The sequence below is a fragment of the Aureibacillus halotolerans genome, from assembly GCF_004363045.1.
GTDB classification, from domain to species: Bacteria; Bacillota; Bacilli; order Bacillales; family DSM-28697; genus Aureibacillus; species Aureibacillus halotolerans.
The window spans coordinates 135845-189741 of sequence record NZ_SNYJ01000008.1; the positions used below are offsets into that span (position 1 = coordinate 135845).

The 53897-nt window shown below is 45.8% G+C and carries 77 protein-coding genes and 2 tRNA genes (1 of these 79 cut by a window edge); 71 read left to right on the forward strand and 8 right to left on the reverse strand.

All coding sequences use genetic code 11. The features are described from left to right. The first annotated feature begins 190 nt into the window (after positions 1 to 190). Complete coding sequence (gene uvrC, locus EV213_RS11145) at positions 191 to 1978, forward strand: excinuclease ABC subunit UvrC (RefSeq protein ID WP_133580613.1); 1788 nt, start codon at positions 191 to 193, stop codon at positions 1976 to 1978. On the opposite strand, the gene EV213_RS11150 is transcribed toward uvrC, so the two are convergent. Further along, the gene (locus tag EV213_RS11150; RefSeq protein WP_133580614.1) at positions 1975 to 2415 is read right to left on the reverse strand and encodes a DUF2507 domain-containing protein; all 441 of its coding nucleotides are present in this window, start codon (positions 2413 to 2415) and stop codon (positions 1975 to 1977) included. The two genes, uvrC and EV213_RS11150, sit on opposite strands and share 4 nt — an antisense overlap. 231 nt (positions 2416 to 2646) lie before the next feature. Between EV213_RS11150 and EV213_RS11155 the strand changes: the two genes are divergently transcribed. The 12 genes from EV213_RS11155 (at position 2647) to EV213_RS11210 (ending at position 11603) form a co-directional block, all read left to right on the forward strand. Further along, positions 2647 to 3261 (forward strand): succinate dehydrogenase cytochrome b558 subunit, encoded by a 615-nt coding sequence (locus EV213_RS11155; RefSeq protein WP_133580615.1) that lies wholly within the window; start codon positions 2647 to 2649, stop codon positions 3259 to 3261. Between the two features lie 29 nt (positions 3262 to 3290). Further along, the gene (gene sdhA, locus EV213_RS11160) at positions 3291 to 5060 is read left to right on the forward strand and encodes a succinate dehydrogenase flavoprotein subunit (RefSeq protein ID WP_133580616.1); all 1770 of its coding nucleotides are present in this window, start codon (positions 3291 to 3293) and stop codon (positions 5058 to 5060) included. Further along, positions 5057 to 5806, forward strand: coding sequence for a succinate dehydrogenase iron-sulfur subunit (sdhB, locus tag EV213_RS11165; protein ID WP_133580617.1), 750 nt, complete (start codon positions 5057 to 5059; stop codon positions 5804 to 5806). Before sdhA ends, sdhB begins: the two co-directional genes overlap by 4 nt. Positions 5807 to 6256: 450 nt before the next feature. Further along, positions 6257 to 6481, forward strand: coding sequence for a helix-turn-helix domain-containing protein (locus EV213_RS11170; protein WP_133580618.1), 225 nt, complete (start codon positions 6257 to 6259; stop codon positions 6479 to 6481). A gap of 212 nt (positions 6482 to 6693) precedes the next feature. Then, a complete protein-coding gene (locus EV213_RS11175; RefSeq protein ID WP_133580692.1) occupies positions 6694 to 7095 on the forward strand; it encodes a MarR family winged helix-turn-helix transcriptional regulator in 402 nt (133 codons plus the stop codon). Positions 7096 to 7213: 118 nt separating this feature from the next. Further along, the gene (gene racE / locus EV213_RS11180) at positions 7214 to 8026 is read left to right on the forward strand and encodes a glutamate racemase (protein ID WP_133580619.1); all 813 of its coding nucleotides are present in this window, start codon (positions 7214 to 7216) and stop codon (positions 8024 to 8026) included. Between the two features lie 191 nt (positions 8027 to 8217). Next, the gene (locus EV213_RS11185; RefSeq protein ID WP_133580620.1) at positions 8218 to 9273 is read left to right on the forward strand and encodes a GerMN domain-containing protein; all 1056 of its coding nucleotides are present in this window, start codon (positions 8218 to 8220) and stop codon (positions 9271 to 9273) included. A gap of 254 nt (positions 9274 to 9527) precedes the next feature. Next, on the forward strand, positions 9528 to 10265 hold the full coding sequence (rph, locus tag EV213_RS11190; protein WP_133580621.1) for a ribonuclease PH: 738 nt from the start codon (positions 9528 to 9530) through the stop codon (positions 10263 to 10265). Continuing rightward, entirely contained in the window at positions 10262 to 10858 is a 597-nt protein-coding gene (locus tag EV213_RS11195) for an XTP/dITP diphosphatase (RefSeq protein ID WP_133580622.1), read from the forward strand. The genes rph and EV213_RS11195 overlap by 4 nt, the downstream gene beginning before the upstream one ends. A gap of 18 nt (positions 10859 to 10876) precedes the next feature. Further along, on the forward strand, positions 10877 to 11401 hold the full coding sequence (locus EV213_RS11200) for a metallophosphoesterase family protein (protein ID WP_133580623.1): 525 nt from the start codon (positions 10877 to 10879) through the stop codon (positions 11399 to 11401). 53 nt (positions 11402 to 11454) lie between these two features. After that, positions 11455 to 11525: transfer RNA gene (locus EV213_RS11205), tRNA-Gly, on the forward strand. A 4-nt stretch (positions 11526 to 11529) separates the two neighbouring features. Continuing rightward, positions 11530 to 11603, forward strand: a tRNA-Arg gene (locus EV213_RS11210). Between the two features lie 144 nt (positions 11604 to 11747). Here EV213_RS11210 and EV213_RS11215 read toward each other — a convergent pair. Genes EV213_RS11215 through EV213_RS11225 form a run of 3 tightly spaced genes read right to left on the reverse strand, consistent with a single transcriptional unit; the run spans position 11748 to position 13742 of the window. Next, a complete protein-coding gene (locus tag EV213_RS11215; protein ID WP_133580624.1) occupies positions 11748 to 12860 on the reverse strand; it encodes a site-specific integrase in 1113 nt (370 codons plus the stop codon). Next, positions 12860 to 13276: an ImmA/IrrE family metallo-endopeptidase gene (locus EV213_RS11220; protein WP_133580625.1), complete on the reverse strand. Its 417-nt coding sequence runs from the start codon at positions 13274 to 13276 to the stop codon at positions 12860 to 12862. Before EV213_RS11220 ends, EV213_RS11215 begins: the two co-directional genes overlap by 1 nt. Positions 13277 to 13289: 13 nt before the next feature. After that, positions 13290 to 13742 carry a helix-turn-helix domain-containing protein gene (locus tag EV213_RS11225; RefSeq protein WP_243740070.1) on the reverse strand — a complete coding sequence of 151 codons (453 nt, stop codon included), beginning with the start codon at positions 13740 to 13742 and terminating at the stop codon, positions 13290 to 13292. 197 nt (positions 13743 to 13939) lie between these two features. On the opposite strand from EV213_RS11225, the gene EV213_RS11230 reads away from it, so the two are divergent. From EV213_RS11230 to EV213_RS11475, 56 genes are all read left to right on the forward strand, one after another. Further along, complete coding sequence (locus EV213_RS11230; RefSeq protein WP_133580626.1) at positions 13940 to 14185, forward strand: helix-turn-helix domain-containing protein; 246 nt, start codon at positions 13940 to 13942, stop codon at positions 14183 to 14185. Next, complete coding sequence (locus EV213_RS11235) at positions 14163 to 14489, forward strand: DUF771 domain-containing protein (protein WP_133580627.1); 327 nt, start codon at positions 14163 to 14165, stop codon at positions 14487 to 14489. Before EV213_RS11230 ends, EV213_RS11235 begins: the two co-directional genes overlap by 23 nt. Before the next feature lie 6 nt (positions 14490 to 14495). Beyond that, positions 14496 to 14657, forward strand: a complete 162-nt coding sequence (locus tag EV213_RS20735; RefSeq protein WP_166639266.1) for a hypothetical protein — start codon at positions 14496 to 14498, stop codon at positions 14655 to 14657. A gap of 192 nt (positions 14658 to 14849) precedes the next feature. After that, complete coding sequence (locus EV213_RS20740; protein ID WP_166639267.1) at positions 14850 to 15005, forward strand: DUF6906 family protein; 156 nt, start codon at positions 14850 to 14852, stop codon at positions 15003 to 15005. Positions 15006 to 15016: 11 nt separating this feature from the next. Beyond that, complete coding sequence (locus EV213_RS11240; RefSeq protein WP_133580628.1) at positions 15017 to 15238, forward strand: Acb2/Tad1 domain-containing protein; 222 nt, start codon at positions 15017 to 15019, stop codon at positions 15236 to 15238. Next, complete coding sequence (locus EV213_RS11245; RefSeq protein ID WP_133580629.1) at positions 15235 to 15438, forward strand: hypothetical protein; 204 nt, start codon at positions 15235 to 15237, stop codon at positions 15436 to 15438. Before EV213_RS11240 ends, EV213_RS11245 begins: the two co-directional genes overlap by 4 nt. Beyond that, entirely contained in the window at positions 15435 to 15647 is a 213-nt protein-coding gene (locus EV213_RS11250; protein WP_133580630.1) for a hypothetical protein, read from the forward strand. Before EV213_RS11245 ends, EV213_RS11250 begins: the two co-directional genes overlap by 4 nt. Before the next feature lie 16 nt (positions 15648 to 15663). Further along, positions 15664 to 15903, forward strand: coding sequence for a hypothetical protein (locus EV213_RS11255; protein ID WP_133580631.1), 240 nt, complete (start codon positions 15664 to 15666; stop codon positions 15901 to 15903). After that, positions 15896 to 16486, forward strand: a complete 591-nt coding sequence (locus EV213_RS11260; RefSeq protein WP_133580632.1) for a hypothetical protein — start codon at positions 15896 to 15898, stop codon at positions 16484 to 16486. Before EV213_RS11255 ends, EV213_RS11260 begins: the two co-directional genes overlap by 8 nt. Beyond that, positions 16483 to 17667 (forward strand): DUF2800 domain-containing protein, encoded by a 1185-nt coding sequence (locus EV213_RS11265; RefSeq protein ID WP_133580633.1) that lies wholly within the window; start codon positions 16483 to 16485, stop codon positions 17665 to 17667. The genes EV213_RS11260 and EV213_RS11265 overlap by 4 nt, the downstream gene beginning before the upstream one ends. A gap of 22 nt (positions 17668 to 17689) precedes the next feature. Further along, a complete protein-coding gene (locus EV213_RS11270; RefSeq protein WP_133580634.1) occupies positions 17690 to 18232 on the forward strand; it encodes a DUF2815 family protein in 543 nt (180 codons plus the stop codon). Between the two features lie 54 nt (positions 18233 to 18286). Then, entirely contained in the window at positions 18287 to 20245 is a 1959-nt protein-coding gene (locus EV213_RS11275) for a DNA polymerase (RefSeq protein ID WP_133580635.1), read from the forward strand. 11 nt (positions 20246 to 20256) lie between these two features. Continuing rightward, positions 20257 to 20427, forward strand: a complete 171-nt coding sequence (locus tag EV213_RS20745; RefSeq protein WP_166639268.1) for a hypothetical protein — start codon at positions 20257 to 20259, stop codon at positions 20425 to 20427. 6 nt (positions 20428 to 20433) lie between these two features. Further along, positions 20434 to 21111 carry a sigma-70 family RNA polymerase sigma factor gene (locus EV213_RS11280; protein ID WP_133580636.1) on the forward strand — a complete coding sequence of 226 codons (678 nt, stop codon included), beginning with the start codon at positions 20434 to 20436 and terminating at the stop codon, positions 21109 to 21111. A 115-nt stretch (positions 21112 to 21226) separates the two neighbouring features. Next, a complete protein-coding gene (locus EV213_RS11285) occupies positions 21227 to 22189 on the forward strand; it encodes a coiled-coil domain-containing protein (protein WP_133580637.1) in 963 nt (320 codons plus the stop codon). After that, a complete protein-coding gene (locus EV213_RS11290; protein ID WP_133580638.1) occupies positions 22186 to 22524 on the forward strand; it encodes a nucleoside triphosphate pyrophosphohydrolase family protein in 339 nt (112 codons plus the stop codon). The genes EV213_RS11285 and EV213_RS11290 overlap by 4 nt, the downstream gene beginning before the upstream one ends. 23 nt (positions 22525 to 22547) lie before the next feature. Then, positions 22548 to 22934 (forward strand): deoxycytidylate deaminase, encoded by a 387-nt coding sequence (locus EV213_RS21335; protein WP_424923046.1) that lies wholly within the window; start codon positions 22548 to 22550, stop codon positions 22932 to 22934. Further along, positions 22931 to 23332, forward strand: a complete 402-nt coding sequence (locus EV213_RS11300) for a hypothetical protein (protein WP_133580640.1) — start codon at positions 22931 to 22933, stop codon at positions 23330 to 23332. Before EV213_RS21335 ends, EV213_RS11300 begins: the two co-directional genes overlap by 4 nt. Next, positions 23325 to 23600, forward strand: coding sequence for a hypothetical protein (locus EV213_RS11305; RefSeq protein WP_133580641.1), 276 nt, complete (start codon positions 23325 to 23327; stop codon positions 23598 to 23600). Before EV213_RS11300 ends, EV213_RS11305 begins: the two co-directional genes overlap by 8 nt. After that, positions 23600 to 23914 carry a hypothetical protein gene (locus tag EV213_RS11310; protein ID WP_133580642.1) on the forward strand — a complete coding sequence of 105 codons (315 nt, stop codon included), beginning with the start codon at positions 23600 to 23602 and terminating at the stop codon, positions 23912 to 23914. The genes EV213_RS11305 and EV213_RS11310 overlap by 1 nt, the downstream gene beginning before the upstream one ends. Continuing rightward, complete coding sequence (locus EV213_RS11315) at positions 23904 to 24113, forward strand: hypothetical protein (RefSeq protein WP_133580643.1); 210 nt, start codon at positions 23904 to 23906, stop codon at positions 24111 to 24113. Before EV213_RS11310 ends, EV213_RS11315 begins: the two co-directional genes overlap by 11 nt. Before the next feature lie 81 nt (positions 24114 to 24194). Next, complete coding sequence (locus EV213_RS11320) at positions 24195 to 24377, forward strand: hypothetical protein (protein WP_133580644.1); 183 nt, start codon at positions 24195 to 24197, stop codon at positions 24375 to 24377. Then, entirely contained in the window at positions 24374 to 24559 is a 186-nt protein-coding gene (locus EV213_RS11325; protein WP_133580645.1) for a hypothetical protein, read from the forward strand. The genes EV213_RS11320 and EV213_RS11325 overlap by 4 nt, the downstream gene beginning before the upstream one ends. Continuing rightward, positions 24552 to 25058, forward strand: a complete 507-nt coding sequence (locus EV213_RS11330) for a YopX family protein (RefSeq protein WP_133580646.1) — start codon at positions 24552 to 24554, stop codon at positions 25056 to 25058. The genes EV213_RS11325 and EV213_RS11330 overlap by 8 nt, the downstream gene beginning before the upstream one ends. Beyond that, the gene (locus tag EV213_RS21210; RefSeq protein ID WP_279512762.1) at positions 25045 to 25173 is read left to right on the forward strand and encodes a hypothetical protein; all 129 of its coding nucleotides are present in this window, start codon (positions 25045 to 25047) and stop codon (positions 25171 to 25173) included. Before EV213_RS11330 ends, EV213_RS21210 begins: the two co-directional genes overlap by 14 nt. A 16-nt stretch (positions 25174 to 25189) precedes the next feature. Continuing rightward, positions 25190 to 25396 carry a hypothetical protein gene (locus EV213_RS11335; RefSeq protein ID WP_133580647.1) on the forward strand — a complete coding sequence of 69 codons (207 nt, stop codon included), beginning with the start codon at positions 25190 to 25192 and terminating at the stop codon, positions 25394 to 25396. Between the two features lie 24 nt (positions 25397 to 25420). Further along, on the forward strand, positions 25421 to 27859 hold the full coding sequence (locus EV213_RS11340) for a virulence-associated E family protein (RefSeq protein WP_133580648.1): 2439 nt from the start codon (positions 25421 to 25423) through the stop codon (positions 27857 to 27859). A 297-nt stretch (positions 27860 to 28156) separates the two neighbouring features. Further along, complete coding sequence (locus EV213_RS11345) at positions 28157 to 28432, forward strand: PDDEXK family nuclease (RefSeq protein ID WP_133580649.1); 276 nt, start codon at positions 28157 to 28159, stop codon at positions 28430 to 28432. A 19-nt stretch (positions 28433 to 28451) separates the two neighbouring features. Further along, complete coding sequence (locus tag EV213_RS11350; RefSeq protein WP_133580650.1) at positions 28452 to 29840, forward strand: DEAD/DEAH box helicase; 1389 nt, start codon at positions 28452 to 28454, stop codon at positions 29838 to 29840. Beyond that, positions 29824 to 30243 carry a transcriptional regulator gene (locus EV213_RS11355; protein ID WP_133580651.1) on the forward strand — a complete coding sequence of 140 codons (420 nt, stop codon included), beginning with the start codon at positions 29824 to 29826 and terminating at the stop codon, positions 30241 to 30243. Before EV213_RS11350 ends, EV213_RS11355 begins: the two co-directional genes overlap by 17 nt. A 174-nt stretch (positions 30244 to 30417) precedes the next feature. Then, positions 30418 to 30822 carry a hypothetical protein gene (locus tag EV213_RS11360; RefSeq protein WP_133580652.1) on the forward strand — a complete coding sequence of 135 codons (405 nt, stop codon included), beginning with the start codon at positions 30418 to 30420 and terminating at the stop codon, positions 30820 to 30822. A gap of 433 nt (positions 30823 to 31255) precedes the next feature. Beyond that, positions 31256 to 31573, forward strand: a complete 318-nt coding sequence (locus EV213_RS11365) for an HNH endonuclease signature motif containing protein (RefSeq protein ID WP_341770347.1) — start codon at positions 31256 to 31258, stop codon at positions 31571 to 31573. After that, complete coding sequence (locus EV213_RS20750; RefSeq protein ID WP_166639269.1) at positions 31555 to 31713, forward strand: hypothetical protein; 159 nt, start codon at positions 31555 to 31557, stop codon at positions 31711 to 31713. Before EV213_RS11365 ends, EV213_RS20750 begins: the two co-directional genes overlap by 19 nt. Before the next feature lie 202 nt (positions 31714 to 31915). Continuing rightward, a complete protein-coding gene (locus EV213_RS11370) occupies positions 31916 to 32413 on the forward strand; it encodes a phage terminase small subunit P27 family (RefSeq protein ID WP_133580654.1) in 498 nt (165 codons plus the stop codon). After that, complete coding sequence (locus EV213_RS11375) at positions 32410 to 34107, forward strand: terminase large subunit (RefSeq protein WP_166639270.1); 1698 nt, start codon at positions 32410 to 32412, stop codon at positions 34105 to 34107. The genes EV213_RS11370 and EV213_RS11375 overlap by 4 nt, the downstream gene beginning before the upstream one ends. A 161-nt stretch (positions 34108 to 34268) precedes the next feature. Next, complete coding sequence (locus tag EV213_RS11380) at positions 34269 to 35546, forward strand: phage portal protein (protein ID WP_133580655.1); 1278 nt, start codon at positions 34269 to 34271, stop codon at positions 35544 to 35546. Beyond that, positions 35509 to 36144 carry an HK97 family phage prohead protease gene (locus tag EV213_RS11385; protein ID WP_133580656.1) on the forward strand — a complete coding sequence of 212 codons (636 nt, stop codon included), beginning with the start codon at positions 35509 to 35511 and terminating at the stop codon, positions 36142 to 36144. Before EV213_RS11380 ends, EV213_RS11385 begins: the two co-directional genes overlap by 38 nt. Before the next feature lie 33 nt (positions 36145 to 36177). Further along, entirely contained in the window at positions 36178 to 37380 is a 1203-nt protein-coding gene (locus tag EV213_RS11390; protein ID WP_133580657.1) for a phage major capsid protein, read from the forward strand. Then, the gene (locus EV213_RS11395) at positions 37380 to 37658 is read left to right on the forward strand and encodes a head-tail connector protein (RefSeq protein WP_133580658.1); all 279 of its coding nucleotides are present in this window, start codon (positions 37380 to 37382) and stop codon (positions 37656 to 37658) included. The genes EV213_RS11390 and EV213_RS11395 overlap by 1 nt, the downstream gene beginning before the upstream one ends. Further along, complete coding sequence (locus tag EV213_RS11400) at positions 37639 to 37965, forward strand: phage head closure protein (RefSeq protein ID WP_133580659.1); 327 nt, start codon at positions 37639 to 37641, stop codon at positions 37963 to 37965. Before EV213_RS11395 ends, EV213_RS11400 begins: the two co-directional genes overlap by 20 nt. Next, complete coding sequence (locus tag EV213_RS11405; RefSeq protein WP_133580660.1) at positions 37962 to 38351, forward strand: HK97-gp10 family putative phage morphogenesis protein; 390 nt, start codon at positions 37962 to 37964, stop codon at positions 38349 to 38351. The genes EV213_RS11400 and EV213_RS11405 overlap by 4 nt, the downstream gene beginning before the upstream one ends. Continuing rightward, complete coding sequence (gp17, locus tag EV213_RS11410) at positions 38348 to 38698, forward strand: DUF3168 domain-containing protein (RefSeq protein WP_243740071.1); 351 nt, start codon at positions 38348 to 38350, stop codon at positions 38696 to 38698. The genes EV213_RS11405 and gp17 overlap by 4 nt, the downstream gene beginning before the upstream one ends. Then, positions 38699 to 39268: a major tail protein gene (locus EV213_RS11415; RefSeq protein WP_133580661.1), complete on the forward strand. Its 570-nt coding sequence runs from the start codon at positions 38699 to 38701 to the stop codon at positions 39266 to 39268. 105 nt (positions 39269 to 39373) lie between these two features. After that, positions 39374 to 39799, forward strand: a complete 426-nt coding sequence (locus EV213_RS11420; protein ID WP_133580662.1) for a hypothetical protein — start codon at positions 39374 to 39376, stop codon at positions 39797 to 39799. Continuing rightward, a complete protein-coding gene (locus EV213_RS11425; protein ID WP_133580663.1) occupies positions 39796 to 40440 on the forward strand; it encodes a LamG-like jellyroll fold domain-containing protein in 645 nt (214 codons plus the stop codon). Before EV213_RS11420 ends, EV213_RS11425 begins: the two co-directional genes overlap by 4 nt. After that, complete coding sequence (locus tag EV213_RS11430; protein ID WP_133580664.1) at positions 40437 to 40661, forward strand: hypothetical protein; 225 nt, start codon at positions 40437 to 40439, stop codon at positions 40659 to 40661. The genes EV213_RS11425 and EV213_RS11430 overlap by 4 nt, the downstream gene beginning before the upstream one ends. 18 nt (positions 40662 to 40679) lie before the next feature. Then, on the forward strand, positions 40680 to 41006 hold the full coding sequence (locus tag EV213_RS11435) for a hypothetical protein (RefSeq protein WP_133580665.1): 327 nt from the start codon (positions 40680 to 40682) through the stop codon (positions 41004 to 41006). 217 nt (positions 41007 to 41223) lie between these two features. After that, a complete protein-coding gene (locus tag EV213_RS11440) occupies positions 41224 to 45792 on the forward strand; it encodes a phage tail tape measure protein (RefSeq protein ID WP_133580666.1) in 4569 nt (1522 codons plus the stop codon). Positions 45793 to 45796: 4 nt separating this feature from the next. Next, positions 45797 to 46651 carry a phage tail family protein gene (locus EV213_RS11445; RefSeq protein WP_133580667.1) on the forward strand — a complete coding sequence of 285 codons (855 nt, stop codon included), beginning with the start codon at positions 45797 to 45799 and terminating at the stop codon, positions 46649 to 46651. Positions 46652 to 46654: 3 nt separating this feature from the next. Further along, complete coding sequence (locus tag EV213_RS11450; RefSeq protein WP_166639271.1) at positions 46655 to 47740, forward strand: siphovirus ReqiPepy6 Gp37-like family protein; 1086 nt, start codon at positions 46655 to 46657, stop codon at positions 47738 to 47740. A 149-nt stretch (positions 47741 to 47889) separates the two neighbouring features. Beyond that, positions 47890 to 49155 (forward strand): hypothetical protein, encoded by a 1266-nt coding sequence (locus EV213_RS11455; protein WP_133580669.1) that lies wholly within the window; start codon positions 47890 to 47892, stop codon positions 49153 to 49155. Then, complete coding sequence (locus tag EV213_RS11460; protein WP_133580670.1) at positions 49152 to 49475, forward strand: hypothetical protein; 324 nt, start codon at positions 49152 to 49154, stop codon at positions 49473 to 49475. Before EV213_RS11455 ends, EV213_RS11460 begins: the two co-directional genes overlap by 4 nt. Then, positions 49462 to 49614, forward strand: coding sequence for a hypothetical protein (locus EV213_RS20755; RefSeq protein WP_166639272.1), 153 nt, complete (start codon positions 49462 to 49464; stop codon positions 49612 to 49614). The genes EV213_RS11460 and EV213_RS20755 overlap by 14 nt, the downstream gene beginning before the upstream one ends. Before the next feature lie 40 nt (positions 49615 to 49654). Then, positions 49655 to 49969, forward strand: coding sequence for a hemolysin XhlA family protein (locus tag EV213_RS11465; RefSeq protein WP_133580671.1), 315 nt, complete (start codon positions 49655 to 49657; stop codon positions 49967 to 49969). 15 nt (positions 49970 to 49984) lie between these two features. Next, complete coding sequence (locus tag EV213_RS11470; protein WP_133580672.1) at positions 49985 to 51349, forward strand: N-acetylmuramoyl-L-alanine amidase; 1365 nt, start codon at positions 49985 to 49987, stop codon at positions 51347 to 51349. Between the two features lie 13 nt (positions 51350 to 51362). Further along, complete coding sequence (locus EV213_RS11475) at positions 51363 to 51644, forward strand: holin (RefSeq protein WP_133580673.1); 282 nt, start codon at positions 51363 to 51365, stop codon at positions 51642 to 51644. 165 nt (positions 51645 to 51809) lie between these two features. Here EV213_RS11475 and EV213_RS11480 read toward each other — a convergent pair whose 3' ends face one another. Genes EV213_RS11480 through EV213_RS11495 form a run of 4 tightly spaced genes read right to left on the reverse strand, consistent with a single transcriptional unit; the run spans position 51810 to position 53250 of the window. Beyond that, the gene (locus EV213_RS11480) at positions 51810 to 52286 is read right to left on the reverse strand and encodes a helix-turn-helix domain-containing protein (RefSeq protein WP_133580674.1); all 477 of its coding nucleotides are present in this window, start codon (positions 52284 to 52286) and stop codon (positions 51810 to 51812) included. An 11-nt stretch (positions 52287 to 52297) separates the two neighbouring features. After that, positions 52298 to 52591 carry a hypothetical protein gene (locus EV213_RS11485; protein ID WP_133580675.1) on the reverse strand — a complete coding sequence of 98 codons (294 nt, stop codon included), beginning with the start codon at positions 52589 to 52591 and terminating at the stop codon, positions 52298 to 52300. 12 nt (positions 52592 to 52603) lie between these two features. Further along, the gene (locus EV213_RS11490) at positions 52604 to 52876 is read right to left on the reverse strand and encodes a hypothetical protein (RefSeq protein WP_133580676.1); all 273 of its coding nucleotides are present in this window, start codon (positions 52874 to 52876) and stop codon (positions 52604 to 52606) included. Beyond that, positions 52873 to 53250 carry a hypothetical protein gene (locus EV213_RS11495; RefSeq protein ID WP_133580677.1) on the reverse strand — a complete coding sequence of 126 codons (378 nt, stop codon included), beginning with the start codon at positions 53248 to 53250 and terminating at the stop codon, positions 52873 to 52875. Before EV213_RS11495 ends, EV213_RS11490 begins: the two co-directional genes overlap by 4 nt. Positions 53251 to 53408: 158 nt before the next feature. Between EV213_RS11495 and EV213_RS11500 the strand changes: the two genes are divergently transcribed. Together EV213_RS11500 and EV213_RS11505 are read left to right on the forward strand one after the other, a co-directional pair. Beyond that, entirely contained in the window at positions 53409 to 53753 is a 345-nt protein-coding gene (locus tag EV213_RS11500) for a YolD-like family protein (protein WP_133580678.1), read from the forward strand. 66 nt (positions 53754 to 53819) lie between these two features. After that, positions 53820 to 53897, forward strand: partial view of a copper amine oxidase N-terminal domain-containing protein gene (locus EV213_RS11505; protein WP_166639273.1) — the 5' end (the start) only. The gene runs 528 nt beyond the window's last position; 78 of the gene's 606 nt are visible here — the first part of the coding sequence; it begins with the start codon at positions 53820 to 53822; the stop codon falls past the right edge of the window.

Below are 53897 nucleotides of genomic sequence, written 5' to 3' on the forward strand. Positions count from 1 at the left end.
CCTTTGAGGCAACTCCGCGCCTCCCAAGGCTTTGCGCCTCGAAAGCCAAGCGTTTTCATCTAGCCTGGATATGTCAATGTTATAGTCTATTTAGCATTGTTTTCACTTGAAAACCGACCGTATTCCGGTCGGTTTTATTATATCAAAAACAAATAATGGTGTTACATGATGAAAGAAAGGAGGATATCCCGTGTTAAAAGAAAAACTACAGATTTTGCCTGCGCAGCCAGGATGTTATCTTATGAAAAATCAGCACAATCAAGTGATCTACGTAGGGAAAGCTAAAAATTTACGAAACCGAGTACGCTCGTATTTTACTGGTTCCCACGATGGCAAAACGCTTCGGCTTGTACAAAACATTACCGATTTTGAATACATTGTCACATCGTCTGAATTTGAAGCTTTGCTTCTCGAAATGAACCTGATCAAAAAATACGATCCAAAATACAATGTCATGCTAAAGGATGACAAAAGCTATCCATTTATAAAAATTACAAAAGAAAAGTACCCGCGCTTGTTGATCACAAGAAATGTCAAAAGAGACGGCGGCAAATATTTCGGACCTTATCCAAATGCGTATGCCGCAACAGAAACCAAAAAGCTTTTAGATCGTTTGTACCCACTTCGGAAATGTGACAAGCTCCCTGATAAAGTGTGCTTGTATTACCATATAGGGCAATGTTTAGCTCCTTGTGTATACCAAGTAGCCAAGGAAAAGACGCAGGATATTGTTCAGGACATCACCCATTTTCTAAATGGCGGCTTTCATGACATTAAAGGGCAACTGCAGCAAAAGATGGAGAGTGCTGCAGCAAAGCTTGAATTTGAACGAGCGAAGGAATTCCGAGATCAAATGCAACATATTACGGCTGTCATGGAAAAGCAGCAAATGATGACAAACGACATGACGACAAAAGATATTTTTCACTATGCCTTTGATAAGGGTTGGATGTGTGTGCAGGTCTTTTTCGTCCGTCATGGCAAGTTGATTGAACGCGATGTAAGCATGTTCCCGTTTTACGCAGAACCAGAAGAGGACTTTATGACGTTTTTAGGGCAGTTTTATACGAAAAGCCATCATATCAAACCGAAAGAAATCTGGTTGCCTGAGGGGACTGACGCGGCTATTGCGGAACGTTTGCTCGAAGTGAAGACAGTACAGCCGAAACGGGGCAAGAAAAAAGAGTTGCTTGATCTTGCACTAAAAAATGCCCAGCTTGCCTTACAGGAAAAATTTAAATTAATTGAGCGCGACGAAGAGCGTACAATTCGAGCTGTAGAACAAATTGGCCAAACGCTTCAAATTCCCTATCCAGAACGGATTGAGGCTTTTGACAACTCCAATATTCACGGCACAGATGCGGTATCCGCCATGATTGTGTTTGAAGATGGAAAGCCGAACAAAAAAGATTATCGAAAATACAAGATCAAGACGGTGAAAGGACCAGACGACTATGCTTCCATGCAAGAAGTCATACGTCGAAGATACACAAGGATTCTGCGAGAAGGTGGGAGACTGCCAGACCTTATTGTCATTGATGGGGGCAAAGGGCATATGAGCGCAGCGAAGGAAGTCCTTGAAAATGAATTGGATTTGTCTATCCCTATTTGTGGTTTAGCGAAGGATAAAAAGCATAAAACGGCGGATATGCTCTTTGGAGAGCCAGCGATGATTATCCCACTTGAGCGGAATTCTCAAGCGTTTTATTTACTGCAAAGAATTCAAGACGAGGTGCATCGATTTGCCATTTCCTTTCATCGACAGCTTCGTGGCAAAAATGCGTTTCAATCGTCATTGGATGGTGTAAAAGGGGTTGGTGAAAAGCGTAAGAAAATGCTTCTGAAGCATTTTGGAAGTGTCAAGCAACTAAAAATGGCCAGCTTCGAGGAGCTGACCACGGCGGGGCTGCCAAAGGATGCCGCCACCGCATTGCTTGCCCATTTCCAAGAAGCAGAGACCGTAGAGAAAGACAGCTAAAACGCGTACCATTCCACCGTGATTGGGACGATCCCATCACGGGTGGCTTCACCCACAGTCGCTTCAGCTTCTCCATTCATGATGGACGCTACCGTTTCGGCCAAAAATCCGGCTTCAAGGGAAAAAAGGGCTTGTGGGGAATGATTTTTTTTCTCGAGCAATAAAGAGTTGGAGAGTTCAAAGATAAGCTGGCTTTTTTTCTGTTTGATTAAACGAAGCTGACCCCATTCCGCTTTATGAAAGAAAACCGGACACTCGTCTAGCGTCTCTAAAGGAAATTTACGAGCTAACCGTTTGCCACTGTAGTAAAGGACCATTTGTTGTTGTTCTCCAAGTAATTCTGGAAGAAGTTCCTGACGTAAAAGCCGAATTGAAAAAGGGGTCGCTGTCACTTGGACATCGTTTTCATTTTTTTCGTCTTGCGATTGATTTGACATGAATAAGCCTCCGAAACCTTGATCTAACGTTAGTTGGTGTTTTTCCTCATGAAAGGGTTTTCGCTTCCTTGACCTTCCGTTCGCATGGGAGTAAAATGAACATGTCACATTATAGCGAAGTTTTTCACATATTGAAATGGTTTTTTCCTCACAATTCAATAGACGCGATACTAGTCATGTGAAAATTTCATCAAGACATATTGCACAAGTATAAGGGGGTTAAGGAGCTTTATGGCAGCTAATTCGGAGTACATCAATCGCCGGCTGCATTCATTATTGGGAGTCATTCCGGTAGGCCTGTTTTTAATTCAGCATTTAGTCGTCAACAATTTTGCGACGAGAGGTCCTGAAGCATTTAACACGGCCGCACACTTTATGGAAAGTTTACCTTTTCGTTACGCATTGGAGATCTTCATTATCTTTCTTCCGCTGCTTTTTCACGCAATTTATGGTCTATATATTGCTTTTACAGCGAAAAACAATGTGAGCCGGTTTGGATATTTCAGAAACTGGATGTTTATGCTGCAACGAATCACAGGCGTGATCACGCTCATTTTTGTCGCTTGGCATGTGTGGGAAACACGCCTAGCCGCACAATTTTTTGATGTGCCAGTCAATTTTGATATGATGGCAACTATTTTTGAAAGCAATTTCATGATCTGGTTTTATATCATTGGTGTCATTTCAACGACGTTCCACTTTGCGAATGGTCTTTGGTCATTTGCTGTCACCTGGGGGATTACAGTTACGCCGAGAGCCCAGCGAATTGCATCGTACGTTTCCATCATTATCTTTCTTGTGTTATCGTTTATCGGCGTTCGAAGCATTCTCGCTTTTATCGTGTAACCTAGCAAAAACGTAAGGAGTGGACTTCAATGAGTCAAGGAAAAATTGCGGTTGTTGGCGGTGGGCTCGCTGGCTTAATGGCCGTTATTAAAATAGCAGAAGCAGGGATCCCTGTAGATCTTTTTTCAATCGTTCCGGTAAAGCGCTCGCATTCTGTATGTGCCCAAGGAGGCATTAACGGCGCGGTCAACACAAAAGGAGAAGGAGACTCTCCCTATGTGCATTTTGATGATACGATTTATGGTGGCGATTTCCTAGCCAACCAAAAGCCTGTCAAAGCAATGTGTGACGCAGCGCCAGGCATTATTCACCTTATGGACCGGATGGGTGTCATGTTCAACCGAACTCCAGAAGGCTTATTAGACTTTCGTCGCTTCGGCGGCACACAGCATCATCGAACGGCTTATGCGGGTGCTTCTACAGGACAGCAGCTTCTGTATGCATTGGACGAGCAGGTCCGTCGATATGAAGTCGCGGGCTTAGTCACAAAGTATGAAGGATGGGAGTTCCTATCACTCATTAAAGATCAAGATGGTCGATCTCGCGGCTTAATTGTTCAAGAGCTTACGTCAATGGAAATCAAGCATTTCCGTGCAGATGCTGTCATTTTGGCAACAGGTGGTCCTGGGATCATTTTCGGTAAGTCGACGAACTCTATGATCAACACAGGGTCGGCTGCGGCAGCTGTATATCAGCAAGGCGCTGCATATGCCAATGGCGAATTTATTCAAATTCATCCGACAGCAATTCCTGGAGATGACAAGTTGCGTTTGATGAGTGAGTCAGCACGTGGTGAAGGTGGCCGTGTTTGGACGTATAAAGATGGAAAACCATGGTATTTCCTCGAGGAAAAATACCCAGCGTACGGAAATCTAGTGCCTCGTGATATTGCGACACGTGAAATCTTTGACGTATGTGTTAGTCAAAAGCTTGGTATCAATGGAGAAAACATGGTGTACCTTGATTTGTCTCATAAAGATTCGCACGAGCTCGATGTTAAGCTTGGGGCGATTATTGAGATTTACGAAAAATTCATGGGCGATGATCCACGTAAAGTCCCTATGAAAATCTTCCCAGCTGTTCACTATTCAATGGGTGGTCTTTGGGTGGATGACGATCAAATGAGTAACATTCCTGGGCTTTTTGCAGCAGGTGAATGTGATTATAGCCAACACGGGGCGAACCGTCTTGGGGCCAATTCATTGCTTTCTTCCATTTTCGGTGGAATGGTGGCTGGGCCAAACGCAGTAAGTTATGTAAAAGGCCTTGATGCACTTGCACAAGACTTGCCTGATTCTCTATTTGATGAACATGTTCAGCAGGAAAAGGATCAGTTTGAAGATATTTTAAAAATGGACGGCGACGAAAACGCCTATGTCCTTCATAAAGAGCTGGGCGAGTGGATGACGGATAACGTAACGGTTGTACGACATAACGATAAGCTATTGAAAACTGATGAAAAGATTCAAGAGCTCATCGAACGCTATAGCCGAATCAATGTCAACGATACGTCAAAATGGAGCAACTCAGGTGCGATGTTTATTCGTCAATTGAAAAACATGCTTCACTTGGCGCGCGTCATTACGATCGGGGCATACAATCGTAATGAAAGTCGTGGTGCCCACTACAAGCCTGAATTCCCAGACCGTAATGATGAGGAATTCTTAAAAACAACAAAAGCAATGTTCAATCCAGTAACGCAATCGCCAGAGTTTACGTATGAGGAAGTGGATACGTCTCTCATTCCGCCTCGTAAACGTGACTACTCTCAGTCTAAGAAAGGGGCTGCATCATCATGAGTGAAAAGGTCATTCACCTGATCATCACTCGGCAGGAAAACCCAAATGCTGAGCCGTATGATGAGGAATTTTCAATTCCCTACCGTGAGAACATGAACATTATCTCCGCCTTAATGGAAATCCGTCGGAACCCGGTCAGTAAAAGCGGGCAACGGACAACCCCAGTTCAGTGGGATATGAACTGTCTGGAAGAGGTGTGTGGAGCTTGTTCAATGGTCATCAATGGCTCCCCAAGACAGTCTTGTACGGCGCTCATTGATCAATTTGAACAGCCGATCCGACTCAAGCCGATGACCACCTTTCCTGTGGTACGAGATTTAATGATTGATCGTAGCCGCATGTTTGATTCCTTGAAAAAGGTGAAGGCATGGATTCCAATTGACGGCACGTACGATCTTGGACCAGGTCCAAGAATGCCGGAACGACGTCGTCAGTGGGCGTACGAGCTTTCAAAATGTATGACGTGTGGTGTCTGTTTAGAGGCTTGTCCTAACGTCAACAGTAAATCAAACTTTATTGGACCAGCTGCCATCTCGCAAGTGCGCTTGTTTAATGCTCATCCAACCGGTGAGATGAACAAAGAAGAACGTCTAGAAGCCTTGATGGGTGATGGCGGTATAAGCAATTGCGGAAATTCACAAAACTGCGTAGAGGCTTGCCCTAAAGGGATTCCTTTAACAACGTCCATTGCGTCAATGAACCGCCAAACGAACATTCAATCCTTTAAAAGCTTTTTTGGACAATAACAAATGAATAAAAAAGTGCTCGTCGATACAATTGTCGATGAGCACTTTTTTTCGTTGTTCTGCATAAGCAAGAAAGAGCCTTTAAAGCGACTTCGGTTTAATGACGTCTATATGTAGGTTTGCCATGAAGAACGGACGTAAGTGATCGAATGATCGGCGTGTGAAAGTTCTTAGGGAAAGACTGCTTGAGGATGCATGATGAACGGATTGCGGCTGTAAAACAGAATGAAGCACATCGGTTTTCTATCGAACGAAATGTTGTGTTTGGTGAGAGCGATTTTCTTACGCTAAGCAATTACATTAACCGGGTAAAGCAAGAAAGATGATCTTATGTTTTAAAACCCGGTGTAAAGAAGTCACAGGTTCCTCTGTGCCGACATACTTTATGGTGATAGATCGTTTTCCCTTGTTGCGTCACAGTTGATTTTACGGCAAGGAGGTATCAGATGATTGAGAGATAAAGATTATCAACCGAAGCCGTTGCTAACAAAAAGAGAACGAGAAGTCTTTGAGCTATTGGTTCAAGACAAAACTACGAGGGAAATCGCTGGCGAATTGTTTATCAGCGAAAAAACCGTACGAAACCATATTTCTAATGCAATGCAGAAACTTGGGGTCAAAGGACGTTCTCAGGCTGTTGTTGAGCTGCTACGGATGGGCGAATTAACACTATAGGCATGAAAGTGGCCGGCTTCTTAGGAGGAGCCGGTGTACATAAAAAGGTGTCGACAAAAAAAGAATGAGTCTGCGAACACATATGAGAAAGGTAACGCTTGATATTTTCTAGAAAACCATCCAAAATAGGTAGAAAGTACGGAGGAGGTCAGGCGTTGACAACAATAACTTCAGTGAACCAAATTGAACGGTCACTGCGATCCATCTCTGGGATGCTAAAACAGAAGGGCAGAGAAATACTTACAAATTATCCAATTACCCCACCTCAATTCCAGGCATTGCAATGGCTAAAGGAAAAAGGGGATTTGACGATCGGGGAATTGTCACATAAACTATATCTGGCGTGTAGTACAACGACGGATTTAGTCGATCGACTTGAAAAAAATGATCTTGTGCGTCGTGTACGAGATGAAAATGACCGCAGAGTTGTTCGAATTCATATTATGGATGAAGGTATGCGGGTGATTACCGAAGTCATTGAAAAGAGACAAGCGTATCTTGCTGATATTCTTAATGGATTTGAAGAAGCGGATATTCCGTTCATTGCTAAAGTACTTGAGAAGCTTGACGACAGCATGGCCGCGGATCGAACGAGGGCTAAAGCGCTCAAATGAAAGCGTCATGTGCGTGCGACAGCATGAGAGATTAAATTATATGGTTTCATAATCACAGTGCTTCCCGTAAGCATAAGCAGGTCAACTGAACGAATAAATAAAAAATGGGGAACAACTTTTGGAAAGAGCTATTGGAATTATTGATTCAGGCATCGGGGGCTTAACGGTTGTGAAAGAGGTTATGCGGCAGTTGCCACATGAGCCGATCGTTTATTTAGGAGATACTGCAAGATGTCCTTATGGACCACGTGACACTCAAGAAGTTCGCCAGTTCACCCAAGAAATGGTGGACTTTTTGTTGGAGAAGCATAAGCTGAAAATGCTTATTGTTGCTTGCAACACGGCAACGGCAGTTATGCTTGAGAGTTTAAAAAGGATGTTGCCTATTCCTGTTCTAGGAGTTGTTCATCCAGGGGCAAGAGCGGCAGTGAAAAAGACGAAAAACAAACGCATAGGTGTTATTGGGACCATTGGAACGATCAACAGTCAAGCGTATGAAAAAGCGCTGTTTAGTATCGATACATCCATTAAGGTGACAAGCCTCCCGTGCCCTGCTTTTGTTCCTTTGGCAGAACAAGGGCGGACGTCTGGTGAGGACAATCAGGCAGTCGTCTCTGCTGTGCTTGGAACGACCTTTCAATCACAGGAGGTCGATGCCTTAATTTTAGGCTGTACGCATTATCCAATGCTTACAGTCCTTATACAGAAAGCCGTAGGCGAAAATGTGATCTTAATCTCCTCTGGAGAAGAAACCGCTAGAGAAGCGAGTACAATCCTTCATTACCAACAGATTGAAAGTTCTCCAACCTTAAGCCCGACGCCTCATTTCTATACGACGGGACAACCATCTCTCTTTAAGCAAATGGCAGAGCGTTGGCTTGAAAAAGAGATTCACGTATCTTATGCACGTTTAGAGGATGAGTCTTCATGAAAGGAATTTTAGATATAAAACACTTGACGCTCTAGTGGCGATTCAGGTGTTTTTATCTTAAGGGAACCTGAATCACCAGTCGTTAAGTAGCATTTAGAAAAGATCTCTATGTTTTCTTCGTGAAAGGATGGAATATCCGACGCAATAGGCTCGTATACATTTTAGTACAACCTATTTTGAGGAGGAAATGTATGCGCGCGCATCGAAGACACGGTCTTATGGCCATTCTGTTCTGTTTGTTTGCAACTGTATTGGCCGGTTGTATGTTCCAAGGAGAAAAGGAAACTGCAAAACAGATTGACCCTCCACCAGAGATGACAATTGAGAAACAACCGTCTGATGGTGAGGGTTCTGGAGAGGAAGGAGCGAACACACCTGATGTTCGTGAGGTGTATTTGCTAGACGCCAATGGCTATGTCGTTCCCCAAACACTGCCACTCCCAGCAACAGATGAAGTGGCAAAGCAAGCGTTAGAATACATGGTCACAGGTGGTCCTGTAACAGAGTTATTGCCAAATGGTTTTCAGGCAGTGTTGCCACAAGGAACGGTCATTAACGGGGTCGACATTCGTGAAGACGGTACAGCCGTAGTTGATTTCTCAAATGAGTTTGCATCGTATGCACCTGAAAGTGAACGCCAGATTCTTGAAGCGATCACGTGGACACTAACGCAATTTGACACAATTGACAAGGTGAATATTTGGATTAATGGCTTTGAACAGGATGTCATGCCAGTCAATCATGAGCCGATTCATGGCGGCGTCACAAGAGAGATGGGCATTAACATACAGTCATCAGATGTCACGGACATTCGCAGCTCAGAGCCAGTTACAGTTTACTACGTTGCGCAGCATGACAAAACGTCTTACTACGTACCTGTGACTAAACGGGTTGATAGCGATCGCTTGGAGACGGAAGAAGAGACAGCGCAAACCATTGTAGAAGAGCTTGTAAAGGGGCCAGGCTTTGAGACCTCTTTGCTTACAGGCTTTCATCCAGATACCGAATTAACAGCGAATCCAGAAATCGACGCAGGCACTGTCTACTTACAGTTCACTGCGGCAGTCCTGAGTGGCAATGAACAACCTGGTCTATCCAATCAAGTGCTTGAACCACTCGTGTTGTCTTTGACCGAGGTCGGCGATGTGAAGCAAGTCAGTGTGGATGTGAATTCGTCTGAAGAAGGCGACCTAGTTGTCGAAGAAGTCGTCAGTCGCCCAGCAGTGACCAACCAAGGAAAGTTTTAACCCATCCCAAAAACAGATGTGAATGGATTGGCATTCATGTCTGTTTTTCTCGTTGCACCCTAAAGGGTACAAGTGCAACAGCAACATCTACACGATACCTTGACCAAAAGGCAACGAACGATTAAAATGGTGAAACTCTCTAATGCTCAGTTTTTAACAGAAGCATATGGGACGGATGCTTTGGAAACGATCTTAAAGTATCGTATACTTACAGTAAATCTCGAAGTAGAAGAGACATGGAGGCGACCGAAAGATTGAGACATGATGGCAGACAGGATGATGAGCTTCGTCCGGTATACATAGAAACGAATTACATTAAACACGCAGAAGGATCGGTATTGATTTCATTTGGAGATACGAAGGTCATCTGTACAGCTTCAGTAGAAGACAAGGTGCCGCCATTTCTTAGAGGGAGCGGCAAGGGGTGGGTCACCGCAGAATATGCGATGTTGCCTCGGGCGACGGAGCGACGAAATATTCGCGAATCGTCTAAAGGAAAAGTCGCTGGGCGGACGATGGAAATTCAGCGTTTAATTGGTCGAGCTTTACGAGCTGTTGTTGATTTAAAAGCGCTTGGAGAGCGGACTATTTGGATCGACTGTGATGTTATTCAGGCGGATGGCGGAACACGTACAGCAGCAATTACCGGCGCGTTTGTTGCGATGACAGACGCGATAGCTACGGTTCATAAACAAAAGCCGTTTTCGAGTTTCCCGATTAAAGATTGGCTTGCTGCTGTTTCCGTTGGAATAACGTCTGAAAACGAAGCCGTATTGGACTTGAATTATATTGAAGACGCGGACGCGAATGTTGATATGAACATCGTCATGACAGGAGCAGGCGAATTTGTCGAGCTACAGGGGTCTGGTGAAGAATCTACTTTCACGAGTCATGAGCTTCAGGCAATGCTTCATTATGGTGAAAAAGGCATTAATGAGCTTATTGACCTCCAGCAAGAAGCGTTAGCCCATGCAAAGGATTTGTTAGTGTGAAGACCAATGAAAGAAAAATCGTTATAGCCACACAGAATCAAGGCAAAATCAAGGAATTTGCAGCGCTTTTCGCAAACACACCGATCAAAGTTTTATCGTTAGCTGATGTGAACTTTAATGAGGATATTGAAGAAACGGGCGTTACCTTTGAGGAAAATGCAGAAATCAAAGCAGAAGCGGTGATGAAGGCGACGGGATTACCAGCCGTTGCCGATGATTCCGGTCTTGCTGTGGATGCCCTTGATGGAGCGCCTGGGGTTTATTCGGCGCGTTATGCTGGACTTGAGAAAAACGATCAAGCGAACAACCAGAAGCTGCTCACAGCACTTCAAGGAGAAACACAACGTGGAGCCGTCTTCGTTTGTGTGCTTGCGCTATGCGTGCCAGGAGAGGCGACGCAGTTCTTCCGCGGAGAGCTTCGAGGTGTGATTGCTGAGGAAGAACAGGGGACGAACGGCTTTGGCTATGATCCTTTGTTTTATCTCCCAGATCGTGAAAAAACAACCGCAGAGTTACAACCAGACGAAAAAAACAAGCTGAGCCACCGTGCCCTTGCCTTACAAAAGCTTGCGGCGTTCTGGGCACAGCGATAAGATTGGAGGGAACACAACATGCCAAACAAGCTTCTTGTGTTAAGTGACAGCCATGGGTTTGATGTCGAGTTGGATCTGCTTTGGGACCGTCATTCGAAAGACATTGAAGCGATAATTCATTGCGGTGACTCCGAGCTCAGCCCAAAAGCGGACGAGTTGGAGGGGATGGTCACTGTTAAAGGAAATTGTGACATCGGTTCATTTCCGGAAGTTGTTACGCATTCATGGGAAGGTCTTCGGATTTACGTATCCCATGGACATCTACATGGCGTCAAAGGCTCCTCTGACCAAATCGTTCAAAGCGCAAAACGTGCTGACGCCGACATTGTCATGCACGGGCATTCTCATATTGCTGAGGCTTATGAGAATGAAGGGATTTTAGTTCTGAACCCGGGATCTGTCCGATTGCCTAGGCAACGAGTGGAAGCGACGTACGCCCTGTTAGAGCGAAAAGACAATGCTGTGGAGATTTCATTTCTTGAATTCAATACAGGGAAACTCGTTTTCAAAGAAAATTGGTCCATTCCATCAAAAAAACGTTGACTATAGCCAACATATTCGTTAAAATAAATATTGTCGCATTGAACGAGTGACATGCGGGTGTAGTTTAGTGGTAAAACCTCAGCCTTCCAAGCTGATGTCGTGGGTTCGATTCCCATCACCCGCTTTTTGTCCCAGTAGCTCAGCTGGATAGAGCATCGGCCTTCTAAGCCGACGGTCGGGAGTTCGAATCTCTCCTGGGACGTCATTTAGTTTTTGAGAGTCAAGATAAGAACATGAGGAAGCGCCTTAAAACATTGCTGTATAAGCATTTTAGGGTGCTTTTATTTTTGCGGAGAGTCGATAGGAAACGATAAGATTTTTTTTCGTTTTACACATTTTTTACACATTAGCTTGCGACCCACTCAGAGAATACTTCGGTTGTCTTCTCCTCATCTTTCTGTCGGAGCTCTTTGACCAGATGCGCGTATGTGTTCATTGTAGTCTCTAAATCGCCGTGTCCGAGTCGTTCGGAAACAAAGTATATCGAAACACCCGAATAGAGCAAAACGCTAGCATGGGTATGTCTCAAGCCGTGTACACTAATGTTGGGAATGCTTAACTCCTCAAGAAGTGCGCGTAGCGTTTTATTTACAGTGTTATTGGCTACCACTTTGTACTGGGAAGACCTACTGTAAAAAACTAATTTGTGAATGTTCTCTGGGATATTCTCAAACAACCCCTTGAATATTTTCATTGTGTTCCCATCAATCGCAATTGTACGAACCGATTGTTCATTTTTGGTGGGCCCAAACCCTTCGTGCATTTCCTTCTTATAACCCCATGTTTTATTAATGCTTATTGTACCTTTCTCAAAATCAAAATCTTTTCGAGTCAATCCGACGATCTCTGCATACCTACAACCAGAAACCAGAGCAATTAGCATGATGTAATAGGAGATACTTTTATCTAACCGTTTGATTATTTCAGTCGCGAGCCGTTTGCTGTCATCATAGTGCAGATGCTTTTCGTCACCTCGTTTTTCTTTCTTTCCTCCGAGCACCGCACTTCTTGTAAAATCTATCTTGATTATCCCTTCGTCGATCGCATCTTTTACACAGGCTCTTATGTGAGTATTTATTTTTCGCACTGTGGCTTTTGAGCGTTCTTGTTCGTCACCTTTTGCGTACTTGTTCAGAAATTTTTGATATTCAACTTTAGTTATTTTCTGAATCGGCTTAGATCCAAAGTGCTTTTTTATGGTACGGCACGAAGTTTGGTAGCGTTCATATGTGTTCTTGCGAGTGTGGCTTTTATAAACGCTTACCCAATCATTAAAATATTGTGCAAAGGATATATCTTCTATCGCATGTACCGAGATCCCACTCCGTAGTTGTGACTCCACTTCGTGTGCAGCTGCCTGAGCTTCTTTCTTAGTCCGGAAACCTCCTTTTCGAATCGGCTTAGGTTTGTGGCTGATTGTGTACTGCCACGTTTTTCCTCTCCTTTGAAAGCTTGCCATCACTTGTATCCCCTTTCATTTAGGACATGCTTCGGTATTTTATAATCTTCTATCATCTCTCTAACCATTATGGTGTCGCCAGATTCTTTCGCAAACAAAAGATCGACAGCGAAGGCGTTTGCCTCCGATTCAATTTTGTCTGTCGAATAGTATGTTTGTCTTTTCAAAAAAGATGTATTCGAGTGAGGGTGTAAAACAGCATGCCCTAACTCGTGTGCGCAGATAAATTTCTTTTGCTGTTCATATGTATTTTCGTTGATGTGTATAATTTGAATTCTAAAATGCTTGCTATAGTACCCTAGAATGTTGCCGAGGTCTTCGAAAACTACACAAATCCCCAGTTCCTCAGCAAGTCTGAAAGGGCAGCTTGTCCCAAACCTGTCAATCAAATCTTGAGCCCCTTTTTTAACTTTCACCGAATCACTCCCACTACTTATATTTTTTAGGGGTGAATTTTTGTTTTGCCATCCTCTTTGCTATACGAAGTGATTGTTCTAAGGAATTAATAAGAAGCTCCTTGTCATCCTCATCCATTTCCTCGATAGACTGTCCGTCAAACGCAGCATATCCATTTTGAATGTTCAATCCATCAATTATGCTCTGTAACTCTTTTTGAATGTCGCGCTCATCTTTTGATGTAAGCTCTACGTTACCTTCTACATTTGGAACCTGCCCCGAACTAGCTTCTGCTTCAAGTTCCTCTGTTGTTATTCCTAAAGCTCTGCAAACTTTAATTACATTATCTACAGATGCTTTTCCCACTCCTCTCTGAAGCATGGACCTTAAAGTAGTTGGTGGGATACCAACCATCTCTGCAAAAGCTTTTTTGCTATACCCTTGTTCTTCAATCATTTCCTCTAATATTTTCGCTCTCTTATCCACGCTTCATATCTCCTTTTTGAATGAACGGAATTTCGTCGTCTCCTACATATTACCTTACGAAATTTCGTATGTAAATAGGTTTTAGACGAAAATGCGTTTTTATTTTACTTTTTTCTGTTGACAGTGAACGAAATTGCGTTTATAGTCGTAACATGAAGTGAACGAAATTGCGTTCATGGCATCAGGAGGTGATTACCATGCACAAAAATCTAAGAGCTGAAATGGCGAGAAATGGCGTGACGATGGAAAACGTATCTAAGCTCCTCGGCGTACGTTTGGCAACTGTCAGCGACAAGGTTAACGGGAAGTATCGTTTTTACTACGATGAGGCACACACGATCAAGCATCATTTTTTCCCAGAGTGCAGTATTGAATACTTGTTTGCTACCGAAAAGGTACAGAGCGAGGAGGTGGAACGAAATGTCGCAACTGCTCAGAGCTGAAATAAACATTCCGATTCCGACTGATCTAGTTATGGTCAGTAAAGTTGAATTGGAGAAATTGGAGAAACAAGAGTTAACAGGTGTCTATTGGAATATGAAGGACCTGGAACAGAGGATTCGCAGGAAGTCGGAGTGGATAAAAGAGAACATTCTTTTTCCTTCGAGGTTTCGCAAGATTCTGGATAGTGAGAACGGCGGCTTCGTGTACTACCCACAAAGCAAAGGGCAAACGTGGAGCTTCCAAGCTGTTGAGATGGCCTCATTTTTAGATAAGAACTTTGGTGAGATATTTGGAAGGAGGTGAAGCTCAGTGACACAACAACAAGCTTTAAAAAACGTCGTCATGTTTTTGGAAGTCGAGGACATTTGGGGCAAGCGAGGATTTAAAAAGATTGCAGACCATGCAGCCAAACAGCGTGATAAGTATTGGCAAATCTATTTGGATGGAGGGGTGAAGGATGCTGGCATATAAAACTGGCGACCATGTGAAAGTTGTTAGCAACAGAAGTTTAAACGGTAGTCATATTGTGCCAATCGGCACCGCTGGAAGAGTCCTCCGCACGAACGAGGAAGGCGATAAGGTTTTTGTCATGGTTAAGTCAAGCGAGGGTAATGAACTAGTTTGGCTAGGTGACTCTGATTTGGAATTTGTGGAGGGTTATCTATGAAACACGGAACAAGATTAACACTCAAAGAAAAGAAGCACCTGACGTCCTACAGCATCAACCCTGACAACTGGCTCGTAAGCAAACGGGACGGCGACATGTTGACGTTGAGGCATCGGTTGACGGATGAAGTTAAACACATTCCAAAACCATAGGAGGCTACAAAATGAAAGAACAAATTGAAAAAGCGTTCAACATAAGATCCGTGTCGCCAGAACAAGCAGCGCGCGCGATGGACGTTAAGGTGGAGATTAAAAACGTGGCTCACGTGATCGACGACAACGCACCTAACAGCCGAGAGAAGGCTCTGGCACTCACCAAATTGGAGGAAGCATGGTTTTGGGCACTGGCTGCAATCTCTCGTGAAGAAAGTGAGGACACCAAATGAACGAACAAGCCAAGCAAGAAATGCTGAAAAAGATTGAAGAGTGCAGAGGAACAGGAAGAGAGTCCGCTGAGGAAAGAAAAGACCAGAAGTACAACCAAGAAATGAACAAGGGTCACGCACAAGGCTGGCAAGATGCATGCGATCTCATGACCGCGATGCTTGGTTTTGATCCACGGGCGAAAAAGGAGGAAACAGAATGACAACAGGACAGATGTACCACTGGACACAACGCTACCAACGAGCTGACAAACAGCCAGAGCCAACACGCACATTATCTTTGAGTCAAATCATGGACGACATGATGGCAGTGCATCGGATACCGATGTTGTCTAAACCGACATACGAGCAAAAGCATCCACAAGTTATGCAGATGTACCGAGTTGTGGCTGATGCGAGGGACTTTAATTGAGAGGAGGTGGGGATACATGAGTGATCGAGGGCTAGAAATATTAAGAGCCAAAAAAGAACAAGCAACGCTTAATTATGCAACCAATTATGAAGGATACATGCGGTTGCTACCGTCAGAAGCTGCTTGGAATCACTTAGTTGCTTTAGCGAACGAAGCTTTGAAATCGCGTGGAATGTTGAGAGCTAAGGAAGATGTGATAGAAATTTTGCAAAGAGATGTAAATGAGCTTGAAACGAAGCTAGAGAAGTATGAATGACCTTCAAGATGTCATGGACGCTGTACTAATCAGCCTTGGCGCCTCAGACTGGAACGCTGTAGCTGACCAGTTAGATAAGCAAGAGATTGAGCAGGTGCAAGAGTATGTAGCGCTCCTACAAGCCATGCTTGCACAAAAAAAAGCCACCTTTGCAGAGGTCGCTTTGAAAGGATATTTACCAGTTGCACCAATTGTACCACAAAACGAGGAGGAAAAAACAGTGATTGAAATAAAAATATCCGCAACGCCGGAACTCATAGATGCTCTGTCCAAGTTCACCGCCGCCTTACAGCAAGACGCACCTGAAACAAAGAAAGAGAGCAAGACGAACAAAAAAACTGAACCAAAAGAAGAGAAGCAGGAAGAAGAGAAAGCAGAACCTGCTGAGGAAAAGGAAGAGGCAAAAAGCAAGTACAGCCTGGATACGATCACAAGCAAGACGCGAGAGTTCATTCAAGGCAACTCCGAAAACAAGAAGCTGCTGAAAGGCTTTCTGGATGAGAAGGATGTGCCAAAGGTGAGTGCTCTCGAAGTGGCTGACTATGACGAGTACATGGCATTTATTGAGGAGCACTCTGCATGACGGTAAACCATGCGGAACGAGCTCACGCCTTATTGTCAGCAAGTGGCGCGCACCGATGGCTAAAATGCACCGCCTCCCCATCCATGGAAAAAGGCATCAAGGATGAAACGAGCGACTATGCCAGGGAAGGCACGTTTGCACATGAGCTGTCGGAGCTGTATTTTGCTCACTTGTACCAGGGCATGACGAAACGCACCTTTAACTCACGACTTAAGAAGATGAAGCAGAACGAGTTTTACAACGAGGAAATACAGGATCTTGTTGACGACTATGTAAGCATCGTCGAAGAGCACGTGAACGACGCAAAGGCTCGTGCGGACACACCGCCAACCTACATGTTCGAGGAGAAGTTAGACCTCAGTGAGTACGTGCCTGAAAGCTTTGGCACTGGCGATGTGATCATCTACAACGCAGGTGTGCTTGAGATCATCGACCTAAAAGCTGGCAAAGGCATTGAGGTGTCAGCTGAGGACAATCCGCAGTTACGACTTTATGCGCTTGGTGCTCTGGCCATCTTTGATCTAGTAGAGGATGTCGAAGAGGTATACATGACTATTGTCCAACCACGACTCAACAACGTATCAACAGAAGCAATGAAGGTAGAGGATCTCGTCAAGTGGGGCACAGAGTACGTCAAGCCTCGTGCGCAAATTGCATGGGACGGCGATGGTGAGTTTGATGCAGGGGATCATTGCCGCTTTTGCAAGGTCAAACATACCTGCCGTCCTAGATCCGAGAAGTATCTGGGAATCGCCAAGAAGCTCACCGATCCAAATCTTCTTAAACCAGATGAGGTTGCAGAGATTCTGTTTCAAGCCGATGGGCTACAGAAGTGGGCAAAGGACGTGCAAGACTACGCACTCGACCAGGCTCAAAAAGGGCAACAGTTTGACGGGTGGAAAGTTGTTGAGGGTGTGAGCCGTCGGAAGTACACGGATGAAGATGAGATTCTAAGCGTCCTCAAGGCGAACGAATACGAGGCTGGCAAAGTATCAGAGACAAAGCTTCTTCCAATCTCAAAGCTGGAGAAGGCAATCGGGAAGAAGACGGTCACAGAGCTGATCGGTGAACTGGTGACGAAGCCTCCAGGCAAACCTACTTTGGTGCCTGAGAGCGACAAGCGACCTGCACTAGGAGCAGAGAGCGCAATGAGCGAGTTTGACGAGATTCCAACCAACTAAACATACAAGGGAGTTTTTCTATATGAAACGCGACGGAACAAAAGTAATCACAGGTAAAGTACGTGCAAGCTATGTCCACATCTTTGAGCCGAAAGCCAACGAAAAAGGAGAAGAAAAGTATTCAATCTCGCTCATTATTCCTAAATCTGACACCAAGATGATAAAGCTAATCGAGGACGCCATTGCCCAGGCTGCGGAAGAAGGCAAAGGAAAGCTTGGCGGTAAGGTACCGAAGAGCCTCAAGACACCTCTACGTGATGGAGACGTGGATCGTGACGACGATGAGGCATACGCAGACAGCTATTTCATTAACGCTACAAGCAAACAGGCACCCGGAGTTGTTGATCAAAACAAAATCAAGGTGACAGACAGTACTGTTGTCTACAGTGGATGCTTCGTTCGGGCATCAGTAAACTTCTTTGCCTTCAACACGGAGGGTAATAAAGGGATTGCCGCAGGACTAAACAACATTCAGAAGTGGGAGGATGGCGAGTTTCTTGGCGGTCGATCAAGCGCTGAGGACGACTTCGACGAGTTGGAAACGGAAGAGGATGACTTGCTGTAAGGCAAATATGGGGATCGCTACTGGTCCCCTTTTCTTTATAAGTGAGGTGACTGGATGACAACCCTATCTATTGATATAGAAACGTATTGTGAGCTGAATTTGAAAGACGTTGGAGTTTACAGGTACGCAGAACATGAGAGCTTTGAAATCTTGATGATTGCTTACGCTTACGATGAAAACACTGTTCAGATTATGGACTTACATGATGAGGATTCTATTGATGATGCTGAGATGCTGTTTAGCGATTTAATCGATCCGACTATCACCAAAACGGCGCACAATGCAAACTTTGAACGCACTTGTCTAGCTAACTTCTTTGGTAAACCGATGCCGCCCGAACAATGGCGCTGTACGATGGTGGACTGCACAAGACTAGGCTTGCCAGCTGCGCTTGGAAAGGTGGCAGAGGTGCTTAAGCTCGACGAACAAAAGGATACCGCAGGGACGGCATTGATCAACTACTTTGCTAAACCGTGCAAAGCCTCAAAAGCGAACGGTCAGCGCACAAGAAACCTACCTGAGCACGATCCAGAGAAGTGGCAACAGTTTTTAGATTACTGTGTGCAGGACGTTGAAACGGAACGAGCGATAAGAAACAAAGTGACAAGCTTCCCAGTTTTACCGTTTGAACAAGAGCTGTGGGCGCTAGATCAAGAGATCAACGACGTAGGTGTAAGAGTGGATATGAGTTTTATGCAAGGCGCTGTGGTATGCGATGCCGAGAGCAAGAAACAATCCATGCATGAGGCTGAGCTGTTAACAGGTCTCGACAATCCCAACAGCCCTACACAATTGCTTGGGTGGCTCATAGAGCAAGGCGCAGATATGCCTAACCTAAAAGCCGATACGGTCGAGGTGTTTCTTGAGAGCTACAAACAAGGGCCCATTCATGAGGCGTTAAAACTCAGGCAAGAGTTGTCCAAAACAAGCGTTAAAAAATACAGCAAGATGCAAGACATGGTGTGCGATGACGGCAGAGTAAGAGGACTCCTACAGTTTTACGGTGCGTCCAAAACAGGACGGTGGGCAGGTCGAGGCGTACAGGTGCAAAACCTCACAAAAAACGAGATGAGCTTAGCTAGGATCGGTGAAGCGAGGAGTATCATGCGATCACAAGATTTTGACAGTCTCGACTTGATCTTTAACGAGAGCAAGCAAAACATCTTAAGTCAGCTCGTCCGCACCAGTTTTATCCCTCGACCAGGCTGTAAGTTTGTTGTCTCTGACTTTAGCGCAATCGAGGCGAGAGTCATCGCATGGTTCGCAAACGAGACGTGGCGCCTTGAGGTCTTTAACACACATGGCAAGATCTACGAGGCATCCGCAAGCGCTATGTTTAAAGTGCCGATTGAACAGATTGTTAAAGGCTCTGACTTAAGACAGCGAGGCAAAGTCGCAGAGTTGGCGTTGGGCTACCAAGGTGGTCCAGGCGCACTAATCCAGATGGGTGCTTTGGATGAAGGCATGGAAGAGTCAGAGCTTAAGCCTCTTGTGAACGCCTGGAGAGCCGCCAACCCAAACATTGTAAAGTTCTGGTATGCATGTGATGCCGCAGCACTATCAGCTGTAAGGGACAATCAGGTGGCACAGACACATGGGTTAACGTTTCGGAAGGAAAGAGGCTTCCTGTTCATTGATCTTCCGAGCGGTCGTAGTTTAGCCTACGCCAAACCGCACGTTGTTGAAAACAAATTCGGTAGAGAAGCCGTTGCCCATTTCGGCTTAGATGACAAAAACCGATGGACTCGTATTGACGCTTACGGTGGTAAATGGGTGGAGAACATTGTGCAAGCAACGGCAAGGGACGTCCTAGCCGAATCTATGATAAAGCTCCATAAGGCTGGATACCGCACCGTCATGCACGTACACGATGAAGTGGTTGAGGAAGTCGAAAAGAGCGACACGGACGCCCTAGACAAGATCGTAGAAATTATGAGCGAGCCACTCGATTGGGCAGAGGGCTTGCCGTTAGCAGCAGATGCTTTTGAAACGGAATTCTATATGAAAGATTAGGAGGGTTTTATATGAAAGACGGAGCTGTATTGATGTATCTCAAAGATGACCAATTGTATCCAGTGGTATTAACAGATGAACAAAATTTTGTTTTACAAATGACAACACGGCTGTTTGAACCTCTTAAACTAGTCGACCATCCACAACCTGCGGTCAATTTATTTGAAAAGAAAAAGGAGTGAGTTGATGTGGACGCGGAAATCGCAGTACACGAACACGCAGGATTAGTCCACCAACAGGCACTCAAGTACGAAAAGGCTGCAATCGTTGCAGGTCTTGGCAAGGAAGAGATCCTTCAAGAGGGGTTTATCGGTCTTATCCGAGCATGCCAAAACTTTGACGAGTCGAGAGGGTTTACATTTACGACATTTGCCGTGCCTTACGTCCGAGGCTACATGCTTAGCGCTTTAGACAAAGGCAACCGCCCAGTCAAATATACGTCTGGTTTTACAAGGGCTGTGGCGCACATCCGTAAAAACGATTGGCAAGATCGCAAGCCGGGGGATATCGCAAAAGACATCAATCTGTCAACTGAGGCGGTCGAGGCGGCATTTGCCTATATGTCTCACACATATGTGAGTGCTGACAAAGAGATCGGCAAGGATGACGGACTGACACTGCATAATGTACTGCCAACTATGGACGATTATACGGCTGTCGAGATACAAGAGTTTATCAACACTTTGTCGCCTGATCACCAGAGGGTCCTAAAACTTAAAGGCGAGGGCAAGTCCTATACAGAGATTGCACAGATCATGGGACTGACTCGGCAAGCACCTCACAACGCCATGCGCCGTGCGCGCAGGAAATATGCCACATTTGTAGAGCGAGGTGTGCGTCATTATAACCCTCCAAATGTACCTTGATAAGAAAGCTAACGGTGAACGTGATTACAAAATTTGCAAAGAGCTTGGTATGTATTTAATAGATTTCATCCCGATCCTGCGAGATTGGGGTGTGCTGGAGAGAGGAGTTGACCTTATGCCAGAGCCAGCGCCAAAGGTGAAGAAAAGAAAGAGAAGATCGAAAGGACCAGGTCTGACAATTGAGCAGTATGAAGAGTTAAAAGGGCAAGGGCTGACAGACCAAGACATTAACGCAAAATTTGACCGCGGATACACGTGGGTCGCTATGTATAAGGATCGGTGGAAAAAAGAGGGCTGGGTGCAAGATAAAAAGGCACGCCAGCAAGCCAAGGAGGAGAAAAAGATGAGTGGAAACAGTGAGCATTTGTCTAGCAAAGTGCAGGAAGTTAGTGAGTCATTTAAAGAAAAAAATGTTAGTGCGCCAGAAGCAAAAGAGGCGTCTGATACTCCTCTATCAAAAACACTCGACGTGTTGGAGACTGCCAACGCAAACTTGAAAATCAAGTTGGATGATAAAAGTGAGCGCATCCAAGATCTTGAGGACAAAAACGATCGATTGCGCAAAGAGAATGAAGGGCAAAAGAAACGGATCGAGGATTATGAAAACGAGATTCGCAAGCTTGAAAACCGAACGGGCAATCAACAGGCCGCACTTGACAAAGCGATAAAAGATTTAAAGAAAACACAGGCTGACCTAGTCGAATCGGATACCAATCTTGAAAAGGTTCGTGATCAAAACGCGGCGTTAAAAGACAAATTTGGCGAGAAAGTGATGGAGTGCAACAGGCTGCATAAACAAAAAGAGCAGATCGAGGATAATCTGCAAGCCGCTGAGGAGGCACTTGTCGCTGTCGAGGGCGAGTCCCAAGCGTACACCGCTGATGCCGCGTTAAAAGGGCATTATGACGAATTGAAAGAGAAATACGAGAAATTGAAAACATCAAACGCTGCTTTGGCAGAAGAATACAGAAAGGCCCGACAGACTTGCTCTGAATTATCCGACCGAGTACTTACTCTCAATGCAAAGGTCAAGGACTACCGCAGAATACTAGGTCACGAGCTTGAGGTGAGCAAATGAAGCTGAACGATTATCAAAACCTATCGAAACGGACACTACCCGGGGAGCACCTCAGCCAGGTGGAAAGAGTAAGCAACTACGCAATGGGGCTGTCAGGTGAGGCTGGCGAAGTTACAGACCTGCTCAAGAAACAACTGTTTCATGGGCATAGATTAGATCCCTCTGCCTTGGCTTATGAGCTTGGAGACGTCTTGCATTACGTCGCAGGTCTAGCAACGATGCACGGCTTGACACTCGAGCAGGTAGCGACCCAGAACATTACTAAACTCGCTAAGCGTTACCCTGATGGGTTCAGCGAGGAGGCGTCACGAGGTCGTCAGGATGGTGGGGATTGATGTACAACGAAATCGATTATTTAATGACGGCAGCTGAAAGGAATGCAAAGTACAGCACCTGTAAGAAACTACAAGTCGGGTGCGTGTTAATAAAATCTGATGGCTACTTTGTAGGTGGTTGGAACAGCGCGACAGGCTGCGAGAGTGTCAAAGGTTGTGAGGTTGAAGGGCACTGTAGGAGTACCCTCCATGCGGAGATGGATGCATTGATCACTTGTGCTAGGTTGGGGCAGTCGACCTACGACGCCACTTTATACGTCACGCACTACCCCTGCCCCGACTGTCTCAAGCATCTACGTGCTGCAGGTGTCCGTAAAATCTATTACAAACATGAGTATCCGCATGCGTACAGTAACAATTTTGCGGACGGTATGGAGATTATTAAGTATGAGGAGAGTGTGCTCAGATGACGCAGAAGAAATATTACGGCATCTGGAACTCTCACAAGAAAAAGTGGCAATTTAACATTATCGCCAGTACGAGGTTTGATGCTAAAGGATTGTTGCATAGCAGGATAGGTTTCGCCGGTCATGATTCGCGATACGAAGCAAGGGAGTTGCCAACAGACCATCCCGTGTATACAGAAAATGAGAGTGTATTGACGCAGGAAAAACCAAAAATGTACTTTGGCATCTGGAACGCTTGGAAAAAGGAATGGCAGTTTAATATTGTCGCTAACTCTAAGACGGCCGCTAAGCGAATGCTGCACAAAAAGATAGGGCACGACGCTAAAAAATGGCGATTTGAACCGAGAAAGCTTCCAAAAGACCATCCAGTATATAAAAGGGAGAGTGCTGTAAATGAATAGAATCACAGCTGAACAGGCGTTAGAGCTGTATGCCAATGCCGGATGCGAAGAATTGCTAGGTGAAATTTATAAAGCCATCACTAGGACAGCGCAGTTAAAACAATCTAAAACGACGATCAACGTGGATGACGAATACCTATCGTTCGTAGATTATATTGAAGAAAACTTGAAAGAGGCTGGATATAAGGTAAAGACTTCCGCTAATTATGACGCCACTAAATTTAAGATCAGCTGGGCGCACTTGCTGCCAAAGGAGGATGCTGAGTGATGGGAGAAAAATGGAGCTATGCCACGCCAGATGTACCCCTTAGTGCCAAAGAAGCCGTTGAACGTTATCAATCTGCTAATGCAGCAAACATCCTAGCTGATATCTATATGCTGGTCGCACAGGCTGCTTCGAGGCGAGAAACTGATGTGACCTACGACGTTTCAAGCGATGACAAGAATCTAATCCCTGTCGCTGTCGATACGCTAAAACAGCTAGGATATGAAGCCGTCCCTTTTTATTCCGAGGTTCAGCCTTGCAACATTAATGTGGATTGGTACCACTTAATAAAGGAGGCGTCTCGAGATGAAGAATAAGACGAACCGATTGCTGTTGTATTGCCTTACGTTCGGTCTGTCTGTGTTCGTCCTCTTTCACCATACGGTTCTCTATTTCACAGAGGGAGCCAGTAATTTCAATAGACTCTTAATGGTTTATGGGTTGTTCGCTTCCTCGTTTTCGTACGTTGGTATCTTGTTCAACATCAAAGGAGTAGATGATAAAGATGCCGATTGAATACCACTTGATCTATTGGGCTGCTGCCGCAGTGTCTTGTCTCGTTAGTGTTGCGATACATGCTAAGGGAGGTTGGTCAAGATGACAATTGAGGAGACATTTAAGCAGTTGACAAGAGTAGCGTACGAAGATGCTGACGATTTACAACTTAGAAAACCATTCTCCATTTCAGAATTGCATCGGATGAGAATACTTGCAAGCGCATTAAACAGAGCATGCGCTGATGAGATAGGCGAACGCATTGAGGAGGGCGGCGAACAATGACAAAAGACCAATTGCACGACCTACACGAATACGTCGGCACAGAGCAACCAGCTTTGTACGCCGAGGCAATGACTGAGTCTCTTGATCCGGTTGTTATCTTATACAAGGTGTTTGATCAATTGACGGCACGGGTTGAAGAGCTTGAGGATTTGCACCAGTGGGCAGGTGGTCGGGATGCGTGAGATTAAATTCCGAGCGTGGGATAAAAAGTACAACATCATGAACCCGACTGGCGATCACATGTGGAGCGATGAGTTCATCACCTGCGACGGCAAAGTAGTTGAGAAAACCGAAAACAGCAGAGGTTATAGGGGGACAGAAACGTTTTTTGAAGATATATCTGATCAAAGAGTACTGATGCAGTATACAGGCTTGATAGATAAGAGCGGACAAGAAATTTACGTCGGTGACGTTCTGGAAGCCACGAAATTCTGGCTTTATAAAATTAACGTCGAGGTGTGCATAGGGCATTACAAACAAGATGGGAGCGGCGGTGAGTATGCGCCAACCGATTGCTACGGGGTCTATGCTCGTGCTATTGAACCGGATGCTGAAGACGAAGATGGTTGCCGGATTCTATCTGATTATGAATTAGAGACCTCTATTCTTCGCTTCGACGAGGTAAAGGTTATCGGAAACATCTATGAGAATTCGGAGCTGGTCAATAGTGGCAAAGCGTAGAAAATGGATCTTGCTCAAGCGATACGAAGACGGCTATGCAGTGCATATCTATGAGCCACTGTTGCAGCGTGAGATAGGCAACAAATTGCGTCAAGGTTGGACGATTGTCAAGTAAATGAGGAGGTGTTTACGTGCGCGAGTGTCGCAATTGTGGAGATGAATTGCCCCCGGAAACAGAGCATTATGCGATCGATGATAAGAAGTATTGCACAGATTGTATCAAAGTCTATCCCAAAGGAGAGGTGTATTTCATAGATGAAGAGTTCCTTGGTGATGACGACAGCGTTGAGCATGTAGAAAGCTACGATGATGAGTATGAAGAGGACGAGATGAAATAAAAGGTTAGAAAGTAGGCGGCGTTTATGTTGGAAACGTCAAAGAAGCTCACAACAATTAAATATGATGGGGACATCAGCATATCGACTGCCAGCAGGCGTACAGCAATAACCTGGAGCAATCAAGAGTTGACCTGGTCGGATTTTCTTAAGAAGATCAACGACACGGTAAGGACCAAGGAGTCTGGCACCGAGTACCACAAGATGCGCAAGCCAGAGCAGGATGACATTAAGGACGTTGGAGGCTTTGTGGGCGGTCGTCTCAAGGGCGGTCGCCGTAAGGCTGACAAGGTGTTTAATCGATCGATCTTGACGCTGGACATCGACTTTGGCGAGGAGGGCATGGCTGAGACAGTGGATATGCTGTTCGGTCATGCTTATGCCCTTTATTCAACGCACAAGCACACGGCAGAGAATCCAAGATTGAGAATGATCATTCCGTTGACAGAGCCAGTCACCGCCGAGCAGTATGCGCCACTTGCCAAAAAGGTCGCTGAGCAGATTGGCATTGACTACTTCGACGACACGACCTACCAGGCACACCGTTTGATGTACTGGCCGTCAACGAGTAGCGATGCACCGTTCTTCTTTGATTATAACGATACGACCTGGCTCAACCCTAATGACATGCTAGACAAGTACTTGGACTGGCGTGATCCGTTAGAATGGCCCACGTCCTCACGGCAACAGCGCACATACTCCAAGCTGGCAGATAAGCAGGAAGATCCTGATGAAAAGCCTGGTCTCGTTGGTGCCTTTTGCCGGACGTACACGATACAGGAAGCGATAGAAACCTTCTTGGCTGATCGATACGAGCTTTACCAAGAGGGGCGTTACACGTATGTGGACGGGAGCACGGCTGGCGGTCTTGTGCTGTACGACGATGGCAAATTTGCTTACTCGCACCACGGCACAGATCCTACGAGCAGTCAGCTGGTCAATGCATTTGACTTAGTGCGATTGCACAAGTTTGGCGAACAGGATGAGGATGTTGAAGCAGGTGTAAAGTCTAATCAACGACCGTCCTATAAGGCCATGATCACTTTTGCGCAGAAGGATGAAGGGGTTAAGGAAGAAACCGCAAGCGCACGGATCAGCGCAGCACAGGACGACTTTGACGAGATTGAAGTATCAGCAGAGGACAAAAAAGACGTTAAGTGGGCTAAGAAGCTGCAACATAACAAGATGGGTGAGGTAGAGGCGAGTGTGCCAAACCTTGTGCTCGTCTTGGAAAACGATCCACTGTTAAAAGGCAAGATAGCGACCAATGAGTTTAGCAACAGACTGATGCTGCTGAAAAGCACGTCATGGAAACGGCTAAAGAAATCAGAGAATTGGACAGATGCGGACGATGCAGGACTAAGAGATTACATTGAATCCTATTACGGCATTTATCATAAGAGCAAAACGGAGGATGCGTTGAGGGTGATCTCAGAACGTCAGAAGTTCCACCCCATTCGTGATTACTTGAAAACCTTAAAGTGGGATGGCGAAGAGCGACTGGACACTTTGTTCATCGACTATTTAGGTGCGGAGGACAGTGAGCTGAATCGAGCGATCACGCGTAAGTCATTTACTGCAGCTGTCGCCCGAGTAATGGAGCCAGGCATCAAGTTTGACTACATGGTAACACTTTATGGGGCACAAGGTATCGGTAAGTCGATGCTGATCAACCGAATGGGCAAGAGTTGGTTTAGCGACTCTCTCACGACGGTGTCAGGTAAAGAGGCGTTTGAGGCGCTGCAGGGGGCTTGGATTATTGAAATGGCTGAGTTGTCCGCAACAAGGAAAACCGATGTGGAGAATATCAAACACTTCATATCTAAACGCGAGGATCGGTTCCGTGTGGCATACGGGAGACATACCGAGGACTTCCCACGGCAGTGCGTGTTTTTCGGAACAACGAACGATGCAAACTTTCTAAAGGATAAAACAGGTGGTCGACGCTTTTGGCCTGTGACGGTCAGAGCCGAGCACAGAAAGTGTAGATGGTCCGAGCTGAAGAGTGATGAGATTGATCAGCTTTGGGCAGAGGCAAAACACAGGTATGAAGATGGTGAATCGCTTTATCTGTCGGATGCGATGGAGGCAGACATGCGACTAATTCAGGAGGCACATACGGAGGAATCGCCTTGGGCTGGCTTGGTGCAGGAGTACCTGGACACCTTGTTGCCTGAGAACTGGGATGCTATGGAGCTAAGTGAGCGCAGACTGTTTTTGAGCGAGGATTTCGGAGAAGCTGAGGGCACTGTTGAGCGTGATCGTGTGTGTGCGTTAGAAGTTTGGTGTGAGTGTCTGGGCAACGACAAACGACGGTTTTCACCCACAGAACGACGGGAAGTGAACGATATTTTGCGTCGAGTGGATGGCTGGAAACCGAACGATAGTACCTCAACAGGGAGGTTAAAGTTCGGGAAATTGTATGGAGCACAGAAGGCATATGTACGTGAAAATGATCTAATTTAGGGTGTTCTTGGGTGGTGTTCTTAAAGGTGTTTGCGGTGTTCGTGAATCATGTAAAGGTGTTCGTTAACCGTCCATGAACACCCCACGAACACCCTTCACGAACACCCCTTGATCCTTAGAGCCTCAAGGCTTTAATCCCAAAGGTGTTTATGGTGTTTGTTTTTTAGTTAGTAAGTAATATAAGTGTATATAGTGGGTGTATAGGAGCCTGAACACACGTATACACGTATATATATATGTTGGACGTTTTTCAAGGACACCACGAACACCCTAGATTTTACCAATGGAGGTTCAGCCATGCGAGAGAGGCAAGTGGAAAAGTATCTAAAAACGAACATTGAGCGTTTGGGTTGGAAGTGCTTGAAATTTGAGTCGCCAGGATATGCCGGTGTGCCTGATCGGATTTGTTTACTACCTGGAGGGCGAACGGTTTATGTGGAATGCAAACGACCTGGCGAGAACTTGAGAAAATTGCAGCAGAAACGCAAAAAGGATTTTGAAGCACTAGGGCATGAGGTTTTTAAGGTAGACGACTACGATTCCGTTGATCGGTTAATCGATCGGATTAAATAAGAGTGGGAGGTGATCTGCAATGGCCATTAAGTTTAATCCACACAGCTATCAAGAATATGCCACAAAGCAGATCATTGACAATAAGAAATATGCGTTGTTCTTGGATATGGGCTTGGGAAAGACAGTTTCGACGTTAACAGCCATTGACGAGCTGATGAACGATCACTTAGAGGTGAATAAGGTGTTGGTCATCGCACCTTTACGAGTCGCAAGAGATACCTGGTCCCGTGAAGCCCAAAAGTGGGAGCACACGAAGCACCTCACAGTGAGCAAAGTGCTAGGCACCGAGAAGCAAAGACGTCAAGCGCTGATGAAAGAGGCAGACATTTACGTCATCAACAGAGACAACGTTGTCTGGCTGGTGGAGCACTACCGTGAAAAAGGGCGAGAGATACCGTTCGACATGTTGGTGGTGGATGAGCTTTCAAGCTTCAAGGCACCAGATTCAGAGCGTTTTAAGAACCTTCGTAAAATCAGCCCACTGTTTAAACGTTTTGTTGGCTTAACAGGCACACCAGCACCGAACAGCTTATTGGACCTATGGAGTCAGGTGTATCTGATTGATCGCGGTAAACGCCTGGGGCAGACGCAACAATACTACAAGATGCGGTATTTTTATCCGGTGAGTAACGGATCGGGGTTTACACAAAAGCATCTATTACGACCAGAGGCAGAGAAAAACATTTACGAGTTGATTGATGACATTTGCGTGTCGATGAGGAGCAAAGACCACATAAAGTTACCGGATCGAGTGGACAACATCATCACCGTCAACTTATCAGATAAAGAGCGAGCGTTGTACAAAGAGCTGGAGAAGGAGAAGATCTTGCAGTTTGAGGACGGCGACATTGTTGCAAATAGTGCAGGGGCTTTAAGCCAGAAGCTTTTGCAGCTGTCAAACGGAGCAAGCTACAACGAGGACCATGGTGTGAAGCAGATTCATAACCGCAAGATGGAAGCACTTGAGGAGATCGTTGAGGAAGCACAAGGACAATCCATTTTGCTGTTTTACAGCTTCCAACACGATCGGGACAGGATCAAGAAAAAATTCAAGAATGCCGTCACTCTGGATGACCATGACGATGTAATAGCCGATTGGAATGCAGGTAAGATCGATATGCTTATCTGTCATCCAGCAAGTGCCGGACACGGACTAAACCTACAAGATGGCGGTCACATCATGGTGTGGTTTGGGCTTACGTGGTCCCTGGAACTTTACCAGCAAGCCAATGCCAGACTGCATCGACAAGGCCAAGAGGAGACGGTGGTCATTCACCACATACTCACGGCGAATACCATCGACCAAAAAGTCCTGAAGGTTCTGCAAGGCAAAGAAAAAGGGCAATACGATTTACTCGACGCTGTGAAAGCGCAAATGGAGGCGGTCAGCGATGACGACAGCGATTAAGAAAGCAACGTTTAAGCATGTGGAAGCCGAGCTGTTCCAGTACCACGAAACGAAACGAGAGATCCTGAAAAGACGAGAAGAGATTCTGCATGCACCACGAGGACGAGATGAGAACATCGGTGGTGGTCGATCAAGTGAGCCAGGACGACCTACGGAACGGATCGCCACCAGGCTGTTGTCGGACGTAAGACTAAGGAGTCTTGAGGAAGTAGTGGATGCGATAGAGACCTCCTTCGAACAGCTACCTGAGCATTACCAAGAGGTGATCAAGCTTAAGTATTGGTCCGGCAAGAGCTACACATGGGCACAGATTGCAGACAAGGCATACGTCCATCCAAACACAGCTACGAAAATGCGTAAGGAGATCGTCTATTTAGTCGCTGCTAAACTAGGGTGGGGTTAATTCGTGTGATAAGATTGTGATTTTGACCCCCCAAATTCTGCTATACTAGTATCATGGGAAAGAAAAGCAAGCGTCCGCTCTAGTGAGTGGGCGTTTTTGTCACAATATGTCGAAGGATATACCTACCAATCTCCACTACTTTTGTCCTAGAATGGAGAAAAGGGAGGGATTGTGTTGAGTGATAAGTACGAAGCGTTACATTCCGCATTGGAGCTAAGGTTTAAGGATGGACGAGCAATAAACAATCATCTAGAAAGCTTGTTTATTAAGTTGCAAAGAACGTTAGAATACGTTGTAGATAACCCCAAGAATCCATTTGAGGTATCGGTAAACAAGTTGCAGGGAGAATATAAGGTTTCGTTATTCGGTAAAGAGACTGCGTCTATAACGTTCAATGTTTACAAAGATCGAGGAAGAATGGTAGTGGAGATTAATAACAAAATCTCAGAAGAAAGTGATATATTTTTCGAGGACGGGAAGTTCTTATTGTCCGAAAAAGACAAGGATAGTGATCTGATCGACTTTGATGATGATGCTTTTGAAGAGAAACTAAACACCACATTCGTCACCCGCTTTTAAGCACCCAATAACCGGGTGCTTTTCTTATGCACAAAAAGAAAAACCTCGTTATGCACGAGGTCTTCTCATGAAGCTTAGCATTACCACGAGGGTTAGCGACAGCTCCACTGTTATGTGGACAGTGATGTCCATAGACAACACCCTTTCTCCCGCCATGAGACGGCTAGGCCAGTAAGGGCAGAGCCCGTTACCAACCGAGAACGGTGGCCACACACTGACCATATTATACCAAAGTAAATAGGAGTGGTCGAGATGAAATGTAAGCTACACGACGTGCCACCAGTGACATGTGGCGTATGCGGATCCGATAGATTTACCACCTGGACACTGTACACGGACAAGGATAGATACAGAGAGACACATGAGTGTAGGAAGTGCCACAACTCATACAGGAGGTATGGCCGTGCAAAAGCCCCTCAAACCATGCAATGAGATGACATGTAATCAACTAACACGCAACAGGTATTGTGAGGCTCACACTCATATCAAGCCAGACTACGAGCAACACAGAGGCACAGCTCACCAACGTGGATACAACACACGATGGCGTAAGGCTAGACAAGCGTACCTTGCTGCTCATCCTGTATGTGTAGAGTGCAAGCGTATGGCTAACGTGGTGGATCACATCACACCACATAAAGGTGATGACGATTTGTTTTGGGATCAAGGCAACTGGCAAGCAATGTGTACCAGCTGTCACAACAGCAAGACAGCGAGGGAGGACATGGGATCATGGCAAAGCAGACTGTAAAGATACCTTGGTATAGTGATGTAACGTATGTGGTAGTCAATTGGTTAGGCAAGAGAGGCATCATCAATGAGGATCAGGCGTTAAGGATCATCAAACGGTTCGTGAGTCGCCCTGTGTTGGTGGTCAACTCGAAAAAATGACGGTTTCCATGAAAATGGTAATGATTACCATTACGATTGAATTGTCTGACAATTACCATACCCCCCTGGGTCGGATTTCCAGAAAAATTCCTTTAGAAACCGCCGCCCCCTCAACATTTGAACGAATTCCCCACGACGAGTTCAAATGAACCTGAGATCGTACAGGATCATAAAAAGCCTAACCTAGAAAGGAGGAACGGACATGGCAGGATCAAGACAACCCATCAATCTGGTTGTTGCAAAGGGCAAAAAGAACCTAACAAAGAAAGAAATCGAAGAACGAATGAAAGCAGAAGTGCAAGCGGAGAGAGATAAGGTCCAACCGCCTGCGTATCTGACCAAGAAGCTAAAAGACGAATTTACGGAAATCGCAAACGAGCTGTTGCGCATCAATATCATGACAAACCTTGATAACGATGCGCTGGCTCGTTTTGTTATGGCTCAAGACTTGTACATTAAGATCACGAAAGCGCTGCTCAAAGAAAAACCAATCGTGAAGAATCCCACCACTGGTGAGGAAGGGCTAAACGGCAAGCACATCGAGTTAACAAAAACACAAGATAAATTATTTAAACAGGTTCGTGCGGCCGCCTCCGATCTAGGATTGACCATCAGCAGCCGTTGCAAATTGGTGTTACCAAAAGCGGACAAAAAAGAAGATCCAACCCCCGAACAACAAAGATTTGGTGGTCGCGTATGAGCCACGCTCAAGTGTTACTGGATCGTGTCCTGGATTATGCAGAGGACATTGTGGCAGGTAAGATCACAGCGTGTAAAAAACATAAGTGGTCTGCCAAAAGGTTCTTGCGAGATTTCGAGAACCTGGAGAACGAAGAAGGCAAGTACTACTTTGACATAGACGAGCTGGAAAATTTTCATGAGTGGGCAAAGTTGTTCAAACACACCAAAGGCGTTCTTACTGGTCAACCGATTGAACTGGTTGATTTTCAACTTTTCATCGGTGCGAACCTATTTTGTTTTAAGCGTAAAGCCAATGGTCGTCGCAGATTCAACAAGGCATATATTCAGCTCGCAAGAAAAAATGCTAAGACTCAATTTCTGGCCATCATCTCAACGTACGTTGCTTTTCTTTCTGAAGAGCAGGACGAATGCTACATTGCCGGATGGAGCAGAGAGCAGTCAAGCATCTGTTACGAAGAGGTTTTGTCACAGATAAGAGCGTGTGATCTATTACGAAACAAGTTTTCGGACAGCTATGGCAAGGTGAAGCATTATAAGACTGGATCCGTCATCCAACCTCTATCTCGAGAAGCAAGGAAAACGGGAGACGGTAAAAACCCTAGCTTGGGTGTTGTGGATGAGTATCATGCACATGAGACGCGAGAAATTTATGATGTGCTCGTATCTGGTACCGTCGCAAGAGCGAACGCACTTATGGTCATCATCACGACAGCAGGATTTGACCTGGCAACACCATGTTTTGAGGAGTATGAGTACTTGTCCAAGGTGCTTGACCCCGATAATGACGCCGAAAACGACGAGTATTTTGCGATTATCTGTGAGCTTGATCCTGAGGATGACATCAAGGACGAGGAAAATTGGATCAAAGCCAACCCGATCGTTGCTAGTTACGAAGAGGGCATTGAATCATTACGTCAGGAACTAAAAATTGCGCTTGATATGCCGAACAAAATGCGAGCGTTCTTGACCAAAAACATGAATCGGTGGGTCGATCAAAAAGACAATGCCTACATGGACATGGGGAAATGGCGCAAATGTGCAGGAATCATGCCAGAACTTTCGGGCCTTAAAGTGTATTGTGGTTTTGACTTGTCGGCAACGATGGATTTGACGAGTGTCGGCTTTGATATACCGATCGATCGAGTTCATCATGTTTTCGGTCACTCATTTTTACCCGAGGAACGACTACGCGAGAAGATGGCCATCGAGAAACAACCGTACGACATTTGGAGAGATCGAGGGTTTGTCACGGCAACGCCTGGCGAAGTCGTCAACTACCATATGGTCGAGGAATATATCTTACGAAAACTGGACGAACTTAATCCAAGCGATGTGGAAATATGCCACGACAGATGGAACGCGGCTCACCTAGCGCAGTCGCTCATGAACAGAGGCTTGACGGTGGTTGAGATACCGCAGATACCAAAACACTTGGCACTGCCAACCAAAAACTTTTTGGAGAGTGTGTTTGATAAAAGAGTTGTGCATGACGACAACCCTGTTGTTAATTGGGCAGTGGGCAATGCGGTTACACACGAGGATCACCAGGGCAACATGATGCTCAGTAAAAAAGTCAGCAAAAACAAAATTGACCCCATAGCGGCGATCATCAACGCACACGCCAGGGCCATGCACGATGAGAACAACATTGATCTAAATGCATATCTCACATCAAGTGAATTCAGTTTTTAGGAGTGGTGGCTAATGAAAAAATACCTCAACGACATATTGTTTGTGGCGGGTGCCGCCTGTTGGATAACTGCAGCATATAGATACTCACTAAACATCGGTCTGATAACGACGGGTGTATTTTTTATGCTTTCTGCCGTGGTGGTGACAAGGAGGTGAGATAAATGATACTAGATAGGATTTTAAACCGTGGTACGCAAAAACGATCACAAACATTTGCACTTAACGATCCTCACGACTGGTTTGCAAACCTATTTGGTGGCAGGGAGACGAAATCAGGCATTAAGGTCAGCAAGCAAACAGCCTGGATGCATCCTGATGTGTTTAGTTGTGTAAACGTTTTGTCCGATGATGTAGCAAAACTGCCGTTGCGAGTTTACCGTAAACAAAAGGGTAGCGTAGAGCCAGCGCCTGAGCATCCAGTTAACAGACTTCTCTACGAAAAACCAAACGAGTACATGACACCTTACGTTTTTAAAAAGCTACTGGAGACGCATTTAGGGTTCTATGGTAATGCGTATGCGTTCATTAAGTTTTCAGAGGACGGATCGCCAGTAGAACTTATGCCAATGCTTCCTAACCAGGTTCATCCGCATTTGGATCCGTCAAACGGTCGACTCTATTACCAAGTGACAATTCACAATAAAAACATGGAGCTCTACCCTGAGCAGGTCTTGCATTTTAAGCAGCTAACGACAGACGGGATCATCGGTAAGTCGCCCGTCGAAGTCGCAGCCGAACATGTTGGTGCGCAGTATGCAGCTACTGCATATAACAGCAAGCTATATCAGAACGATGCGACGCCACGAGGAATACTTAAAGTGCCAGCCAAGCTCAATACAGACGCTAAGAATAGTGCGCGCGATGAGTGGATCAGGGTCAATCAAGGCGAGAACATTGCCATCATTGATGCTGGTCTGGAGTATCAGAGTGTGTCGATGCCGTTGGAGCAAGCGCAGTTTGTTGAGTCTATGAAATACAATCGCTCGCAGATTGCAGCTATTTATAAAGTGCCGCCTCACAAGATCAATGAGTTGGACAGAGCGACGTTTAGTAATATCGAGCAACAAAGCCTGGACTACGTAAAAAACACGCTGCAGCCGAAGCTCGTTAATTTTGAGCAAGAAGTGGCAGCCAAACTCTTTACAGATGCAGAGAGGCGAAAAGGATACTATGTAAAATTCAACGTCAACAGTGAATTGAGAGGTGACTCGAAGTCACGAGCAGAATTTTATGAAGTCATGTTGCGTATTGGTGCTATGAGCATCAACGAAATTCGTGGTTTAGAGGAACAAAACGCTATTGAGAACGGCGATCGCCACCTGGTAAGTCTCAACTACACCTTCCTGGACAAGTTGGAAGAGTATCAGATGGCTAAAGCTGGCTCGAAGGGAGGTGAGGCGAATGGGGAAGGAAATCCGGAAAATAACAACACAGATTGAGCTGAGGGCTGAGGATGAAGATAAAGATGGTGTCATTGAAGGCTATGCGCTGAAATTCGAGCGCTGGTCAGAGGAATTAGGGTTCTTCGTCCGATTTAAAGAGATTATCGACAAAAATGCTCTAAATGAAGCGGATATGCGAGATGTGTTGGCACTATTTAACCACAACGACAACTATCCACTGGCTCGTAACACGGTAAGCGGAGATGGTCCAGGAGCGTTGCAATTGGACGTTGACGGCATCGGTCTCAAATTTAGGTTTGTACCGACCGCAACGAGTTACGGCAACGACCTAAAAGAGAGTGTCCGCGCTGGAGTTATCGGAAAATGTAGCTTTGCATTTGAGATTGATCCGGAAGATCCCGGTGCGGAGGAAATCACCTACGATGAGGCAGAGGACATGTACAAAAGGCGCATCCTCAAGTTTAAACGGATCCATGACATTAGTTTAGTCACCAGTCCAGCTTACGAGGATACAGAAGCCGTACTCTCTGCGCGCAGTAAACAAAAAATGGATGAGCTAAAAACACCACAACGAAGTGCCGAGCTAGAAAAACTAAAATTACAAAACGAGCTAATGGACCTCACAACTGTGTAGGTCTATTTTTATGCTCAAAATGGAGGATTTAAAATGACGAAAAAAGAACGCGAACTACGAGCGCAACTGCAAGAAATGAAAAAAGCAGCAGATAAATTGATTGAGGACGGAAAAACAGAAGAAGCGCGTTCCAAGATGGATGAGATGAAAGGTGTTAGAAGCCAAATTGAATTGTTGGTTGAGGCGCGTAGTTTCGAAATGCCATCAGTTAAAGGCGAAAACTATGTGCCAGAACTAGAACGAAAAGACCCTGATCCAAAAGACGAAAAACGATCTGATGAGAAGTATCAAGAGGAGTATAGACGTGTTTTCCTGATTGGATTGCGCGGACAAAAGTTATCTTCTGATGATCGTAGCATCTTGGAAAGCACAGAAAACCGTGCCATGTCTGGAGACACAGGTGAGGACGGCGGATTGATCGTACCTCAAGATATCTCCACACAGATCAATGAGCTAAAACGTCAATGGAATCCGTTGGAACAGTATGTACGCGTGGAAAATGTGGCGACCCGAAGCGGATCTCGTGTATTTGAAGCTAATAGTGATTTGACGCCTTTTGAAGTCTTGGAAGAGATGGGGCAAACTCCCGAGATCCAAAACCCTAAATTTAGCTCACTGAACTACGCTATCAAGGATTATGGTGGTATTTTGCCACTTCCGAACAGCTTCAAGGCAGATACAGACCAAAATATTATGGCGTATATTGCCCGTTGGTTTGCTAAAAAGTCCGTTGTCACTCGTAATAGCTTAATCCTGGCACTAGCAAACACACTTGCTAAGAAAGATCTTAAAGATGTTAATGCGATTAAAACTGTGCTTAATGTGGGGCTTGACCCAGCAATTAAGATTAACTCTATTTTTATTACCAACCAAGATGGCTTCAACTTCCTGGACAGCTTGATGGACGGGAATGGACGTCCTTTGCTTCAGCCTGATCCTACTTCAGCAACGAACCAACTTTTGTTTGGTAAACAAGTTGTTGTCATCAGTAACCGATTTTTACAGACTACTGGCACAACAACTAAAAAAGCACCTCTCATCATTGGTGATCTTAACGAAACTATTACATTGTTTGACCGCCAACAACAATCCATCGCATCTACGGATGTTGGTGCAGGAGCGTTTGAAACCAACAGCACTAAAGTCCGCGGTATCGAGCGTGAGGACGTTCGTATCTTTGACAATGAGGCGGCTGTTTTTGGTCAGCTCACGATCACAACTGGCACTGGTGCCTAATGCTAGATGACGTTAAAAGTTATCTCAAAGTAGAGTGGGAGGATGAGGATGTTTTACTGTCCTCCCTTATTACTGCTGCCGATCAATATGTACAAAACGCCGTTGGTGTGATCGCTAATGATGAGCTGTACAAGCTCGCTATTAAATTCTTGGTCGCGCATTGGTTCGAAAACCGTGAAGTCGTTGGCAAGGTCAACAACATGCCTCATGCGCTTGATGCAGTCTTGACACAATTACAATATTGTCGAGGTGTTGTCGATGAACCCGGGCAAACTTGATCGACGCTTAGAGATTTTAGAGTTTAAAAGAACTGTAGATGAAGAGGGCTTTCCAACTGATGAGTGGGTGCCGACGCGAAAGATCTGGGCAAGCCGAGAGACGTTATCAGGAAGAGCTTATTTTGAGGCGTCAGCGGCTCAATCAGAGGTGTCAGAGCAATTTACAGTCAGATATGGAAATAAGCTCACAGATGACGAAAAGCGTGTCCGTTGTGGTGGTGAAGCGTTCGTAGTTGAAGCTTTTCTACCGGATCCAATGGGTGACAGGTCGGAATCTCACATCTTAGTCAAGGTGGTGAGCGAATGAGCGGTATGGAGATGCAAGGAATGGAACAGCTTCTTGCTCGTCTGCAAAAGCTAGGTGGCAACGTTGAAAAAGCCGAGAACAGAGCACTTAAAGCCGGAGGTGAAGTGGTTGCCGAACTTGCGAGGAGCAAAGTCAATCGATCAGACAAAGAGCAGGTCCACATTGCTGACAACATTAAAGTTAGTGGCGTTAAAGGTGTGGAGGCTGGTGATAAACATGTGGACATCGGACCTGGCAAAGAAACCGCGTGGCGAGCAAAATTCTTGGAGATTGGAACTAGCAAGATGCCAGCCTATCCATTTATGGGTCCATCGTCCGACGAGGGACAGAAACCTGCACGAACCGCCATGAGCGCCGAAATTGCTAAAGCGGTGAGCAAGCTATGATCAATAAGAAAACGGAAATGAGCAAAGCACTTCGAGCGAACGAGGTGCTTTTTAATTTGGTTGACGGTCGCATTTTTGCAGCAAGTGAGCTACATGACTACCCATCTGTAACCTACTTTGAGGTAACCAACTTTGACAGCCAGTACAGCGAGGATGCGCCTTATGCGTCTGACATCACGATGCAAGTCGATGTGTGGTCAGAGGGATCCACAACAGACATAGCTGTACAGGTCGACAAGACAATGAAGCAATTAGGTTTCTTTAGATCCTCAGCATCAGATTTATACGAAGAAGATACGCGCATCTACCATAAGGCGATGCGCTACAAAATAAGGGAGGCTTTTTAAATGGCTGCACGAATTGGATTAAAAGATTTTCATACAGCACTTGTGACAAGCGATGACGCAACGGGAACGGTGTACGAGACACCAGAGTTCTTGAGCAAAGCGATTAGTGCCACGATTACACCAACAACAAACACGGCTACTCTTTATGCAGAGGATTCCGCAGCAGAAACCGCAACATCTTTGGGGCCCGTAAACGTTGTGGTCAATGTACGCGATCTGACAACAGCACAACAAGCACGTTTGCTAGGGCACCGAATTACATCAGATGGTGTGTTGGCAAGTAACAAGGGTGACTTGGCACCTGAATTAGCGCTAGGATTCCGAGCAGAAAAATCGGACGGGTCTTATCGATATGTGTGGTTGTTAAAAGGACGTTTTGCATTGTCAGAGGATAGCTACCAAACCAAAGAAGAAACACCAACCTTCCAGACAGCGACCATTAATGCAACGTTCCTCCCACGAGAGAGTGACGGTGAGTGGAGATTTCTGGCAGATGATAATGACGAAGGCTTTGCTGGTGGCGCCGCATGGTTTGAATCGGTGTATGAAGAAACAGCCCCAAACCCGTAAGGGCTTCCGCGTTTTTATCACCATGGCAATACGTCGTGGTAGGACAGCAGAAGCCGAAATAAAAAAACACAGGAGGGCTTCGGCTCTCCTTTTTGAGGTGTAAATATGGCTCAATATAGAAACGGAGTGCTAATGCAGGAAGTGCTTTTACCAGGCAATGTGCCTGTGTGGATCGCTGTACCTCAGCACCAGGGCATTGATGGCGAACAGGTGCAGACGGGCGCAAATAATCCGATGCCTGTAACAATGGCTGGTGGCATCGGGCAAGGGTCGCTGTACGGAGAAAAAACAGTTGGAGCTACCGCAACTGCTATCAGAATAGGATCTAGTGATTTGGCAGGGAGACAATCTGTGTTGATTGTTAATAATGATCCTGAGAATGATATTTTTGTAGGATTTGATAACGCAGTTACAACGGCTAACGGCATCCCTGTTTACGCAGGGCAGGAAAGGCTTTTTAAGGTAAGCAACATCACGTTGTATGCCATAGCATCTACACCTACAAGCGTAAGGGTAGCTGAGATCAAATGAGTGCGATTAAACACGCCGCACGACCTCAGTCAGCATTAGCGCTAGATGGCGTGGATGATTATTGTATCATTCCTCACCATTCAAAGTTTGACAGCATAAAAGCTATCGAATTTATGGTTTTTGTGCGCTCGTATAACGATAGTGGAAGCGCACTCCGCATTAATGCGTTTATTACAAAAAGACTAACTGGATCGTCAGAATCCGAATTGTTTTTCTTTTGCCGATCCGATAAAAGAAACACCTTGATTATCAGTTGGGGTGGCTTATCGACCAGGTGGGATACAGGCTACACGATACCGCTAAACAAGTGGACGCGTATAGTTGTACAGCTTGCAGATGGTGGAGATAGGCAACTTGTCGTCAATGGTGAAGTAGTAGCGAGCACTACAACTCCTGCCAGAGCGCTCAGCAATAGCGATCTGTATATAGGCAAAGATTCTGCATCAGCGCAATACTATACAGATGCGATTTTTAAATACGTGAGGTTCTGGGGAGATTCAACTCCCATCGCTAGCTACAACATGGACGATTGTGAAGGTACGACTCTTGTTGATGATGATGCAACCAACCCAATCCACGGCTTTATTGCAGGCGCTACATGGCGATACTATCAGCCTGTAAAGGGAGTGATTGTTGGATGATACATTCATTCGAGGTTTATAGTCCTTCAGGGATCGAAATTAAAGAGTACGATACATCAAAAACAAAAGAACAATGCGTTACTGAAATAGTAGACTCGTTGAAATCGGTCAAGTGGTACCGCATCCGATATCACCTATGTCATAACGAAGAGCAAAAGCCTTGTGATCCGTGGCAACTGGAACATGAACATGGAAATATACCAGACCCTGAAATTATTTAAAACATGGAGGTTTTAATAATGGCTAAGAACGATGTAAGGATTAAGAGAGTGCCTATAGAGTTGGACAAAACACGCCATTTGGTCTTTGACATGAACGCCTTTTGTGAGCTAGAGGACGAGTACGGTGATTTCCAAGAAGCGATGAACAAAATCAGTTCTGGTTCTATCAAAGCCACTCGCGCAATGTTGTGGGCGGCTCTAATCCACGAGGATGAAACACTCACACCTAAAAAAGTCGGTGCGATGATTGCTCCCAACCAACTTGAGGGCATAGTTACAAAAATTACTGACGCCATCACCGCAGCACTCCCCGAAGCCGATGAGTCTGACACAAAAAACAAGTAGAGCCTGATCCCAACGAATCCATGTGGGATTGGGCTCTTTTGCTATACCAATCGACCGAGGTACTTAACATGAGCGAGGACACTTTCTGGCGATCAACGCCACGGAAAATCTTCGCTCTTTTGCGTGTTTACAGGAAATTGAACGACAAGGATTACAACGAGCCAAAGCAAGCATTTGCAGAGGACGTCTTTTTCTAGGCAGGGGGTGAACAAAATTTATGCGTGAAGAAGTTGGTAATTTAGTCGTCAAATTAGGCTTAGACAGTCTTGGCTTTACAGAGGGCATGTCCAAGCTAAACAGGCAGATGAAGCTTGCAAAGTCCGAGTTTGATGCGGCTGCGAGCAAATTTGATAAGTTTGGTAACTCAACTGAAGGTCTGCGACAAAAATCAATCGGCTTGAACAAACAGATCACCATCCAGCGCACACGAGTAAAACAGCTAGAGCAAGCACACTCAGAGTCAGCCACCAAAAAAGGTGCGGATGCGGCCGCAACGGAGCGCCTGGCCATCCGACTAAACAAAGCACAAGCCGAGCTAGGGCAAATGGAGGGTGCGCTAAAACGTACCGATGCCCAGATTGCCAAACAAACCAACTCATGGAACAAACTATCCACCACCATGCAAACAGTTGGAGGCAGAATGCAACGAGTCGGCGACACGATGGGCGCAGCTGGTCGATCACTGACCACAGCCGTGACGTTACCTCTTGCGGCGTTGTCAGCAGGTAGCATCAAAACAGCAATTGACTTTGAAACAGCTTTCGCTGGCGTGAAAAAAACCGTCGATGCAACGGCAGCTGAGTTTGCAGTCTTTGAAAAAGGCATTCGAGATATGGCAAAAGAGATTCCTGCTGCCGCCACAGAGATTGCACGAGTCGGCGAAGCGGCAGGTCAGCTAGGCGTGCAAAAATCAGCATTGCTAGATTTTACGCGTACGATGGTTGATTTAGGCGTTGCCACTAACATGACGAGCGATGAGGCGGCAACCTCTTTAGCACGACTCGCAAACATTACAAAGATGCCTCAACAAGAGTTTGACAGGCTAGGCTCCACGGTCGTTGACTTGGGAAACAATGTTGCTGCAACTGAGCGAGAGATCGTGGACATGGGCTTACGTATCGCTGGTGCAGGGGCACAGATTAACTTGACCGAGGCAGAGGTATTAGGCTTTTCTGCCGCACTAGCATCTGTTGGCGTCGAAGTCGAGGCTGGGGGCTCTGCTATTAGTAGGGTTATGGTCGACATCGGTTCTGCCGTCGCAATGGGCGGCGAAGGGATTGCAATGTTTGCCAAGGTCGCTGGCATGTCCAGTGCAGAGTTTAGCAAAGCCTTTAAAGAGGATGCGGCTCAAGCGATTGTAGCGTTTGTTGAGGGCTTAGATCGTATCAGCAAGTCAGGCGGCAATGTGTTCGGCGTGCTTGAGGAGCTTGGTTTGTCTGAGATCCGTGTACGTGACTCCTTGCTACGCCTTGCCAACGCAGGTGACCTTTTAAGTGGCACACTAGATACGGCGACAACAGCCTGGGCAGAAAATACAGCACTGACCAAAGAAGCTGAGACTCGCTACGCAACAACAGCAAGCCAGTTAAAAATTCTTTGGAACCGTGTCAAGGATGTCGGGATCACACTAGGCAATGCGCTCATACCTGCATTACTCTCGACACTTGACGCAATGGAACCTTTGCTCAACACGATTGAGAACCTAGCTAATTGGTTTGCGGCACTTGATCCGAGCATGCAATCGGTCATCATTGTAGCTGGCGTACTAGCTGCCGCAATGGGTCCTGTGCTTATTGGTCTTGGTGCGGTTACTGCATCTGTCGGCTCAATTGTTGCTACGTTTGGCACTTTATCCGCATCCATCGCATCTGCTGGTGGGTTGATGGCGTTTCTTGCATCCAATCCGATCGGTTGGCTGACAGCTGCGTTACTCGCATTGGGTGGTGTAGCTTTAATTGTCGTATCCAATTGGGAATCGTTTGTAACGTACTTCAAAGCGATTGGCGACATGTTTAGTAGTCTTTTTAGTGGTATGGCTAGTATGTTTCAAGGGTTTGGGCTTGATATTACGAGTGGACTTTTAAACGGCTTACTGGCTGGCTTTGCGCCTATTACAAATGCGGTCATCAGCCTAGCAAATGGTATCGCTAGTACCTTTACGGCCATCCTTCAAATCTTTTCTCCTAGCCGCGTGTTTAAGGGCTATGGTAAAAATACTACAGAGGGCTATGAGGACGGTATAAAAGAGGGCACACCTAGCGTCCTAGAGACTGTTCGAAAGATGGCTGAATCAGTCAAGAGCGAAATGGAAAAGAACATTGACCAGCTCAATCGTATCGGCGCGGCTATTGTGGACGCGTTACGAACTCAATATGAAGAAGCAGAGAAGATACAGACAAAAGCACTTGATAAACAAGTTGATGCCGAGCGAGAAGCAAGCGAACAGCGCATCAAGATCTACGACAAAGAGTATGCGGAAAAGCTAAAACTCATTGACGAAGAGGCTTACAAGCAAGTTAAGGCTCTCCAAGACGAGATAGATGGAATCGACAAAAAGACGGAAGAAGAAGAGAAAGCGCTACGAGAACAGGAGTTTCAGAACAGAAAATCCGAGCTAGAGAAAAGAAGATCACAAGCCGAAACAGCGGATGAGCGCAAGAAGCTGCAGGAAGAGATTAATGAGCTAGTAGCGAACTATGAACGTCGCCAAATGCTTGAGCAACGCACGATCCGGAAAGAAGGTTTACGTCAGGAGATTGAGGACATACGTACTGCTGCTGACGAAAAGCGTGAGGCTCTCAAAACAGAGCTGGAGAATAAACAGGAGATCGAAAAGTCTAAGCTAGATGTTGTGGTGACGTCGCTAGAAGACGAGAAAAAAGCGATCTCTGAACATTTTAAAGCTCTCACAGAAGAGGAAGCGCTCCAGGCAGAAGCAAGAAAGATGTTCATTGGCAAGAACCAGGACGACATTGTGAAACTGCTCGAAACCTACAATCCAAAATGGCAAGACGCAGGACAGTCTTTTGCAGAGAGTTTGACGGAGGGCATTAAGTCACAAAAACGAACCGTTGCAGAAGCTGTTGGTGAGACGCTTAATTTGGCGCCAGTTGTTAAAGAACAGATTACCGCACTTGATGCACTTGAGAAACGTATTGAATCCTTAACCAATGTCGAAAGAGGAAGCAAAGGCAAAGGTGGCTCTGGCGGTGGCGCAGGTGACGATGCTGCAGGTGGTGGCGTGATTAATAGCCTTCCAGACATCGGCGGTATTGGTGCGGCGTCAACCGTAGCCCTCGAAAAGATCAATGCACTATCAGAGGGAACCGCATCCTTTGGTGAACAAGTTGCTTTAACGACACCTGTTGTAAGAGATTTTGGCGATGGAGTGTCAGATGCGACAGAGCAAGCAGTCAATGGATTTATGGCTCTATCCGATCAAGCGACGTTCCAACTTGAGAGACTTATGCTTGAGGGTAAACCAGTCGCAGAGGAATCAGCCGCAGCCATAACAGGCGTGTTTGATCAGATGGCGACAGAGACACTAAACATCCTTAATACCAATCATCAAGAGCAACTGTTACAGATGAAGAATTTCTTTGATGAATCGGAAGCGCTCACCAAAGAAGAGGAAGAAGAAGCGCTGCAAAAACTCAATGAGCATTACGTGGCGTGGAAAAAGGAGATCCAAGAAGCACAAAACAAAGTCCAGGAGATCCTTGAAACTGCAGCGAGAGAAAAGCGTGAACTCACGGAAACAGAGCGCAAACAGATTGACGAGATCCAAAAGCAGATGATCGAGGACGCGGTAACAAACTTTTCACAATCCGCAAAAGAGCAAACAGCCATCCTTGAGCAACTCAAAGACGATGCGACCAGGCTCACGCAAGAACAGGTCCAGGAGATCATAAAACAGTCTGCCACACAGCGCGACGAATCTACTAAAGCAGCTGAGGAGCAATATGCAGCAGTGGTCAAGGAGATCAAGCGACAACGTGATGAAGTTGGATCGATCACGGAAGAGCAAGCCGAAGCTTTGATTGCGGACGCTAAGAGACAAAAAGACGAAGCGATCACATCCGCGGAAGGTATGCACAAGGGTGTAGTCGATGAAGCGAGAGATCAATACGCTGAGCACCTGGAGATCGTGAACACTCAGACAGGCGAGATGTTTAATGTGTTTGAGTTTTTTGCTATTGACATGGTCAAGAAATCGAATGAACTTGGCACGGATCTTAACGAAGCCTGGGACATTGTTTGGGGCACACTGACAGATGTGTTTAGCGAGCGTATTGATGGCATCAAGAACATCTTTACAGAGTCGTGGAATGGTCCAAACGGCATCATCGCATTTTTGAAATCCATTAACTTGGTTAATATCGGGGGCGACATCGTTGACGGGCTGGTAAATGGTATCGAGAAAAAAGAAGCTAAAGTCGCATCGTCCATGAGAACGATCGGACGAACGGTTGACAAGGAATTACGACGGAGCCTGGAGGTCAAGTCACCATCTCGTAAAACGTTCCAAATTGGTGAGCACACAGGCGACGGCTTTGTACTAGGCATGCAGTCTAAGATTGCCTCAGTTGCTCGTATGTCTCGAGATTTTGCGAAAGCTGCCTTACCAGACGTGCCGAACTCACCAGGCGGTCGACTAGCTGCAGGAGGTGGCGGTGTCAACGTGACGCAAAACGTGACGATCAACAGCCCGACACCATTAAACGCCTCAGAAAATGCCAGGCTACTAAAACAACAATCTCAAAAACTAGCGCTAGAGTGGGGGTAAGATCATGCGCAGACTAACTTATACAAACAAAACAACTGGCGAGAGCGTGGTCCTATCCACCTCAGCGCCTTTTTTTGTATCCAAGATTGAGGGGGCAGGTAGCCCGACAGCAACATTTTTTACCCATAAAGCACCTACTCAAATGGGCGTTACCTACAGAGGCAGTACGTTAGAGCCTCGCTACTTGTCGCTCGAAGGTGCGGTGATGGGCAACAATTTAAATGAGATATATGAGAGAAGGGCTAGGTTGACCACGGTGTTAAATCCTAATGATGGTTTGGGAAGGTTACGCTACGAATACGCTGGCGGTGTCAAAGAGATTGATGCGGTTGTGGAGACGGTTGATTTTCCTGACCGACAAGGACAGCCGTACCAAATGTTTTTTATCTCGCTCATGTGCCCTGATCCTCTTTGGCAAGATGCAACCGTTACTAGACTTGAGATGAGCTATATTTCTGGTAAGTTCATGTTTCCAGTCAAATTCCCTAATATGTTTAGCCAACGTGCAGCACTCAAAACCTTTATTAATAAGAGTGCTTACGAGGTGCCAATCAAAATAACATTTATTGGTCCAGCCAGTAACCCGACCATTACAAATAGGACAACAGGCGAGCACATACGCGTTAATCGAGAGCTTGCGGACAACGACATTTTGTACATTGATACGTCGTTTGGCAACAAGAGTGTAACTATTGTCCGAGGTGACGGCACACGAGAAAACGCATTTAACTACATCGACCTGGACACCGTGTTTTTTCAGCTTGTGAAAGGCGAAAACAAGATCAGTTACAACAGCAACAACGATAGTACAAAAACACGCGTCCTCATTGAGTACCGCAATCGTTATTTGGGGGTGTAGCTGGTGTCTACGATCCGAGTGATTGATAGAGCATTTAACTTTTTGGGTGACGTTGAGGTATACAGCTCACTTATCTGGCGTCGCAGTTGGCACGGCATCGGCTCTTTTGAGCTACACTGTGCGACTGGTGAGGCTGGGGTGGAGCATTTAGTTGAGGGCAATTTAATTTACATTGTGGGCAACAGCGCAGAGGCAGCAGAGATTGATTACGTGCAAATGCATGATTCAAATGGTGGCTCTATCGTGGTGCGTGGGACGGCTTTAGATGGCTGGCTCTCGCGCCGCATTACCTACCCACCTAATAACCAGGCATACGATACTTTTACTCTGCCAGCTGAAAGCGCCATGAAACGTCTTGTGCAAACCAATGCGATCAGTAGCAGACCTATAGACAGTCTAGTTATTACATCTGACCAACGCAGAGGTGACAATGTTGCCAAACAGACACGGTATAAAGGGTTGGCTGAGGAAGTCGAGTCGATCAGCCGAGTATCTGGTATTGGTTGGCGCATACGAGCAGATACGAGCAATAAAAACTATGCGTTTGAGTGTGCGCCTGGAAGAGACTTAACAGAAGAGCAAGATGTGTTGTCCAAAGCGATCTTTAGCATCGAGCGCAACAATCTCAAAAACCGCATCTTAACACGGTCAAAACTCAGCTATCGAAATGTGGCACTTGTGGCAGGTGCTGGAGAAGGTGTTGAACGTAAGATTGTCACAGTTGGTAATGTAAACGGCACTGAACGACGAGAGTTGTTTGTGGATGCAAGAGATCTACAGCAAGAAGAGGGCATGACGAATGCTCAATATGAAGAGCTGCTACGTACGCGCGGACTTGAAAAGCTAGAAGAAGCTGCACGGGTCGAATCATTCGAAGCGGCTTTAAGTGGATCCAACCTAGTCTACAGACAAGACTACGATCTAGGTGACATCGTGACCGTGTTCGACCGTGAGTGGGGCGTCAGATTTAACCAGCGCATCACTGAGATCACAGAAATCTATGAGACAGGTGACGTACAACTTGAAGCAACCTTTGGAATTACGGCACCCACTCTAATAGAAAGAATTAAACAAGAGGTGAGAAGATGACTATAGAGTTTGGTTTTTTTGACAGTACCGAAACAGATGAACGGACATACAGCGCTGACAGGTACGCACAGTATTTTCGAACGCTGATGACGGACGGTGTGGAGTATAAACCTGATGATACTTTGCAGGTACTTGCGTCAGGCACAGACATGAGCGTGAGAGTGCGTCCAGGGACTGCGAACCTGCGAGGCTACCATTTGTATGTCGAGAATGAAGAGATTAGCTTGACGCACCTCAATGCAAGCTCAAGCAGATCACGGATTGACAGGATTGTGGTCAAGTTGGATTTAAGTATTGAGGCACGGAACATAGCCATTTACGTAAAAGCTGGCGAGTTTGCGGACGCTCCTGTACCGCCTAGCTTGCAGAGGGACGATAACGTTTGGGAGTTGTCGTTGGCTCAGGTGAGCATAAACGCTGGTAAGTCCTTTATTGAGCAAGGTGATGTTACTGATGAGCGTTATGAGAACAGCGTTTGTGGTGTAATTGCATCGACACCTCATGATCATACGGATATTAGGGCGGCGATCGAGGCGTTGGAAACGTTGATCGGGACGGTGAGTAGCGATACCCAAGAAATAAATTCTAGATTGAACGCTAATAATGTTGAAATAGGAAATGGGGCATCAGCAGCATCTAGCTCAGTGGCAATCGGATACCGCGCCGAAGCGGCATTCGGGGCAGTTGCATTAGGATACGACATCGTAGCTCAAGGTAAATCCATCACAATAGGATATGGGTCAGAGTCACGAACAACAAGTAGCACCCTGCCATCTATCGCAATAGGGAATATAGCATTAGCTGAAAGGGATGGCTCTACCGCTCTAGGATATTCAACATGGGCGAGGTCTAGACGCTCAACAGCTATCGGATACGAGGCATCTGCACCTAACGATGATGACGTGAGGCTAGGAGACAGAAACTCCAGTGTTGGAGTGGCTGGGAGTTTTATAGTTCAAGGATCTAAAAACTTTGAAATACCCCATCCAAAGCCTGAAAAACGAGACACTCACATAATTAGACATGGTGCGGTGGAATCGCCGACAGCAGGCGACACACTTTACAGGCGCACTGCCGAGGCGACAGCAGACGGAGAAACGGTTGAGATCCAGTTACCTGATTATTTTGAGCATCTAAATGTGGACGTGGATGTTTGGGTAAATCCACACGAGCATTTTGGCAGAGCATACGGAAAAGTGGTTGGTGACAAATTGCTAGTTACTTGCGAAACGGCAGGAGTATATAAAGCACTAATAATTGGCACACGTAATGATGACCATCCATCTATCCAAAATTGGGGCATCAAAGGCGTGGAGCGTGAAGTGGGCGAGTCGTGGGACGGCGAACCGTATGTCTTTATTGATGAAGAAATTATCACAGAAGACGAAATCATAACAGAAGAGGTGGCAGTATGAACATCGTAATCACGAAAAGCAGTCTACAGTATAAAGCACCATTCGGCGTGACCAAGAGATTACCCGAACACTTTAGCAAACGTGTCGTTAACTACGAAACAAACGGTCAAGAACGACGCATCTTTATCACCAAAGCACAGTTGCCTTTAGAAGCAACCGAGGATGAAATCATCACGTATATCACAGCCAACGCAGATCAATCCGAGCTGGTCGCTGATTATGAAAAGCTCCAACAAGATCAACTACAGCAAACTTTAACGATGGCTGCACTCTACGAGATGGTAATGACAATGGGAGGCGATAGCAATGGCAAAAGCTGAATTTGTCAACATGTACATTATTTTGGTTAAAGCAGGGTTGAGAAGTCTTGAGCCAGGAACTGGAGTCAAAATGGTACATTCATCTGTTATCGACGAAGTAAGAGCAGCACTCGAAGCCGAACAAACCAACGCCGAATAGGGCGTATTTTTTATGCCTAAAAGAGAAAGGGGGCAACGTCATGTCTAGTGAGGAGGTCACACCAGTGGTAGACAACTTTCTACAAACAACTGTCACGCAGCACACAGATCAGATTTCTGATCTAAAAGGTGATGTGAAAGAGATCAGCAATCGTGTGGGGCTTTTAGAAAGACACGCAGCCGTTACTGACGAACGCTTTAACACACTCATGGGCGATGTGGGAGAGATTAAAGGAGATTCCAAATGGGTGCGTAGGATGCTAACAAAAGTAATGGTTGGGTCAGTTGTGGGTGGCATCATATCCGCAGTCGTCGGATTTATCGCAGCAGTGCTTTTGATACCACCAACACCTTAATAGGAGGCTAAGCACATGACCAATTTCATAAAAACCTTAGCGCCGTTTGCGATCAATCATGGTCGTTTAAACGGCGTTTTGCCGTCGTTAATTTTAGCGCAAGGAATACTTGAGTCAGCCTGGGGCACGTCAGATTTAGCAACCAAAGCCAACAACTTATTTGGCATCAAGGCTAGTAACTGGACTGGAGAAACGTACACCAAACGCACCGCAGAGCAACGACCTGATGGCTCAGTCTACTACATCAACGCAGACTTTCGGAGCTATGACACCTACGAGGGCTGTGTGATTGATCTGTGTCATAAATACACACACGGCACGGGTTGGGAGGATTTCAACCGTTATGAGGATGTACTCAACCAAGCCGATTACAAGCGTGCCACACAAGCGGTCAAGGACGCTGGCTATGCAACCGATGTCAACTACCCGTCCAAGCTCAACAAATTGATCGAGCAACACAATTTAACTCAGTATGACAGGGAGGTTTGTACGATGGTAAAGATTGCATTGGACGCAGGTCATGGAGTCAACACACCAGGCAAGCGCACACCAGATGGCGAGCGTGAGTGGACATTTAACAATTGCGTAGTTAACTCCGCAATCAAACACCTGCGCATTTACGAGGGTGTTGAGGTGCTGAGACTGGACGATGAAACAGGTCGCATTGATGTGCCGCTATCCGCAAGGACACGCAAAGCAAACGACTGGGGCGCTCATGCATTAGTGAGTGTCCACCACAACGCCAACACAGGCGATTGGGGTGACTGGACAGGCACAGAGACGTATACGTATTCGGCTGATGTTCCAGAGTCCGAGCGCCTTGCTGAGATCGTACAGGGTGGGTTGTTGAGTGCTTATGGCTTGCGTAATAGAGGGTTGAAGAAAGCTAATTTTCACATGCTTCGTGAGTCCAGGATGCCAGCCATTTTAACTGAGGGCGGTTACATGGATTCAAGCATTGATATAAAAAAGCTGAGAGACACAGATGTTCTCGAGAAAGCAGGGCAGTCCATTGCTGAGAGTGTTGCTGAGTACTTCAATCTCAGTACGAAACAAAAGGCAATAACAGCTGACCAAGGCAATGAGGTGTTGTATTGGGCCGAGTTGCTTGAGGGTGGCTCAGACGGACAACAATCGTGGGCTTATGGCATGTTGCAGAAGTTTTTTAACTGCACAGGTGATAGGTTGTTGATCGATCCGAACCAGGTTAAATATTTGAAGACATTGATTGAAAAAGATGATCGAGGTGTGAGGCTCTGGGCGAAGCAAGAGCTTGAGCGTTATGTGGACACCAACCAGGTGATTTACTTAGCGACCTTACTCAAAGAGTCAGATGGACAACGAGCTTGGGCAGCTGCACAGATGCCTAAATATCTATAGGAGAGTGGATAAAATGAATGAAGTATTGTTGTTTGCAAGCGTATTGGTCGGGGTTGTTACTGCATTGACACAGATCATTAAGACAGCTGTACCGCACCTGTCTAAGAATTACGTGCCTTTGATTGCGTTGTGTTTGGGTGTGTTGGTTGGTGCGGCCGCATATCCATTTGCTGAAGGTCTTGATCTGACGGCTCGACTGTGGGCAGGGGGTTTTGCTGGTCTTGCCTCAACTGGGTTGTTTGAGATCGGGAACGAGCGTAAGGGCAGCACAGGTAAGTTTGGGAAAGTGAGATAAGCACAATAATAAGCACCCAACCGGTCAAGGGGCTGGGTGCTTACTTTTTTACTCACTATTCGGATACAGAGCCAAAGCATAAAATTTCAATCCACGCACCCACAAGGAGTGCGACAGTAGAACTTTATGTTAATTTATCAGATTAATATGATAGAGTCATGTAGTTTATTCATCTTCCTCATCAACAATCCCTTTTGGGTTAGGTTGCATCCCATCAATCACCCATGTCTTACCGATCTTAGTTGAGATGATTTTCCCCTTTGCGCAATAGTTTTTTACCGTACTCGGGTGCATATCCCACTTTTTTGCTGCTTGGTCCGCGCTGATTAAGTTGTTTAACTCCGCGCGTTTTGACATGACCGCCTGTAGGTATTTGCCCGACAAAGGAGTGTTGTTAAACTCGTCTGTCTCAAGCCCTGCAATCTCATCTGCTAGGTACTCAAATAGCAACATTTCCCTGTCGCCCCAATTGTGGTTGTACGCTATAAGCTCCTCATGTATCCACTTGAGCACCTTCTCAGGGTGACGCGCAAAATCCCCTGAGTAACGGCTGCTGATTGACGCTTTGTTAGCTGGTAAAGTGCGCTCTCCTAGCACATCAGCAATGGCTAAGACACGTCCAAACTTTTCGTCTCTTGTCATGACAATTCCTCCTAGTAAATGATTTCTGCAAATAAATAGATTTGATTGACCTGCCAAGCTTCGTATCCGTCTGCAAGTGCTTTTTCCTTTGCCTCTGCGAGCTGAGAAAGAACCTCAGCAGGGTATGCCTCAAAACGATCATCAACATCGTTTTTGCTGATCAGATGGATCACTGAGTCGCTATTGTAAGACGCCTCATCTTTAACGACACACCATGCATCGTGGTCCTCAACGTCGATAAAGATGGATGCTGCACCCTCCCACGTGTTAAACTCCTTAGTTGCTTGCTCAATCCCTTTATACATTGTAATTCCTCCTCATATTTGGTTGTTTTTTATTGCCTTGTGGATCTCTGCCGCGGTGGTTGGCTCTGCAACACCATCCACTACTTTGATGTATCTCCGTCCGCCCATGTCACACACGTCGTAAAAGCCGTCTGCTAACGTAAATTTTTTTGTGGCTCTGGTGTTGCCTTTGTCTTGAGGGACTAGCCACCGGTCAAACCTAAACTCTTTGCTGGGCCCGATGATCTTCGCAACCCACGTTTTATGTTTGCGGCTGCCCTCTGCGATCTCAATGGTGTGGCTCAAGCGATCGCCTCCATTACCTCATACTCTTGCACGTCCTTGACGGTTGCGCCAGTGACTAGGATAAAGCGACGTTCGCCACCGTCACAGACCTCGTACAAACCACCACTAAGCAAGAAAAACTTTTCAACCCAGCTCTCTTTTACTTCTTTTACAAAGGAGCGATCAAATTTAAAACGTGCATGTTTGCCTGTGATTTTAGCGACCCATGACTTGTGCTTACGGCTACCAGCGGATGTAACAAATTCTGCTTTTTTAGGACGTTTAGCTTCTGCCCATGCCATGCGCAATGCCTCTGCAAAATACTCAACAACCTTGCCACCGAATCTTACAACACCTTCACGCGCGATTTCCCAAGCTCTTTTCATGACATTCATTTGATCAGCTCCTTTTCGTCTTATGCGCGTTATCGCGCCTCTTGTTAATAATATACCATGCGCGGTATCGCGTGTAAAGTGGTTTGGCAAATTTATTTGTAAATTATTTCAGTCTCCTTTATACTAAGAACAAACGTTCGTAAAAGGAGACAAGCTAAATGGCAAAACGAGATCCAAGAGAGTACGCAAATTTCGGGCACATTCTTTGGGATAAAAATTTTATCCTCCCTGAGCAAAGGAATGATCTACGCAAACACTATAATGAAGTAAGACGACAACCACGCCCTAACATAGTAGATGAACTTGCACAGGAGCATTACGAACTGCTGCGCCATGCAGCAAAAGAAAAATACGTTCTCCACGCAAGACACTGGACCGCAGAAGACGGACAGTATCATGAGGTAACTGGCGTACCGAAAAATATCTGCGACACCTTTATGACCGTGGATATTGATCATACGTATGTGACCATTTCGTACATCACACACCTGACAAAAGTTTGAAACTATCCTGCGGTAATATGCGTAAATATGGTAAAATTGCCACAAATACATAAGGGAGGGTTTAAATTGAAGAAATTAAGAAATATCGTGTTGTTGACTGTGGCTGCTTTGGTGATCTTTTCAGCTGGTGCTTTTGCTGCAAGT

Excerpts from the sequence above, each read along its gene's own strand:
- EV213_RS11175 (WP_133580692.1), top strand. The coding sequence starts at position 6,694 with ATGCTAAAACAGAAGGGCAGAGAAATACTTACAAATTATCCAATTACC.
- EV213_RS11460 (WP_133580670.1), top strand. The coding sequence starts at position 49,152 with ATGAACATCGTAATCACGAAAAGCAGTCTACAGTATAAAGCACCATTC.
- EV213_RS11270 (WP_133580634.1), top strand. The coding sequence starts at position 17,690 with ATGAAACGCGACGGAACAAAAGTAATCACAGGTAAAGTACGTGCAAGC.
- EV213_RS11305 (WP_133580641.1), top strand. The coding sequence starts at position 23,325 with ATGAATAGAATCACAGCTGAACAGGCGTTAGAGCTGTATGCCAATGCC.
- EV213_RS11265 (WP_133580633.1), top strand. The coding sequence starts at position 16,483 with ATGACGGTAAACCATGCGGAACGAGCTCACGCCTTATTGTCAGCAAGT.
- EV213_RS11465 (WP_133580671.1), top strand. The coding sequence starts at position 49,655 with ATGTCTAGTGAGGAGGTCACACCAGTGGTAGACAACTTTCTACAAACA.
- EV213_RS11385 (WP_133580656.1), top strand. The coding sequence starts at position 35,509 with ATGGGGAAGGAAATCCGGAAAATAACAACACAGATTGAGCTGAGGGCT.
- EV213_RS20750 (WP_166639269.1), top strand. The coding sequence starts at position 31,555 with ATGGCAAAGCAGACTGTAAAGATACCTTGGTATAGTGATGTAACGTAT.
- EV213_RS20755 (WP_166639272.1), top strand. The coding sequence starts at position 49,462 with ATGGCAAAAGCTGAATTTGTCAACATGTACATTATTTTGGTTAAAGCA.
- EV213_RS11455 (WP_133580669.1), top strand. The coding sequence starts at position 47,890 with ATGAGCGTGAGAGTGCGTCCAGGGACTGCGAACCTGCGAGGCTACCAT.
- EV213_RS11330 (WP_133580646.1), top strand. The coding sequence starts at position 24,552 with ATGCGTGAGATTAAATTCCGAGCGTGGGATAAAAAGTACAACATCATG.
- EV213_RS11245 (WP_133580629.1), top strand. The coding sequence starts at position 15,235 with ATGAACGAACAAGCCAAGCAAGAAATGCTGAAAAAGATTGAAGAGTGC.
- EV213_RS11300 (WP_133580640.1), top strand. The coding sequence starts at position 22,931 with ATGACGCAGAAGAAATATTACGGCATCTGGAACTCTCACAAGAAAAAG.
- EV213_RS11155 (WP_133580615.1), top strand. The coding sequence starts at position 2,647 with ATGGCAGCTAATTCGGAGTACATCAATCGCCGGCTGCATTCATTATTG.
- EV213_RS11480 (WP_133580674.1), bottom strand. The coding sequence starts at position 52,286 with ATGACAAGAGACGAAAAGTTTGGACGTGTCTTAGCCATTGCTGATGTG.
- EV213_RS11250 (WP_133580630.1), top strand. The coding sequence starts at position 15,435 with ATGACAACAGGACAGATGTACCACTGGACACAACGCTACCAACGAGCT.
- EV213_RS11310 (WP_133580642.1), top strand. The coding sequence starts at position 23,600 with ATGGGAGAAAAATGGAGCTATGCCACGCCAGATGTACCCCTTAGTGCC.
- EV213_RS11435 (WP_133580665.1), top strand. The coding sequence starts at position 40,680 with ATGGCTAAGAACGATGTAAGGATTAAGAGAGTGCCTATAGAGTTGGAC.
- EV213_RS11185 (WP_133580620.1), top strand. The coding sequence starts at position 8,218 with ATGCGCGCGCATCGAAGACACGGTCTTATGGCCATTCTGTTCTGTTTG.
- EV213_RS11355 (WP_133580651.1), top strand. The coding sequence starts at position 29,824 with ATGACGACAGCGATTAAGAAAGCAACGTTTAAGCATGTGGAAGCCGAG.
- EV213_RS11420 (WP_133580662.1), top strand. The coding sequence starts at position 39,374 with ATGGCTCAATATAGAAACGGAGTGCTAATGCAGGAAGTGCTTTTACCA.
- sdhA (WP_133580616.1), top strand. The coding sequence starts at position 3,291 with ATGAGTCAAGGAAAAATTGCGGTTGTTGGCGGTGGGCTCGCTGGCTTA.
- EV213_RS11375 (WP_166639270.1), top strand. The coding sequence starts at position 32,410 with ATGAGCCACGCTCAAGTGTTACTGGATCGTGTCCTGGATTATGCAGAG.
- EV213_RS11320 (WP_133580644.1), top strand. The coding sequence starts at position 24,195 with ATGACAATTGAGGAGACATTTAAGCAGTTGACAAGAGTAGCGTACGAA.
- EV213_RS11440 (WP_133580666.1), top strand. The coding sequence starts at position 41,224 with ATGCGTGAAGAAGTTGGTAATTTAGTCGTCAAATTAGGCTTAGACAGT.
- EV213_RS20740 (WP_166639267.1), top strand. The coding sequence starts at position 14,850 with ATGAAACACGGAACAAGATTAACACTCAAAGAAAAGAAGCACCTGACG.
- EV213_RS11400 (WP_133580659.1), top strand. The coding sequence starts at position 37,639 with ATGAACCCGGGCAAACTTGATCGACGCTTAGAGATTTTAGAGTTTAAA.
- EV213_RS11405 (WP_133580660.1), top strand. The coding sequence starts at position 37,962 with ATGAGCGGTATGGAGATGCAAGGAATGGAACAGCTTCTTGCTCGTCTG.
- EV213_RS11370 (WP_133580654.1), top strand. The coding sequence starts at position 31,916 with ATGGCAGGATCAAGACAACCCATCAATCTGGTTGTTGCAAAGGGCAAA.
- gp17 (WP_243740071.1), top strand. The coding sequence starts at position 38,348 with ATGATCAATAAGAAAACGGAAATGAGCAAAGCACTTCGAGCGAACGAG.
- EV213_RS11425 (WP_133580663.1), top strand. The coding sequence starts at position 39,796 with ATGAGTGCGATTAAACACGCCGCACGACCTCAGTCAGCATTAGCGCTA.
- EV213_RS11380 (WP_133580655.1), top strand. The coding sequence starts at position 34,269 with ATGATACTAGATAGGATTTTAAACCGTGGTACGCAAAAACGATCACAA.
- EV213_RS11495 (WP_133580677.1), bottom strand. The coding sequence starts at position 53,250 with ATGAATGTCATGAAAAGAGCTTGGGAAATCGCGCGTGAAGGTGTTGTA.
- EV213_RS11445 (WP_133580667.1), top strand. The coding sequence starts at position 45,797 with ATGCGCAGACTAACTTATACAAACAAAACAACTGGCGAGAGCGTGGTC.
- EV213_RS11470 (WP_133580672.1), top strand. The coding sequence starts at position 49,985 with ATGACCAATTTCATAAAAACCTTAGCGCCGTTTGCGATCAATCATGGT.
- EV213_RS11325 (WP_133580645.1), top strand. The coding sequence starts at position 24,374 with ATGACAAAAGACCAATTGCACGACCTACACGAATACGTCGGCACAGAG.
- EV213_RS11150 (WP_133580614.1), bottom strand. The coding sequence starts at position 2,415 with ATGTCAAATCAATCGCAAGACGAAAAAAATGAAAACGATGTCCAAGTG.
- EV213_RS21335 (WP_424923046.1), top strand. The coding sequence starts at position 22,548 with ATGACGGCAGCTGAAAGGAATGCAAAGTACAGCACCTGTAAGAAACTA.
- EV213_RS11475 (WP_133580673.1), top strand. The coding sequence starts at position 51,363 with ATGAATGAAGTATTGTTGTTTGCAAGCGTATTGGTCGGGGTTGTTACT.
- EV213_RS11215 (WP_133580624.1), bottom strand. The coding sequence starts at position 12,860 with ATGGCAAGCTTTCAAAGGAGAGGAAAAACGTGGCAGTACACAATCAGC.
- EV213_RS11200 (WP_133580623.1), top strand. The coding sequence starts at position 10,877 with ATGCCAAACAAGCTTCTTGTGTTAAGTGACAGCCATGGGTTTGATGTC.
- EV213_RS11340 (WP_133580648.1), top strand. The coding sequence starts at position 25,421 with ATGTTGGAAACGTCAAAGAAGCTCACAACAATTAAATATGATGGGGAC.
- EV213_RS11290 (WP_133580638.1), top strand. The coding sequence starts at position 22,186 with ATGAAGCTGAACGATTATCAAAACCTATCGAAACGGACACTACCCGGG.
- EV213_RS11275 (WP_133580635.1), top strand. The coding sequence starts at position 18,287 with ATGACAACCCTATCTATTGATATAGAAACGTATTGTGAGCTGAATTTG.
- EV213_RS11350 (WP_133580650.1), top strand. The coding sequence starts at position 28,452 with ATGGCCATTAAGTTTAATCCACACAGCTATCAAGAATATGCCACAAAG.
- EV213_RS11485 (WP_133580675.1), bottom strand. The coding sequence starts at position 52,591 with ATGTATAAAGGGATTGAGCAAGCAACTAAGGAGTTTAACACGTGGGAG.
- EV213_RS11345 (WP_133580649.1), top strand. The coding sequence starts at position 28,157 with ATGCGAGAGAGGCAAGTGGAAAAGTATCTAAAAACGAACATTGAGCGT.
- EV213_RS11430 (WP_133580664.1), top strand. The coding sequence starts at position 40,437 with ATGATACATTCATTCGAGGTTTATAGTCCTTCAGGGATCGAAATTAAA.
- EV213_RS11235 (WP_133580627.1), top strand. The coding sequence starts at position 14,163 with ATGTCGCAACTGCTCAGAGCTGAAATAAACATTCCGATTCCGACTGAT.
- EV213_RS11255 (WP_133580631.1), top strand. The coding sequence starts at position 15,664 with ATGAGTGATCGAGGGCTAGAAATATTAAGAGCCAAAAAAGAACAAGCA.
- EV213_RS11230 (WP_133580626.1), top strand. The coding sequence starts at position 13,940 with ATGCACAAAAATCTAAGAGCTGAAATGGCGAGAAATGGCGTGACGATG.
- sdhB (WP_133580617.1), top strand. The coding sequence starts at position 5,057 with ATGAGTGAAAAGGTCATTCACCTGATCATCACTCGGCAGGAAAACCCA.
- EV213_RS11260 (WP_133580632.1), top strand. The coding sequence starts at position 15,896 with ATGAATGACCTTCAAGATGTCATGGACGCTGTACTAATCAGCCTTGGC.
- EV213_RS11285 (WP_133580637.1), top strand. The coding sequence starts at position 21,227 with ATGCCAGAGCCAGCGCCAAAGGTGAAGAAAAGAAAGAGAAGATCGAAA.
- EV213_RS11500 (WP_133580678.1), top strand. The coding sequence starts at position 53,409 with ATGGCAAAACGAGATCCAAGAGAGTACGCAAATTTCGGGCACATTCTT.
- EV213_RS11415 (WP_133580661.1), top strand. The coding sequence starts at position 38,699 with ATGGCTGCACGAATTGGATTAAAAGATTTTCATACAGCACTTGTGACA.
- EV213_RS20745 (WP_166639268.1), top strand. The coding sequence starts at position 20,257 with ATGAAAGACGGAGCTGTATTGATGTATCTCAAAGATGACCAATTGTAT.
- EV213_RS11395 (WP_133580658.1), top strand. The coding sequence starts at position 37,380 with ATGCTAGATGACGTTAAAAGTTATCTCAAAGTAGAGTGGGAGGATGAG.
- EV213_RS11240 (WP_133580628.1), top strand. The coding sequence starts at position 15,017 with ATGAAAGAACAAATTGAAAAAGCGTTCAACATAAGATCCGTGTCGCCA.
- EV213_RS11315 (WP_133580643.1), top strand. The coding sequence starts at position 23,904 with ATGAAGAATAAGACGAACCGATTGCTGTTGTATTGCCTTACGTTCGGT.
- EV213_RS11390 (WP_133580657.1), top strand. The coding sequence starts at position 36,178 with ATGACGAAAAAAGAACGCGAACTACGAGCGCAACTGCAAGAAATGAAA.
- EV213_RS11365 (WP_341770347.1), top strand. The coding sequence starts at position 31,256 with ATGACATGTAATCAACTAACACGCAACAGGTATTGTGAGGCTCACACT.